Raw genomic sequence first — 42,382 nt, 5'->3', positions numbered from 1 at the left:
GGTCTTTGATGATGGCGTGAAACGACTGGCCCGAGTATTGGACCCCAGTCAGCAGAGCTTGGAAATCTTGGAGGAACTGGCAGACAATACCGAGTTGCCGATTCAAGTGACCATTGCTTCAGGCTTTCCTTAGTTTTGGAGTTTATGAAGCGCCAACTGAATCCTAGAACCAACATCAGATTGATGAAAAGGTACACAGCCGTAAAACTAGTTAAACCATGTTGTCTGATATCATCAAAATATAAACTAGGTTCAGTAAAGAACAAATAAATTCCATAGACCTCCACGAAAATAAGAAAACTGACAAAACCAATCAGGAAAAGTCCACTGGCAATAAGAAAGAGTCTCCATAAAAGAATGAGAATTCCTCCTACTGCTAAAAAAATTACTGGGATAAGGAGTAAATCATTCATGACTTTCTCCTTTCTAGTCAATCAATTGACGATAATGGGTGGCAAGAGAGGAATCAAATTCCTCTAGCTTTTGAACTAAGTCCAAATACTCCTCTTTTTCATGCTCTTCAAAGTCAACGCCTCGATGATTCTGAAGAGAGATTTCCAATTGACTAGTGAGTTCTCGTTTAGAAAAACTGTAATCCCCCGTCACTTCCTCATAATGTTCCTTTAGCTCCTTGTAGGCTTGGTATTCTTCAGGTGTTTGAAATCCCTGTACCAAAGCCTCTTCTAATTGATAATAGGTATCTTCCATCATAATTATTACCTCGTTTCTTTCTATCTTTATTCTACCGCGCTTTTCTTTTCTTGTCCGCTATTTATATCTATTTTTTAATCTAATTCAAAAGAAAGTTGTTCTTGCTTTTCTTTTCCTTTTTCGTGGAATTGTCTTAAGGCCTGATCAATAATATCTAAATCCGTTTCTGTTTCAATCAATGGCGCGAGTACATCGTATTCGGCCTTTTTTGTTTGATAGTCTTCTTCCTTTGGAAAATTTTTCTCAATTTCTACCTCAGCAGTAGTCAATTTATCCTTTAATTCATCCAATAAGTTCTGAGTTTTCACTTGGTCCTCTTTAATGTGATCAATCGTATGCTGAAGCCTTTGAATTGTCCCCAATGGAGAATACAAATCTAAACTGACAGAATATTGATTTTCTCCTACAATCTTAACAGAGAAGGATTCAGGAAGAGGTTGATTTGTTGGAAGACTAAGCATTTTTATTTCAAATCCTCTATAGCTTGCTAGGGTTCGGAATTCTTTGCTGTCAGCTTGATTATGACGGATAAGACGGTGTAGGGATTCCCCTGCTTCAGCTCGTTGCTCAAAAGCTTGCTTACCTACCGTCATAGAAAATGCCTGGTCTTTCGACATTTCAGACTGTTGAATGTCGCCTTCATACTTGCTTAATCGTTTCTCAAGAATAGGTATATTTTCTTCACAGTAAGAGATTGTATGACGATAGTGATCCTTGCTGCGTTGAAAGGCGCGTCTTTGATTTTCTAATAGAGTTAGATCATTCTCTAGTTCCATCTTATATTTGAGATAAGGATTACCTGTTGCTAGTGCCTTAAAATCAGAAGCTGTCATGGTCTGTTCATCAATGTCTTCTGCAGCACGAATCGGCTCCTTAGAAGTCATAATCTGCTTAATATAACGGAGTTTGTTCTCCTGAGTTGCCCATAGATAATTATCAAACGAACCTTTGCTAATATAGTGGTAAATATCCACTTCCTTGTTTTCATTTCCTTGTCGGATAATCCGTCCATTGCGTTGCTGAATGTCACTTGGTCTCCAAGGGACATCCAGGTGATGAACTGCTTTCATCTTGCTCTGAACATTTAAACCTGTTCCTCCTTTTTCAGTTGAGGCAAGGAGAATCCGCACCTCTCCTGCATTGACCTTTCGAGACAAACTATTCTTCTTTTCATCACTATTGGCATCATGTACAAAGGCAATTTCCTTACTAGGGATTCCTCTATCAACTAATAATACCTTAATCTCAGAATAAACATCAAAGCCATTATCTTTTTTCTTAGGTGTTCCAATATCTGAAAAAATCATCTGAGTAGCCTTATTTTCCATTCCCTCACGATAAATTCTCTCAACATTATCAACTACCTGAAGCAGTTTATGATTGTCTGCTAGACTATAGCTAGAGTCCAATAAACGCATATCAATAGCTAGTTTCCGTGCCTCACCTGTTATCTTTAACATGTTATCCTGGCTCGGATCAACTGTTCCACATTTGACCATATCTGAACGCATAACCAATTCTTCTAAATAGAGTTTCTGGTTTTCAGTTAACTCACTCTCAATAGGGATAATATGAGCTTCTGGAACAGGTAAATCCAACATATCTTGTGTTTGAATGTCGGCTGTTTCTTTATAGATTTTCATCAACTCAGGTAGATTGACAAACTTTTTAAATCGTTTCTTAGGTTGGTACTTATCCCCTGTAGGAGCTAATTCCATAGAGTTTTGAATTTCTCCAAAAGCACCTACCCAAGAGTCAAAATAATCAACTTGATAGCGTTTTAAGATATCTGGTTGAATATAGTTCATCATAGTATACAACTCACTGATAGAATTGGAAACGGGTGTTCCTGTCGCAAAAACAATATTTTTAAAATCATGTTCTTCCTGAATCTGTCGAACCTTCATTTCCATATCCACGTTCTTCTTAGAGGTTGTATTGGTAATCCCTGCTACATTTCCAAGTCCCGTAATCGGACGAATATTTTTAAAGTGATGTGCTTCATCCACAAAGAGAAAATCAATTCCTAAGTTCTCAAAATCAATAAAACTATCACGATTAAAGCGTTGGAGTTCTTCCAATTGTTTCTCTAGACCACTTATTGATTGCTCTGCTTCTTTAACGGTATACTTATTTTCAGAATGCGTTTTAATCTCTCGTAGTTCATTGAGTTTATCCTCTATATAATTCATCTGTCTTTCCTTACTGACAGGGATTTTTTCAAATTGAGAATCCCCAATGACAATGGCATCGTAATCTCCTGTAATAATCCGTGACACAAATTGTTTTCTTCTCGCCTTCACAAAATCTTTCTTAGTAGTCACAAAGACTTTTTTAGTAGGGAAAAATTTCATGATTTCTTGGCCAAATTGAGCAGACAAACTAGAGGGCACTACATACAAGGGCTTATGAACCATTCCCAACTCCTTTAATTTAAAACCAGCACCAAGCATGGTCAAGGTCTTTCCTGAACCTACCTCATGAGCTAATAAGGCTCTTTTTTCTTCTACGATTCTTTGAATGGCATTCTCTTGGTGAGGACGAAGACTAATGTTTTGAGCCAAGCCATCAATGACTAGATGGCTACCGTCATACTCTCGACTAACCGTTCGATTATAAAGACGATTATAGCTTTCCTCAATGACTTGTTGGACTTCAGGATACCGTGAGACAAATTCTTGAAAGAGCTCTTGTAAATGCTGCTCTTTTGCTCTTAGAACAGAGGTTTTTTCCAAATCTGTGATAGTCTTTTTCTTTTCTCCCTCCGTAACAGTCATAGTAATCGTCGGTTGGTTCGAATTAAGTAAATTCTCAAAGATCTTTCTTCCTGTATCATAACGTGACCCACTGACTCCAAGACTACTATCTTTTGCACTTGGATAGCGATAAGCAAATGATGTCCTTAAATGAACCTGCCCATCGACAGGATTCACTTCAATGACTTGTTCAACATCAGGCGAAGACAATTCAAATTCACGATTGGTAAAACATTCAAAGGCAAATTTACCATAAACGGATTGAGGAATCCAACGTGACCCTATTTTAAACTCAATATCTGCCAGATGAATCCTTGGAGGGCGAACAGATTCTAACAAATCTAAAGCATGATTCCAATCATATTCTTGGTTGTTTTCCTCCACTAATAGTTGAACTACTTCTATCTTGTTGAGAATGTCTCCTGATAAAAACTGGTTCTTAGAAAGATATTTTCTTTCCCCTCTTAAATAGCTTTCTGGATCTATTAAAATCTGGTCACCTAACTCATCTAAAATAGCAGCTTGGCTATGTTCGGGATAAATTGATACCATATAGTCTAAATCAACCCCTCTACCATCCGATAAACTAGAGTTTAAGGCATCTAAAGCCGTTGAAACTCTTGCAATCACTCTCTCCGGCCTAACCAATGCTTTCTCAAAGGCTAAAGATTTTTTATATTTTACTTTCTGATCTTTAGAATCAATGTATTCATCTTCTAAACTTGCTAGTAAAGAATATTTATCGTCACTATCAAATAAGTTCCGATTGACTGAGGCATTCAAGTATCCAAATTGACTTACAAAACGGTCATAGTCATGATTGAGTTTACTAAGTAATACCAGAAAATCTGTTCGACTATAATCTTGATGGCGTTGAATTTCAATTAAGGCTTGATAGGTCTCTCTCAAATCAACCATTCCCTTAATCCGACTAATATCCTTATCCGATAAGGGATTTTCATAAAAGACAGTTTTTTTGAACAGTCCCTTATATTTCCCTCTTTTACTCGCTTCTTCCGACTTGTATACATCTAGTGCATCCTCATCAGTCAAATGGAGTTGCACGAATCGGTCTATTTTATGTTCAGACAAAGAACTGTCCCAGGCTTTAAATTCTCCCTTCTCGTCTACATAATAACTAATTTCGTCTACTTTTGAACTTTTCCGAATACCATGCGTATCTCGATAATAAATTTGATTTCCCTCATATCCAAAAGAATAGAGCGCTAAGTCCTCACGTATACGACTTGGGATAGAATTATCCACTTCTTCTTTGATAAAAACAGGTGCTTTCAAAGAATTGTCAATTGGTTTAGGTGCTTCCACATTCTCGAATGCTTTCATTATGTCAGTAGCTAATGTTTCTGATACCCCCTTAACATTGAGAGTTCCTCCATTAAAATTACGTACCTCATATTCACCCAAAACTTGTGTATTGTATTTCCCATCAAAATAAGGATTGATCCAGACACGATTATCATCCTCAAAGGGAATAGAGCCACTAAAGACAAGCTCATCTTCATTAAGATTCTTTGCTTGATCCTTTTGAAAGAAGAGGAGGTCTGTGGTCACTCGAGTACCTGCAATCTTTTTAAAAGCCGTATCCGGCAAACGAACTCCCCCTAAAAAATGAGTGTTGGTTTTAATCTCTTGTAAAACATTATCTGTCCGCTTATCCATTGTCCCGATAGATGAGATAATCGACACTTGTCCTCCGTCTCTTACTAAATCAAGTGAGTGTTTGACAAAGTAATCATGAATCATATAAGGTTTATCATAGTTTTTATCGGCAATGCGAAAATTTCCAAATGGAACATTCGTTAAGACTAAATCAAAACTATTATTTTGATAGGGAACTTCTTCAAATCCTCGCACTTCAATGTGGACATTTGGATGGAGTTGTTTTGCGATTGCGCCAGTCACACTGTCTAATTCAACCCCATAGAGTTCTGATTTCTCTCGTATACTTTTAGGCATAGCCGCAAAGAAGTTCCCAGTCCCCATAGAAGGATCTAATATCCTTCCTCCCTCAAAACCATCATCCAGTAATTTTTGCCAAATCTGGCGAATAATCATCGGGTCTGTATAATAGGCTGTGAGAGAACTTTGTTTCATAGCGGAGTATTCTGATTTACTTACTAAACTCTTAAGAGTTAAACGTTCTGTTTCATACTTTGGATTGAGTTCATCAAANAATTCATTGGCAAGACCACCCCAGCCGACATACTTGGCTAGTAGTTCTTGTTCTTCTGGACTCGCTTGTCGTCCCTCTTTTTCTAATCTTTTAACAAGATCAATTGCGGCGATATTCGTTTCAATTTTTTCTCGATTTGTCTTAGGGTAAAAGTCCTCTAAATCATCTGGAAAAACAAAATCTTGAACGGGGACATCCGTCTCTTCCATATCTGAAATAAGCGTTTCTGTTTCCTTATCCTTATCTTTTTCCTTTTCCTTTTCACTATCTTCTTCCAGATAGGAAAACAAATCTATTTCCTGGCTTTCACTTGGTGATTCAATCTCAATATCAATATCTGAATCTTCTTTTTCAAGTTCTACATGAGACAATACTTGTTCAATCTCTTCCAAACTGTTCAAGTATAAGATAGGATTTTCTTCAAATAACTGGTTGGAATCATTGAATAGCTCTAGGAGAACTAAGTCATTTAACTGGGCATTTTCAATCGAAACCAACTGAAATACTTGTCCTTTATAACTTACTTGTGAACCGATTGGATATTCCTTCAAAGCTTCTTCTATAATTTTATCTACTTTAGATAGGGAATGAACTTCCACATTTTCTTCTACCTGGTCAATATTATCTAAAGGTAAGACCGCTTCCTCTACTTGCTTAGACTTTTCTCTTATAGCCTTTACTTCATCAAAATGAGTAATAATCTTCAGCTTTTGTGTCAGTGGAAGTTGTTGGTAGTTTTCTTCATGATGGACAAAATCCGTAACGGTATCTAAAGTAGCCATCAATTCTGAACCCAAATAGGCTAGAACATCTCCCTCTTTTTCTTCAAAATGAATCTCAAGAACCTCTTTTTTTAGTTCTTTGGAATCAACCATTAGAAGAAACTCCTCTATATCTCTACTAATGCGGTCAGATAGATTATTCGCAACCCGATAGACATTGACTAAATTGACATCCTGATTCTGATGAAATACAAGCTCACTTAATGGTGTTAGCTTCTCTTTTTCAGATTGGATGTAAAATCGAGTGGAAAGGTTATAGGTTGCGACTTCTAGCACCAAGTTTTTCTCAAAATTACTTAATTGAGATAATTTACTTAGACCTGCTTGTCCAAAATTTCTTGTGTAACTTTCTAAATCTTGGTCATTATTTTCAGAACTGGCCTCTAGGAAAGAAACAATATCTTGATGAAACGAATAGACATGAGGTATCTCTTCTATCTTGCCCTCTTCAGCCAAAAAACTCTCTACCAAATCCTGCCATTTCTCATCAAAATGTTGCGCTTGATAACGAAGGAATAAGTCCATTTTATCCCTATCTTTTGGAATTGTTCCACGAAACATAGCCAATAATTGCATTACTTCCATACTCGCTCCTTTCATCTATACGAAAATAGGAGAATCACATGATTCCCCTACAACTCTATCTCCATTTCCACCTCTTGAGGACTGGTTTCTAAATCACTAGACAAAAGAGAAACGGCATCTGTTCTCATGTAGTAAGTATATAAGTCTTCTAGGTCTTGTTGGTTTTCAATCCCTGTTTCAATACTAATCATAGCCTGTATAAATTCCTTGTAGTGACTCTCCATCATATCTGAAATCTTTTGTTTCATTTCCATAAATACTGAAGACGGTTCAGTTATAATTATTTGATCTATGTTTTGTAAATCCTTTTCTAAGGGATTGGTTCCTTCTTCTACTTCCACTAAATCTGAACGACCATCACCATCAGAATCTGCGCTAAGAGGATTGGTTCCTAGCGCAAATTCTTGAGCATCAGTCAGTCCATCTTGATCCGAATCACGTTGATAAATGGCTTCCATATACTTCCTTCTTTCCTAGTTAATCTTTTTTCACTCCAATCCTACCAAATATTCCTTGAAAGAAGTATCACAACAAAAAAGAGAACGAGCCAAAACTGCGTTCTCCTTAAAATGATAAAAATATATTTTATGCCACAAAAGATATGTAAACTAATCTTTTGAATAATAAAAAAGTTCCGACGTTTGTAAATGTTTTGAGTAAATTGAAATTACTTTTTGACCTTTTGGAAATACTGTCTTTCTCTTCAAATCTAATAAAGATTGAGGAACAATTTTCCTTGATGTTTCTTTCAATGTTAATGCTAGTATCTGTTTTCTTGTACGTAGAGCATAATCAAACTCCAAATACAAATAACGTCCTGGACCAGTTAAATGAACATGCTTTCCCAATAACTCCTCAATGGATCCTAAAACTTGTAACTTTTGCATCGTGGTTCCATCTTTTTTTATTTTCAACTCATCAATTATGACATGTCTATTTAAACAATCGTCAAAGAAACTGCCTGCACCTTTTCGGTAATCAACACCATATAGGTGCATGAAATTAGTAGGTGAAAAATGAAGTTCAACACTTTCTATTTCAGTTTCATAATACATGATTTTGCCAACGAAGTGCTCTTTAAAAAAAGAAGCCGCAATTTGTAACTGAGTAAAAAAACGCTGAAGTTTTATTTTTTCGGTGTAATTTGGATTACGATAATCTCTAGAATTTACCATATTTTCCTCACAAAAAAGGTGGTTTACAGAGTCTGTAAGCCACCTAGTCAGTCGGTTTATTCTGGTGTCTGCCACCGCTTGGCCCTTACGTCCAAGATTGCTATCGGATTTCGTTCTGGTGTCCGCCACCGCTTGGCCCTTATGTCCAAGATTACTATCAGATTGACCATGAGCCGACCACTCATCTACACTATTTATTTTACCTGAAAATGGATAAAATTTCAAGTGTAAACTCTTCTATTTCGTCGTATAGGCAAAACTAATGGCGCTATCTGCTTGAGAGATTTTTCTAAAGGTATAGTTAGGGTTGCCACCATAGTTAGTTTCAGACACAAGGAAAGAACCATCATCATAGACCTTCTCTACAAAAGCCACATGACCGTAGATGGCTGGTGTGCCATGTGTACCTCCTACAAAAGAAACAATAGCACCTGCTTTTGGTGTGGAACCTGTTTCTCCTCCAAGACTTGAAGCTGTCGCAACCCAGTCCTGACCATTACCCATGGTATTAATGATTGAAATCTTCTCTCCATTACTTCCTTTTAATTTTAAGCCTAATTGATTCATACGAGCCGCAACACCCCATGTACATTGTCCATAGGCATAGGCCATACCATCTCCACCACCAGGAACAGAATGATCATACAAGTCCCCACGAACTCCTTCAAGGGATTGCGGGTCACTTTTTGCCTGTCCTCCATTTGTTTGGCTGAAGCCTTTTTCAATTTGGTAATACCATTCCGTTGCTCTGGTTTGTCTTTCCAGTAGTTTGTCACCAGAATTTCCCTCCCAATAGGTCAGAAAGAGTTGGGCGAGATTGGCTGCACTGCCCGTATTTCCAAAGAAATCCTTTAACCAACTTTGATAGTAAGGACTGTCCCCGTGAAGCATAAAATCAAGTTGGAGGTCTAAATCATACCACTTCTTATTTTGGGTGTGTGCATAATTCAATAAAGCTGTATGACGTGTTGAACCATCTGCAGTATCTGTCCATTGCCCTAAACCTAAACCTCTATGAAGAATATTAGGATAAGCACCACTATAAATGGCTGGACCTCCAATTGCTAACCAGCTTTCATCATCCCATGAGGAATCGGTAGCGCCAACTGGAGGAGATAAATAATCTCCCTCAGCTCGTTTAGGATTGATAGAAGACTCTACCGACCAATTTCCTAAAATAGCCGCAATGGCTTGAGGACTTGCCCCTTGAGATTTCAAAAACTCATAAATATGTTTTGCACGTTCAAACTCATCTCCACCAAACTGACCAATGGCAGGTAAGATAGTGGTCTGAAGTTGAATGACCTTTGGAAAATAGAATTGCGGATTGACATACACCAATTTTTCTTTCTTGTTCTTATACTTTTGATAGGAAACTTTCAAACCTGTATCGTCTGGTGTCTCACCAATAATATCACCAGTAAGAACTCTTGTCCCCTCTATCGCACGGCCATTATGAATGGAATACAAGGTCAATCGACTTTCATTCTCTCCATTTCCGTTAGTGAGAATAACATTATCACCATCTAGAGATACAACCCCATCCATTGGTGCGACTATTGTTTGGTGAGCCTTAGCTTCTAGTAGAATATACTCCTGAAGAGTAGGTTTCCCGTCTAAATCATAGTATCCATAACGATACGTCATGGTTAGACTATCTTCGTTGCTTTTCCCCTCAAATGGATTGTCCAATTCCTGCATGGAAGCATACACACCTTCTTCTTTTAATTCCTTCATTTCCTCTTGATCATCTTTCGAGAGTTTATACTTAGGAGTTTCATAAAGGTCTTGCATGGATTTCAAATCTTCCCCATCGTTTAAATCATGCCACAAAGTAGACAGATAATCCTTGTAAGTTTCTGAACTAAATAAGTGAACTGGTTTGTGTAACTCATAGTCATGGAATTTAAAGTTCATATATCCCATCACATCATCAATTTTTGTGTAATAAGTAATTCCTTTGTCATTTGTGCGAGTATGTTCTGCATCTTCCCAAGTTAGGTGGGTATAAGCTTTTGTTAATTCAAATTCATCTTGTTGAATCAAACTAGCAGATGAAAATCCTAAAAAGAAGCTCATTATAAGTAAAAGAAGAAAGACTATTCCTCCAACTATCCAGGTTACAGGATTTCCAGCCGCAAATGTAAAGAAGGAAAAGGCTGCTTTTAGTTTTTGATAGATGTTTCGGACACTTGTAAGACCTTGTTTCTTTAATTTTCGAAACCGATTTTTAAAGGAACTTGGATTCTCTTTCGCTAGTTTCCATCCTTTTCCATTCTTAAAATGATGGTATCGCTCTTTTGTGTTGGTCAGTCTTTTATTGGTAAAACGACCTGTTGCTTGTCCTGTTTTGACACTAGCTTTTCCAAGGTTATAAGAAAGCCGACTGTAACGTTTTCCTTTTCTGATGGTCTCTTGTAGCGTGCGATAACCTTCTAAATCTTCATTTTCTGAAGCTAACTCTCCACCTTCACGTCCAAGGAAATAAAGAAAAGTTTTGGCTTTCCTACTGACTTTTTTGGACTTATAGGCTTGTTTAGTAGATTTTAGATTCTCTTTTGCGGCCTTGACTTCTTTCTTAGATTTGAATTCTTCTAAACTCTTCCCTTGAAAGAAAAAATTGGATTTTGCTTTCGATTCCTGACCGTAGAGAAATTTTTGATTGGTTTTTCTTTCTTTACGACTCTCTTTTCTTTCTTCTTTTGACTGTGCCTTGGCTTCTCTAAATTGCTTCTTGGCTATTTTCAATCGCTTCCTAGCATGAAGCAACCGTCTGTCTCTTAATTCTTTTCGATTCAAAAGAGATGGAGGACTATTTTGAAGAATATGATTGTAGTCTTCATTTGCTTGTTTTACTCTAGCCTTTGAAGCTTCTCTCATCTCCTCTAGCTTTTGCTTTATCTCTTTTTTCCATGCTTTTTCATCCAGTACAGCGGAATCTTTTTTCTGTTTTCTCACCTCCTTCTTTCCTTTTTTCAAGAATTTCTTCTCATCTTTTAGACTTCTTCTAAATGCCTTTCGTGCACGTATGATTTCTCTTTTATCCTTCATTTACCTTCCCCTTAATTAGAAGCCATTTTATCAGGATCTGTACTCATAATATCAAACAATTGAGTACCTTGAGGAATCTTATTTTTAAAGGGTACGACAACTGAACCAGCTTTTATCAGTCCTGCCCCTTTTTCTGGATTGACAAGGTATTTTTCGAGTTCTTTTGACAAGCCTAAGAGTTGAACCAGTTCTTCTCTATCATTTTTTGCTTGCTTGAGGAGAATCATAAATTCACTATTGGCAATAATTCGTCTACCATTTGGATCTAACAATAAGGTTTCGACGTTTTGAGTTATTCCAGTCGGACTGGCTCCATATTTTCTGACACGACTCCACAATTTAAAGAAGAAATCGCTGGCATATTTATCTAATAAGAGAAGCTGCATTTCATCAAAATAAATCCAAGTCTTCTTCCCTAATTTTTGGTTTCGAACAACACGATTCCATATTTGATCAAACACTACCATGAGGGCGATTTGTTTCAGCTCATCTCCTAACTTTTTAACGTTATAGATTAAGAAGTTAGATCCTGTCTGAATATTGGTCTTATGAGAAAAAATATCAAGAGAACCTTCGACATACAGTTCCATATCAAGTGCCAAATTCTGCGCTTCTTCTTCTGGTTGTTGGCTCAAGACAAAGACCCATTCTTCCAAAGAAGGCTCTTTAAATGACTGATAGGTGAGTCTGGTAACTCGGTCGATAATCGATTTTTCTCTCCCATCCATTTTTCTATCCAATAACTTACCGATAAAGGATAAAAGAAATTCTGATTTTACCTTTACAGGATCCTCATCCATATTTTCCTCAGACAAGTCAAGTACATTTAGATAAGTCTGGGAGTCGGGCGCAATATCAATCATTTCTCCACCAAAAGCCCGTCCAATGACACTGTATTCTGCTTCTGGATCCACGATGATAATTTCTGTATTTTCACCAGATTCCTTGATTTTGGTCGTGATAATTTCATGCTTGGTTGCCATCCCTTTTCCAGCTCCAGATGTTCCTAAAATCAGACCAGATGGTGTATTTAATAGGCTACGATCAATGGTAATAATATTGCTTGATATTTGATTGATACCGTAATATTTCCCACTACGGTCTTGTAAATCGACTGAAGTCCATGGAGAGTTCACTGCTACATTGGACGTTAATAAACTCCGTGATACTCCCTCTAAAAAATCACAACCAAATGGCAGCAAACTATTAAAGGCTGCTTCTTGCATATATGGAAGTTTATCAATCATTAGGTCATTTGAGCCGGCCACTTGTTGAATCGTATCTAGTGCTTGTTTGAGTTCTTCTTCATCCTGACCAAAAACACCAATCAAGAAGACAGTTTGAAATAGTTTATCTCCTGTCTCGGTCATGGTTTTTAAGAGTTCTTCAGCTTCATCGATATTGCTTTCTAATACATGACCTACTTTTTCCAAATAGATACCTGTACGAGCTAGTTTTTGTTGTTCTCCTATCTTTTGGGATTCCATCAAGGTCTTCTTTGTTCGTAGTTTCTTCATGGCATCTGCCTTGGTCGAACTTTGTGCATGGAGGCTCACAATCAATTCCAAATCTCCTTGCATGAGGTCTCGAATAAACTGATCCCCTAATTCCATACCGTAGTCTCTCACATAGACAATCTGCAATAAGCGGTCATTGATTTGTAGGTAATTCTTGTTTTTAAAATCCAAGAGGTTAGGAGCTATAAAGTGACGAGTTGTCTGACCAGATCTCGTTAAATCACGGTAAGAAAACGGAAGATGGTGTTCTCCTCTAAGCATATCCGCCAACAAGTTGACACGCTCTTCACCAGCCAAGGATTCAAAACGTGCATCAATTTCTGAGAAACCACTCTTGAAATATTCTCCTATTTGGGACAAGGAACGATAAGCCTGTTTGGGATTAGAATCCTTTCTACCAAAGCTAATCAGTTTCACAGCTGAAAAGTTATTTTCCCCACTGTCTAAATTTTGATTCATCATCCTATTCAATTCTTGACGATAGCTATCATACCCATCTTCTTTTTCCTCATACAAAACACTTTGTCTAAACTTTTCTAAATTCAATCTTTTATTAAAGATAGTCAATTGGAAGTTGGTTTGGTCATCTAAGGAGTTAATCAAATCAGAATACTTCTCAATGATTGCCCCCTTATCTTCTAAACCAACGGTCTGGTAATTGACATCACCAAGTAAATAGCTTTGTGAGAAATAATCTTCTTTTACCTGCATCAGACCATTTTGATACAGGGCTTGATAGGAAAGAGTATTAGCCGTAGAGGGTAACACTTCCTCTTTTTTTCCTTTAACTACTTCTTTCTGATTAGTCATTGAAGTTTTTTGTTTCTTTAATGTATTTGATTTTCTTTTCATGTTCAGATCCTTTCTTTCCTGTAATTGTGCGTAGGGGAACCGTTAGTTCAAAATGAAGACGGTATTTCAAATAATGTTCAAAATATAAATCATTGGGTTTATAGACTCCAAAAAGCATTAGGGGGATGGTAAAAGCAAACACAAAACCGTAAACAAACCAATCTCCAAATTGCCAGAAAAAGAGATTCAAGCCCAAAACAATAATTGTGACAATAAAGGCTGGTAAAACAAAGATGATTTGTCTTGTGGTGAAACCTAACCAAGCCCTGTGTTGGTATTTTGAGATGTCTTTAAAGACACGTGTATTCATGACTTTCCTTTCTAAAAAGGCTAAGAAGCAATCACTTCCTAGCCTTTATCTAATTACATACCTAAGATTGAGCGAGCCGTACGTTGAGAACCAACGAGGGCAATAATCAGTAAGATAGCTTGTATCAAACTACCAAACATAATCGCAAGTGATTGCAGGACTCCTGCACCATTTGAAACAGCTATTTTCCCAGCAGATTCAAACAAAGGAACAAGAGAAACAATCAGAAAAATAAGAACCCCTTGTACCGCATAGACCATAATATTTTTTAAATAGCCAATACCAATAGACTTCCACTCATCACTTAAAAATGTTGGAATCGTAAGAGGGGCAAATGGAATCATAAGGTAAAGTTGAATAAATCGAATGGATACCAAAAGATTGACCATGGCTGCACTTACTATCCGAACAAGCCAAATTAGGAGGGCGAAAAAGCCCACAATCATCCGGCCAATAAATCCTGAACCTTTTAGTCCAGAGATTGTATCATACTTTGCCCCACCGTGAGCCACAATCGAAGCCACTTGTTCAATGGCGTGACTCGCAATCCCGATGATGGCTTCTACAATAACGGTAGTGTTGGTAATCACGACTGCGACCATGATATAACTAATCAACATCGGCGCTAATGCTTCAAAGGTCATCGCTCCACCAGAGTTAGCAATTTTCTTTGCCATCTTTGAAAATTCTAAGATGAGAACAACTGATAAAATCGCAACTCCAAGAGGCTGCATGACACTTTTAGTAATACTAGACATATAAGTCCAAACTGTTGGATTGTAGCTAGATAGAGATTTAATCAGATCTACCGTAGATTGTAAATCCACATTAAATCCTTCAAATAAATTTTCAGCCGATATTTTTTCAGATGCAAGGTAAATAAAGGGTGAGACTAAACTAAGATTCATGTCATTGTTTATCCTCCTAAATTGAAATCTGGGTTACAAAGGCTCCAGCAGCCCCTACCATAACACCACCGACAATTTCCAGAATGGCATTCCGAACACCTGGTCCACCATCTTTAATGTTGGTTGCAAGGTTGACAATCCCCACAACAACGAGAAAGGCACCAACTGCAATCAATCCCTTCTGTAACAAAGACATAGCTTGTGCAAACATGGCACTTGCGTCTACTCCATAAACAAAACCTTTAAAATGCGTAATCATCTATTTCCTCTTTTCTATTTTTATTTTAAACTAGATTCAAAAGTTAAATCACGAATTCTAAGGCCATCAAGATGATTTTCTTGTCTTTGATTCAAAGGATTGATCTGATAGTTCCACCACCGTTCATCGGTTTCTTGATTGGCTAGGTACTTCCAGTTTGGATGCTTGGTTGAATTGTATTTTTTGCTTTTAAAGACAGGCATATTGGCAATTCGGACCAAGCTTTCATGCCGTTTCATATTTCCGACTTCATCAGGTGTCATTAAATCACGAGCAATCTTTTGATGAGAAAGGGATCCTGAACCTGTCTGGCCAAAGGAACGACTAGTATTTCGAACATCAATGGTTTGTTTACCGAGTAAGCCACTCATAAATTTAAAGGTATCTTCATCATTACCACCTAAGTAGACTAAGCTATCACAGTTCCCAAGAATGGTTTTCCAAGCTTCTTTTTCTTTATAGAGCCCTTGAAGTTGGGCAATATTTTGAAGAATGGGAACGAGACTCATATTGCGAGAACGAACTGTTGAGGTTTGTTCAGCAAAATCTGGGATTTCTCCGATATTTGCGAATTCATCTAAGTAGACTCTCACATGAAGAGGTAATTGCCCCTTAAAATCAATATCTGCTTGTCTTGTTAAGGTTTGAAATACGGTTGAAAAAAAGAGGGCTGAAAGAAAGCGGAAGGTACTATCGTTATCAGGGATAACTAAGTAGACCATTGATTTTTCCTTCCCCCATGTCTTCATATCAAGTGTATCTCTTTTGGTCAAATCCATGACACTTTGAATATTAAAGAGGGCAAATTTAGCAGTGGTTACAGCTATAACAGAATCTAGTGTCTTGTCCTTATAATTTTGAAAATCTGCCCAATTTCGCATGGTAAAATTTTCAGTCCCATACTTTTTAGCATAATTTTCAAATAGAATTTCTAAGACACTTTTTTCCTGATTTTCACCTTTGGATAAGTGTTTAATGAGTTTTGAAATTTCAGCAAAACTTGGATAACGCCCTCGTTTTTTTCGCTCTTCCACTTCTTTTTTTTGACGTTTCAACAAGTTTTGGTATTCTGTTTGACTCAAACGACTTTCTTCTATGAGCTGTTCTCTTGTTTTAGGTGGATTATAGAAATCGACCAAGTAAGAGGCTAAAGCTCGAACCAAAGTCATAGAAGCTTCATCCCAAAATGGATCACTACGGGAGCCAGAGCCTTTAGTGTTATTAAAATAAACCGTCAGCATGCGATTCAAATCGTTTTCTGTCTCTATATAGCGAAAAGGATTGAAGCCATCTGAGTTCTTCATATTGACTAAATCTAATACCTTTACTTGGTAGCCATGTTCTATAAAGAGTTTGCCTGTTTTCTCAGCTAAGTGATCTTTAGGATCTACTACAATATTAGAACTATTCATCTGAATCAGATTGGGTTTCACAAAGCGAAAGGTCTTCCCACTTCCTGAACCTCCTATCACCGCAATATTTTTATTTCTATCATATTGTGGTGGCTTTTTATCTAACAAAGTTAGACGAACATCTTGGGCTAAGATCGTATCATGAGAAAATTCCTTACCGTAAAAGAGCTTCTTTTCTTTTAGAGTTCCAAAACGGGCGCTCCCATATTCTACCCCTTCTCGGTATTGTTTTTTTCCAGTCTCTAAATAGAGATAAACCAGCAACATCATCACAAAGCCTAGTAGAAAAAAAGCACTTGATTTTCCAGTAAAAGAAACATTCCACGGCGACTGAAGAACTTCATCTTGACCTTCCATCAGTAGATGAGTCCATTTATCTAATGTATTTCCAGTATAGGAATCATACAAAAGCGTCAAACGATGAAAAAGATAGCCTAGAAAGATACCTAACAGTGAGAATAGTAGGAATTTCTTTCCACTGTACATTATCTCACCATCTCTTTCTGTTTGACGGCTCCTTCTTGTGCAAAGGTAATTTGGGATTTAGCCTCATCAATTGCATCGTCTAATGACTTATCCATAGTAAAATCAGCTAATTTCTCCGGATCATTGACCATTTTTTCTAACAGATAGTCTAAATGATTGTCCAGAATCGAACGGTCTTTCGTGTAGAAATGCAGAGAATCCCCTTGCCAAGCGATGGCCAAAGGAATCTCTTCTTTTTCTAAAAAAGCTTTAAATTTCTCTATATCAATTGGTTTGTCTAAAAAATCTTTTTTCAGATTAATCGTATCAATCGAATAAGGAGATTGTAGCAATTCTTCTAATTTCTGCACCCCTATCTTATAGGCAGAATCTTGTGCTAGAGCCTGACGTCTGGACCATTCTAGAATCTTTAAGAGACTTTTGACAGTAAATAAAAGACTACGCTCTGCATATTGAACTGCCATTCGTTCCTGTTGTTCAGAGGACATCTGATGCCTCCTTCTTAACAAATAGCAGCTTTCCTTCTTTATAACGATAAGCTATCAATTTCTGACGTTGCTTAATCGACTTGACAACCTGCAGTAGATCTCTCGAATAAGGTTCTCGAAGAGTAACTTCTACTGCTTTCCCATCAATGATACCAACACGTTTAAATTCAATGTAGTCTTTTTTGAGATGTCCTAAGCCCATACCAAAGGGAAAGTGATGAATCAATTGGATGGTACAACCACCTTTATTTCCCATTTGTTTCAAATCATACAAGTTTACTACCTTCATGATTAACTCCTTTATCTAGTTTGTCGCATCGTTTAAGTCTGGTAACGATAAACTCCGTGTCTGTTAGAAAATTCTCACACACGTCTTGTGCCAGTTGCCCTTCACAGGGAAATACTCTCAGTCCCTACTTACACAGGCACGCTAATCAAGACGGAGTGGATTCAATTTTCAAAGAACAGGTAGCTTTATTATAGATAAGAGTAGTTGAAATTTTTATCACATTTCTAATTTTTCTGTCGAGCTAAATTCATACTAAACAAAGATTTTGAAATAAAAGACTAACATTATGAAATAACGTTAGCTTTTCATTTCCCTAAACAAGCAGCAAACTATAAACTAGTAGGTTCCACACCAAATGTAGCTCCATACTGCCCCATAAATCAGATTTATAGCGCACCATCCCTAAAAACATCCCAAGTGAAACATACAAACACCAAGCTAGAATGGTTCCAGGATGATGTGCTAAGGCAAATAAAACGCTTGTCAAAGCAACTCGAATATCTAATTTTCTAACCAAGTTCCATAAAATTTCTCGATACAGAAATTCTTCAACCATACTCGCATTGATTAAGAACAATAAAAATGAAAACCAAGGAACTTGATGTTGAATGCCAATTAAGTTTGCTTGATTCGTACTTCCTTGAGCATGAATCAGGCTAAAACATAGACTTATAATCAGTAGGCTAACAAATCCAACACCAAGCCATTTCATCCTAGTTTTCATATCGATTTTATGCGCTTGTTTACGTTGACCATACATCCATAAAAAAGAAATGAGCGACCCACAATAGAGAATCTGTAGTATAGTTAACTCACCGCTACAAAGAAATTTCAGTAAGTATAGAGATACCAATAGGATATTTACTTGTTGGAATATATAAACTGGAATTATTCTTTTCATAGTTACCTCCGAAATAAATCTTCATAATCTAAATCTAATACCTGCACAATCCTTTCTACCCATGGACTTTGAGGCATTCGTTGTTCCACCTTGTAGTGCCGAATTTTTTGATACAAACGATTCAATTCACTTGGATAGTGAAACTCTCNCGCAAACATTTTTCTGGTTAACTCAATCCAGCTGATATTTCTTTCAGCTAAAATAATGGACAAGTTCTCCCAAAATCGTTCAGCCATATTGCTTCTCCTTTAGTTAGATAAATAATGTGTTTGTGCCATGTAAATCAATTGTTTCGTATCCCTTGGCAATAAAGCTCTAGCCTCTTCCAAATTCAGATTTGGATAAACTCGCTTATTTGAAACCGCAAGAGGAAGTCTGATGGTTAGTTCAGGATTTTTTAAAATCATCTCAACGAAATCCGTTAATCTTAGATTGTCACGGTTCTTAAATCGTAATAAATTGGGAGATAAAAACTCAAAACAATCTGAAGAATAGCTCATCATCTCAATTAATTTGTCCTTTGTCATTTCAGAAACTGAATGGCAAGATACTTCGATACCATAGTTTTGGAAGAATTCTAAAAGAAGTTGATTTCTATGGCTATTTTTACTTAGATAGAGATCAATCATGGGAGACCTCCCACTGATTCGCTTCAATTTGATATTCTGAGACGATTAAGGAATCTAATGAATGTGAGAAGTTAATTGATTTCTTGTCTTCATCATAAGCTTTTACAGTTACTTGGGTTGTAAGTATTCCCTCTTTTCCCTCTGCTCGATAACCTTGTCCATATAAAATAAAAACGAGATTTTGATGATCATCTACAAAGGCATCAACTCCATTCTTTATGTCTTGACTTTCAAGGAATTCCATAACGTTTTGAAGATAGGATTCGTAAAATAGTGGGTAGTTGTGTTTTTTATGGTAATCATCTAAAAATGTCACTTCAAACTCACATGGATAATTGGGCATCAAAAATAATTGTTCATCCAGTTGTTTGATTTCTGCATCATGTAATTCTGTTTCTAATTCATCACAATCTAGTATTGATTCTTTATTTAATGCTTTCATCTTTTTCCTCTATTTCTTTTAATTTATTTGCGATTGCGGCAATCACAGGAACGGTTACACTATTACCAGCTTGTTTATAGAGCTGACTATTACTAGAGACTTTTCTAGCAGCTTCAAAAGCCCAATCAGGAAAACCCTGCAAGCGAAAACACTCTTTAGGAGTAATTCGTCGTATCCTCAGACGGTAAAATTGTCCATCTATTAATACACCGGCTACATGATAAACTTGTTTATCTTCTCCTTCATAGCTAGCCACTACTACTCCCATTTGACCACTAGTTGTTAACGTATTCGCTATACCTTTTCCAACTCTACCTCGACGATACTGAGAACTTGGTCTTTCCAAATTGATGGAATCTCCTATTTCTGCTTGAGCATATCCTTTTTTCGTTGCTTCCCGTACTTTTAGAAATTGGATTGGTTCTGGAATTAGTATTTTGGGGATCTTATCTCCTCCTTGCATCGTAGTCAGTGTTGGAGATAAACCCTCACTTCCATAGACACGACCAGTTTCCTTAAAGCTAGTTGGTAAATCTCCAACAACGACAATACCATGCCGATCTTGAGTATTTAAAGTAAACATTGGCTCTTGATTATCCTTAAAACGTTTACCATTTTGTCTTTTTTTTAATCTGTCTGGTGTCATACAAGGAATCGCAACTTTAAATCCTTCTCCTTTCCCACGAACTAAGGTTGGCGCAAGACCTTCTGAATAATAAACTTTACCACTCATTCCACTTTTTGATGGATTTAAATTTCCTAGCGCTTTCAAAGTCTCAGAGTTAGTTGCTTGACCTTCTCGTCTGAAAGGAAATAGGAGTCTGGTACCTTTCTTTCTAGAATGTCCGATAATAAACACCCTCTCTCTGTTTTGGGGAACGCCAAAATCCTTACTGTTAAGCACCTGCCACTCAACATCAAACCCCAACTCATCAAGTGTGGTAAGAATTGTGGTGAACGTCCGTCCCTTATCGTGATTGAGTAGGCCTTTAACATTTTCAAGAAAAAGAAAACGTGGTTGGATTTGTTTGGCCGCCCGAGCAATTTCAAAGAACAAAGTTCCTCTAGTATCTTCAAATCCCAATCGTCTTCCTGCGATTGAAAATGCTTGACAAGGGAATCCCCCACAGATGACATCGACTTTCCCTCTAAGTTTTTTAAATTCGTCATCTGAAACATCTCGTATGTCATGAAATTCAATTTCTCCTTCCGTTTGAAAAATGGACTTATAAGATTCTCTAGCAAATTTATCAATCTCACAAAATCCAATACACTCGTGTCCGACACTTTCCATTCCAAGTCTAAAACCACCGATACCTGAAAATAAATCAATAAATCTCATTTCTTGTCCACCCCTTTCTTATCGACTATCATTGTCAGAACTGTCACTCCACTTGAAATGACAATGAGCATAACTAATATCCACTCGATTGGCGACATTTAACCACCTCCTTTTCTAACATGGTTATTCCAAACAGAATACAAGCCGTTAAACACAAATTCAGCAAGGACTTCAGCTCGCCTAACAAAGCGAACATTGTCAAGAGCATACTGATAGATTCTCTCAAAATCGGTCATAGCAATTTCACTGGCTGTTTCAGAAAAACCTTCGCGTCTAAATTGATCTTGTACCAATCCCCAAATATAATCTCGATCATATTTTGTGACCTTTTCTACTTTTCTTTTCAAGATAGGTTGAGTATTCCTATCCTCCTCATCCTCAATAAATAAAGAATCAGTCTCACTATATTTAGTCTCACTAACTTCAGTCTCACTAGGGGCTGAATGTGAGACGGGGGCCGTTTGATTTTCAACCTGCCCTAGTCTTTTTTTAACACTAGGCCTGTTTGAATTACCTACTGGGGTAGAAGATAATTCCCCTAAATAAATCTTATTAGCTAGTCTTCCTTTCTCACTTGAAGACTGTTGAACTTCATCAATTAAGTCATATTCTTTAAGAGTTTTTTTGATGGACAGTAATTTTGACTTCGAACAACCTAACAGCCTCATCAGTTTAGAATTAGAAAATACTAAATAGACCGCGCCTTCTTCATCTATCCAACCACGACTGAGAGATAATTCTAAACGATCTTTTAAAATAGAATAAGCCACCTTTACTTCTAGTTTCATATCCATATATTTCTCATCCTCAAAAAGAATTTTAGGTAATTTATAATACCGTTCTGAAGTTTGGTATTGATTTGCGGTAATTCGTTTCATAGCTCTCCTCCAAGTTCTTTGAGTATTAAATCGCCATTTGATTCCAAGCGAACCAAGCCACTTTTTTCTAATTCAGCCATAAGAGAGATGGCTTCAACAATGTCAATTCCCATTTCACGTACTAAAAATGAAATGACGATATAGCGTGATGATTGTAATTCTTTTGTCATTTTCCCTCCAGAAAATAAAAAAAGGAGAACAATATTCAACTGTTCTCCAAAATATTTTTATTAAAAAGAAAAACCCTGCCAAATTAATTTTTGGTAGGGTTTTTGGCAGGAAACTAAATTAATTTATCAGTTTCTAAAATGTGTTCACGATTCTAAAAGGCTGATACTATAGTATTCCGAATTCTAATTGGTATATGCCTCTTATTTAAGAGTAACTGAAGCTCCAGCTTCTTCCAATTTAGCTTTGATTTCTTCAGCTTCTGCAGTTGGAACGCCTTCTTTGATGACACCTGGTGCACCATCAACAAGTTCTTTAGCTTCTTTAAGTCCAAGACCTGTGATTTCACGTACAACTTTGATAACGCCAACTTTTTTGTCACCAGCAGCTGTCAATTCAACGTCAAATGAATCTTTAGCAGCACCAGCGTCAGCAGCACCAGCTGCAGCAACAGCTACAGGAGCAGCTGCAGTTACACCAAATTCTTCTTCGATAGCTTTTACAAGGTCGTTCAATTCAAGGATTGAAGCTTCTTTAATTTCAGCAATAATGTTTTCAATGTTCAATGCCATTGTTATTTCCTCCAAATAAGTTTTTATTTTTATAATAATTTTTTTGTAGCTAGGCTACGCCGCGTAGCTTAAGATTAAGCTGCGTCTTCTTTGTTGTCTGCAACTGCTTTGACAGCAAGTGCAACGTTGCGAACTGGCGCTTGAAGTACAGAAAGGAGCATAGAAAGAAGTCCTTCGCGGTTTGGAAGAGTTGCAAGTGCAAGAATCTCTTCTTTTGATGCGACAGCGCCTTCAATAGCACCACCTTTGATTTCAAGTGCTTCTGCATTCTTAGCAAAATCGTTCAAGATTTTCGCTGGTGCGATAACATCTTCATTAGAAAATGCTACTGCAGATGGTCCAACAAATACTGATGCAAGATCTTCAAGACCAGCTTTTTCAGCTGCACGGCGTAAGATTGAGTTTTTAATGACTTTGTACTCAACTTCGCTTCCACGAAGCTCACGACGAAGAACTGTATCTTGCTCAACTGTCAAACCACGAGCGTCCACAACAACGATTGATGCAGCAGCTTTCATTTTCTCAGCTACTACGTCAACTAATTCCGCTTTTTTAGCAATAATTGCTTCACTCATTTAGTGTTTCACCTCCGTAATTATTTTGCTTGGGGAATTTTCCTAAAAGAAAAACGCGCCCAAACCTAGACACGAAAGTACAATACGCTTCTTTTACATGATACGTTTTGTCCTCGGTAGGATCTTTATGAGTCGAGCTCCCCTACTGTCTTAGGCAGTTTTTTCAAACCATGGATAATTATAGCAAAAGAAAAAAAAGATTGCAAGCTTTTTGTGCAATCTTTTTAATTTTTTATGCATTTTTAGGAAAAGTCTTGTCAAGCAAGGCTTTACTAGCATCGTCAGCAGGCACCCAGCCATCTGTGAAAACTCGGTCTTTTATCCAAAGACGATTATAGAAAAAGGCCCAAAACAAATTGTAGGCAGTTCCTGCAGGTCTTAAGAAATCATCTGGGATAAGAAGCGTTGCAATCACAGCAAATACAAACAGTGAGCCAAGCATGATCCCAAAGTATTTCCAGTCTTTACGAAAGAGAGGAACGAAAAAGTTAAATAGCAAGGTTGTAATAGAGTACATAGGTGACAAAGTTTTAACATTGCTGCCATCTGGTGCTTGAATAGTAAGTTTATTCATCAAGATCTCCTTAAATATAAAAATATTAATAAAGTTTAACAAAATTTTATATGTTTGTCAATTTAAGCAGATCTAGACGGAAATCAGAGCGTCACTTCTTTAAAAAAAGTAGCCCTAGGGCTACTTTTTAATCTACATAATGTTCTTCTTTTTTATTGAACCAAGCATATGGCAGACCGATTAGAAGACCACCACCAATCAAGTTTCCTACGAAGGTCACAGCCCAGTGGCGCAGGATATTTCCAATACCAAAATTTGCCACCTGTGATGCAGCCGAGCTAAATTTGACGATAGCAAAAGAAGCAAAGTTAGCTGCCAAATGTTCGTTTGTTAAGAATACAAACATATAAATGGCTGAAATAACCAAGAAAAGCTTAGCTGTGCTATCTTTCACCAAGACGAAGGAAAGAATCGCAATATTAACGAAGACATTAGCTAGTATTCCCTCAAGTAAAATAAGTTCATTGGAACGGGCAAGCTTCATCTGCACAACACCAGCAATGAAACTTTCCTTGCTAAGTCCCGCATAAGCCGCAGAATTAGCAAAAAGCCAACCAGCAATTAGAGCCCCAATCAAGTTAAAGAAAGTACAATAAAACAAAATAATCAACGCTTTTTTCCAGTCAATCTTCTTTAGGAAAGTTCCCGCTGTCAGAAACATCATATTGGAAGTCACCAGCTCAGCATTCAGAAAGACGATATAGGCCAATCCCCAAGCGAAGATAAACGGAAAGAGAAAGCGACCCGTTCCTGGGACAATCTTATTTGTCAGGTCTGCCGCAATAGCTCCCGCACCAGTACTAAAGGTTAGGAAAGCTCCAGCAAAGATGGAACGAACAGCGTACTTGGCCTTGCTTGTATCAAACAAAGCTTCTTTCTTGCGGCAAGCTGCTTCAATTTTAGGGATAAATGTCGATTCAGGCATAAAAAATTCTCCTATTAATTTAAACTATGTATAGCATATCACAAAGTTCTTTCTTTTGATAGCNTTTTCGAGAACCTTTTTAAATTTTCTAAAAAAGGATTGAAAATCTATTTTCAACTCTTAAATCCTTTTGCTAACTGAGCAATATCTTCTGGCCGTGTTCTGCAGCAACCGCCAATAAGCTGAACACCCTGTTTTTCCCAAAGCTGACTATAGTCGAGCAAACAGAGATTCTGCTCTGGATTGTCCTGCCAAGTCTTGGTCAAGCCATTATAAATTTCGCCAGAGTTTGGATAGGCCAGCAAGGGCTTATCGCACACCTGTTTTAATTTTTCTAATAAGGGAACAAGCAGATGCGGAGCTGTGCAGTTAAAACCAACAGCCATAATTTGCGGACTTGATTGAGCCAAGCGCCCAACTTTTTCTATTAAGGTTCCGTCCGAAATCGCTGATACCGTCTGAGCTGTAAAAGATAAATAGGCCTCCGCCTGCGGAAATTCTTCTGCTAATAAGTGAACAAGCGCCTCCGTTTCTGCTCCGTTAGGAATCGTTTCAAGTGCCAATAAATCACAGCCCGCGTCCAGCAAGGCTTGAATGCGCGGACGATGAAAGTCTTTAAATTCCTCCTCACTCAAGTGATAAGATCCTGTATATTCCGATCCATCAGCCAGGTAAGCAGCATATGGTCCAACAGATCCAGCTATCAGAGGATAAAAGCGCTGCTTCTGCTCCTCTAGCGATAATCCCCGCCAGACATTTTTGACAGCTGTCTGTGCCAAAAAGACCGTCTCTTTGAAGATTTCATGAGCCTTATCTAAACTAAATCCTTCTTCGACAAAAGCTGGAATGCTAGCCTGATAACTGGAAGTGATGATAATATCACTGCCCGCCCGAACATAATCCTCATGCAGGTCTTGGATAATCTGAGGATTCTCAAGCAAGTACTTGGCTGACCAAAGCCGACCAGAAACATCATAACCCTGCCTCTCCAGCTCTGTCCCCAAAGCACCATCTAGAATTATTATGTCTTGCTTTTCAAGTAAGTCTTTAAATGCTCCCATTCTTGCTCCTCAAGCTTTTTCTAAAATAACAACTTAGTCAGTTTTGCTAAAGATAAATAAGTCTGCTTATTTGAAATGATCGTCTACTTCATTAGTAAAACGCAAAAAAGAGATTATTACAATCTCTTTTTTCTTATCTAGTTATGTGATGCCCATGCTTGGTCTGTTTCCAGAACATCTTGAGTCGTGTATTGTCCACGGTAAGGATTGTAAACCATATTAGACGCTCCTGTCTGATAGCTAGGCGAATCAAACTGGGTCAGATTGTATGCTTCAATCAGATAGTTCAATTTTGCATAGTAATGACTATCCGTCGCATACACACCAGTCAAGGCAGCTGTCGCGTCTTGATAAGTCGGGGCATTGCTCTTCCAAGCTCCTGCAAAATGACTTTGTCTCAAGACGTAGACATAATCCTGAAGTGACTCAGCGTAACTTGAGTAAGAGCGGAATTGATCATTGATCGCGTAAGTATTGCCCTGACCATCTTCTTCCAAGGTCTCCATCGTCGCTGACTGACCAGCATAAGCTCCTTTAATCCCGAACAAATTATAGTGAGGATAGCCTGATAGACCAGACTGGCCAGAACCACTCTCTAAAATAGCTTGTGCAATCATCACAGAAGCATATAGATCATTATCCTGAGCCAACTGGCGAGCTGGCTCACTGATTTGTGAAATGAAATATTCTGTTTGGTTCAATGGTTGCTGAACAGCATCATTTGCACTTGCTGGCTTGATTTGCTTTGACAAAGCAAGACCAAAGACAACGGTTGAAGCCATTACTGCCAAACCTGTCAAAAGTTTTTTTCTTTCTTTTGAAATTCTCTTCTTCACAGTCTTTCTCCTAAATACAATATTTATTCTACTATTGTAACATACTAAAAACAAAATAACATTAGCAATAAATTACAAGTATATGACATTTTTTATATCTTCCTCAAATATAAGTTTCACAAGCCACGATTGTTCCATTCAAAACTTCCTCGTTCGATTTGCATAATGAGCCTTATCATAAAGATATACAGGCTGAACTGAAAATGAAAATGAAAATAACCTGACTCCAACCCATACGGAATCAGGCTATGATCTTAAACCCTGAAAGTTCAACTATCATTCCGATATAATCTAACATCTAGATCTTGTCCAAAATCGCATCCCAAGCTTGATCAAGACCAGTTTTATCAACTGAAGAAAAGATGATAAAATCATCAGTTTTGTCAAAGTCCAGCTTTTTCTTAATGGCACTTTCATGCTTATTCCACTTACCGCGTGGAATTTTATCAGCCTTGGTAGCCACAACAATAACTGGAATTTCATAGTATTTGAGAAATTCATACATCTGCACATCATCCGCACTAGGATCATGGCGTAAGTCTACTAGACTCACGACCGCTCGCAGATTGTCCCGACTGGTCAAGTATTCCTCAATCATTTTGCCCCATTTAGCGCGCTCCGCTTTCGAAACCTTGGCATAACCATAGCCAGGAACGTCCACAAAACGGAGCTTATCATCAATGTTAAAAAAGTTCAACAGTTGCGTTTTACCAGGCTTACCTGAAGTCCGTGCTAGATTTTTGCGATTAAGAAGAGTATTGATAAAACTAGATTTACCAACATTGGAGCGACCAGCCAAGGCGATTTCTGGGATATCATCCTGAGGGTAATGCGACTTATTGGCTGCACTCAGTAAAATCTCAGCATTATGTGTATTGATTTCCATAAGCTTCCCCTAGGCAGTTTCCAAGATTGGCTTGTCTGTGCCGTCCACTGCTTCCTTCGTGATACGAACCAGTTTGACATTTTCCTGACTCGGCACTTCAAACATAACATCCATCATGGTTTCTTCAATAATTGAACGAAGTCCACGCGCACCTGTCTTGCGTTCGATGGCTTTTCTCGCAATGGCTTGCAGGGCTTCCTCGTCAAATTCAAGCTCAACATCATCATAAGAAAGCAAGGTTTGGTATTGCTTCACTAGCGCATTTCTCGGTTCATTCAAAATGCGAACCAAATCATCAACAGTCAGCTGCTCTAGGGCTGCAAAAACTGGCAAACGACCAATCAACTCAGGAATAATCCCAAATTTCTGAATATCATCAGCGACAATGGCCTGCATATAAGACGCACCTTCGTCAATGGCCTTATTATTTTGACCGAAACCGATAATCTTCTCACCAAGACGTTGTTTAACAATTTCTTCGATACCGTCAAAAGCACCACCAACGATAAAGAGAATGTTCTTGGTATCAACCTGAATCATTTCTTGCTGTGGATGCTTACGACCACCTTGAGGAGGCACGCTGGCTACCGTTCCTTCAATAATCTTCAGTAAAGCTTGCTGAACACCTTCACCTGAAACATCACGGGTGATAGAAACATTTTCGCTCTTCTTAGCAATCTTATCGATTTCATCCACATAAATGATGCCACGTTCTGCCCGTTCAATATTGAAGTCAGCTGCCTGTAAAAGCTTGAGCAAGATATTTTCTACATCTTCACCAACATAGCCAGCCTCAGTCAAGGCTGTCGCATCCGCGATAGCAAAAGGAACATTGAGGCTACGCGCCAAGGTTTGCGCCAGGAATGTTTTCCCAGATCCAGTTGGACCAATCATGAGGATGTTTGATTTTTGTAGTTCCACATCATCCTCTTCACGACTGTCATGAAAATTAATTCGCTTATAGTGATTGTAAACAGCAACTGCCAAAGCACGCTTAGCCCGATCTTGACCAATCACATAGTGGTTCAAAATATTGAGCAATTCTTGCGGTTTTGGTACTTCAGAAAGATCAGCTAGAACTTCCTCAGCTAATTCTTCTCGGATAATTTCCTGCGCCAACTCGACACATTCATTACAGATAAAGGCATTGTTGCCCGCAATAATTTTTTGAACTTCGTCCTGATTCTTTCCACAGAAAGAACAATATACCATCATCTCATTATTACGATTTGTAGGCATTTTTTACTCCCATTCTAAATTTCTAATTCAATTTTATTTACATTTTAAAAGAGGGTCATATAAAAAGCATGGATGGAATTAACAAGATTTGTAAAAGCATTTAACAAAAATAAAATAGCCAATCCAAAACGTTTTTTACGAAAAGTCTGAAAAGAACAAATCAGACAAATTGCACATAAAAAGGCCGTAAAAAAACCAAAAACACTTCTTTCCATTCCTATGAACCCTTTCTTTTGAGGATTTTTACGGTGAAATCATACTCATTTTTTTCATCTTTGGGTCGAAAACGACTGCTTACTTCATCAAACTGTGTCAAATCAAAGTCTGCTGGGAAATAAGTATCACCTTCTAAGCTAGCATGGATTTCTGTCTTAATCACCTCATCCAATTCATGCTCGAATAAAGAAAAGATTTGACCGCCACCGATAATATAAAGATTCTTCTCTTGCTCTTGGTACCATTTCAACACCGCTGGGAGATCATGGAACACCAAAACACGCTCATCTTCAATCTGATAATCCCTATCACGTGTCAATATCAGAGTCTGTCTATTTGGCAGCACGCGCCGATGCATGCCATCAAAAGTCACCCGCCCCATTAAAATTGCATGTCCAGTCGTGATTTCTTTGAAATGCTTCAACTCTGCTGGTAAATGCCATGGCAAGCTTTGGTCTTTTCCAATCAAACCATTTTGATCCTGTGCCCAAATAGCCGCAATCTTTTTCGTCATTTCTCCATCCTTCGCATTGATATTTCTATTCTATCAAAATTTATTAAAAAAGACTTGTTTGGACTATCACTTCTATCTATTTATTTTTGCCAGCTGATCCAGATAAAAAATCGATAACCCAAAAGATTATCGACTATTCGTTTGCTAGGCAAATTACTCTTTCTTCATCTTTTTGATAAAGACAAATCCTACAACAGCAGCTACAAGGCCAAACAGGGAGACATTCAAGAGCGTTGAGTCTGTCTTCTTAGACTCAGCAGCGGCGGCCTCTTTTTTATCCGCTAGGGGATCAATATCACATCCCTCTCTTTTGACTGACTTACCTTCAGTTGAAGCATCAGCATTGCTTTGCTCGGTCCCTTTGTTTTTAGGGCCTTTTCCATGACAAAGCAAATCAATCGTATAGGATTTCTTTCCCTGATTTGCCCCATCCGAACCTTGGTCTACAAGTTGCAGAAAGTCATCTTCTTCCACTGAAGAATCCGCAATTTGCTCAGGTTGGGACTCTGCCTGCTGGACTTCATCCGCACCCACAACAGCCATCAGTGTCACAGAAACCGATAAGCCAAGCAAAAATGAACAAATGCCTAAACTAAAGAGCTTTCTCCTGCTTCTATGTGTTAAAAAATTTGCTTCCATATCAATACCTCCGAGATAGGCACTAGCGAAACACATATATCTATTGTCATTATAGCACTTATAAAATATATTTCAATCATTTGCTCTTGAAAATAAAAAAACCTACTGACGGTCATTCAGTAGGAAAAATATTATCAAATTGCCAAATCAAACTTGAGTTGAGGTTTGACCGGATTGTAGTCTAATAGCTCAAAGTCCTCTGCTTTGATATCAAAGAAATTGGTCCCATCTGGCACATTTAAAACGAGTCGAGGTTGGCAGTTGCTAGGTTCCCGACGCAACAACTCCTCTGCCTGCTCAAACTGATTGTCATAGATGTGCAAGTTATTGATGAAGTAAAAGAACTTGCCGACTTTCCAACCGAAATGCTTGGCAATCATCATCTGCAGAGCCACATATTGCATAGCGTTGATATGGTGAGCCACTAGCATATCATTTGAGCGCTGGGTCAGAGTCGCATCCAGATAAATGTCTCCATCTACACGCCGAACGTCAAACATGGTCTGAAAAGCGCATGGTAGTAAACCGTCCGTTTCTTCAAATGCTTCATAATCCCAGAGAGAGATGATATTGCGGCGGTTCCAAGGATTGGCTTCCAGCTGTTGGAGAATTTTATGGATAATGTCATGCTTCTTGACAACAGCTCCGTAGCGCTGGCCAATCGTACCCGTATCGCCAACTTCCCAGTCATTCCAGTAGTGAACATTATACTTGTCGTTGAGCAGTTCCAGACTATTAGACTGGTCTTGATAGATCCAGAGCACTTCCTTAATGGCAGACTTGATGGCAATAGGGCGCAGAGTCGTGATTGGGAACTCTCCCTTGCTCAAATCGTATTCTGCGAAAGAACCAGTGATATATTTAGAGTTGGCCACATTTCCATCCTTGTAACGTGGACGGGCATTTTCAGAAAAAACACCTTGCTCCATAATCTTTTTTATATTCTCTTTAAAAATCGTATCTGCTTTAGTCATGATGTCTCCTGAATCCTTAAACTTTCTTTAGTATAGCAAATTTTTTAAAAAAATTCTCCTGCCAAGTTTAGCAGGAGAAAAGTTTATTTGACCCATTCATCTGGATGATTGAGCTTATTGACATCTCTTTCTGATAATCTCAAGGTGATATCTGACACAGCAGGAATATTTGAGATGGTGACATAAGGGTAGTTTTTGTAGGTCGTGAATTTGACACCACTTTCTCCCTTTCTGCCACTAATATCATAGATATAATTAACCTCTGCATCATCAGGTAAATCAACCCAGGCATCTTCATTATCTTCCTCAGACTCTACAAGATCTAGAATATCTGCAAATTCATCCAAGGTCTTGGTATTTCTTGTCTGATAAACTTGCTGATTCTGACTATCCAATATGGTCAGAAAACCCTCTGTCTTTGATTTGCAAGCGGATAGGATCAAAAGAAAAATGGGAAATAATATTAGAAAATATGCAACTTTTCTCTTCATTTTTAGCCCTCCTTATAGCTATGCTAAGAGAGGAAGTAGTTAGAACTATTGAAGTACCAGCGAAGCTGCTCCAATAACTCCGGCATCGTTTCCGAGAGTTGCAAGAGCTAATTTAGTTGATGTACGCACTTGTGGGAAGGTATTTTCATCATAAACTTTTTGAACACCTTGTAGAAGGAATTCTCCCGCTGCTGACACTCCGCCACCGATAACAATGGTTGAAGGGTTTAGGATAGAGCCGATATTGGCACAAGCGATTCCCAAGTAACGTGAGAAGTTACGGTAAACGATCAAGGCAAGGTCGTCGCCTTCTTTTGCCAAATCAAATACAGTTTTAGCAGTTACTTCTTCTCCGTTATCAATCAAGCGTTTCAAAGTTGCGTCGCCTTCATATTCATCAGCGTAACGACGAGTCAAGTTGACAATCCCTGTTGCAGAAGCTACTGTTTCAAGGCAGCCTTTCTTACCACAAGTACATGCGATTGGTTGATCGAAATCAACAGTGATATGCCCCAGCTCACCTGCCGCACCAGCCACACCGTGGAGCAATTTACCTTCCGCAACGATACCGCCACCAACACCTGTACCAAGCGTCATAAAGACAACGTCTGGTTGGTTTTCACCAGCACCCATCCAACGCTCACCAAGCGCAGCTACGTTGGCATCATTATCGATGAAGAATGGGATACCCAAGGCTTTTTCGATTTTTTCTTTAATTGGTTGAAGGTTTTTCCAGTTCAGGTTGTAGGCACCAATAACAGTTCCTTTTTCACGGTCAACCACACCTGGTGAACCCATTCCAATTCCGATAAAGTTCTCAGCTGATAGATTTAAGAGCTCCAAGCGATGCTGGATAGACTCAATCATATCGTCTACAATATGGCTTCCTTCATCCAAAATATTGGTTTTAATAGACCATTTTTCTTGGATTTCACCCTCTTGCGTTAAAATTGCAAATTTGATAGATGTACCACCAAGGTCAATCCCAATAATTTTTTTTGACATGATATTCTCCTCTGTATTCGTTCTCCCTCTTATTATAGCAGATTTTTTTAACGGTGAAAAGGTTTGCATGATATTTTTTGTAAATCGCTGATTACTACACTTAAATTAGAGATTATGAATATTCTTTCATGTAGAAAAAATATCTTTTGAACGACAAGAAAGAAATAATAAGATCAAGAAGAGCAAAGATTTCTTTTTCACAATTTCAGAGGCTTCAGACTCTGCATTTTAGATTCCGAACATCAAAAAGGAGAAGACCAAAAGATCCTCTCCATAAATTGACTTATCATCAAACCACTACAGTTGACAAAGATCCCTTTTATTCTTCCTTCTTCTTCATCAGGAATAATCCTGTCAATGCTAACAGAAGGCCGAGAAGGAAGGCTGAATCTGTTGCTGTGCCTGTACTTGGTAAGGTTGCTGACTTAGTGGCTTGACCTTTAGTAAAACCATCTACTTTAGCTCCGTGCACTTGCTCCTGCACCTGCGGGGTTGCAGTTGACTTGTAAACAGCCGCATAAACACCTAGCTGATCTGTCATGTACTCGATATAATGACCTTTTTGCTGGAAGGATACCGCATCAAGCTGATCAGCCGCTGTCATAAAGAAGACATTTTCAACATCTTTGTTAGATGCAACTGGAAGGCTGATAAAGACCTTGCCCTTAGGTTGTACAGATTGGCCAAATTGGTCTTCTAGTCTAATGTCATAAGCATCATAAAGCTTACCTTCTAGGCTTTGAGCTGCTACTTTCTTAACCTTCAAGGCCACAACTTGATCAAGCGTAGACTTCATGCCAATCACTTGAACCTTGGTAGCTTCATCCGTCAAGATACGTAAGTTATTTTCTGGCTTAGATGGCTCTACAGGCTTCTCTGGTGTAGTTGGTTTGTTTGGTTTTTCTTCCTTGCTTCCAACTTCCACAATCTGATCAACGGGATCTTTAGAAACGAAGCTATCGCGAGTCACTCGACCAGTTTCCTGACCATTTTCAATCGCGACTTCCACAAGCGTGGTCTTCTCACCAACCTTGCCTTCTTGGACAACTTTTCGGGTGCCCTTAGACAATTGAGCATTTTCACGTTCGACGGTATTAAAGCCAACCTCTTCAGTCACCACATCCAAGCGTGGCTGCTCGACAACCAGATTCTTAACGCCTTCAGCTGGAGTGATTTGCTCAGCTGGCTTGCCAACTTCCACAATCTGATCAACGGGACCTTTAGAAACGAAGCTGTCGCGAGTCAATCGCCCGGTTTCCTGACCATTTTCGATGGTCACTTCCACAAGTGTGGTCTTCTCGCCGGCCTTGCCTTCTTGGACAACTTTTCGGATGCCCTTAGGCAATTGAGCATTTTCACGTTCAATAGTATTAAACGGTAGAGCTTCAGTCACTACATCCAAGCGTGGCTGCTCGACAACAAGATTCTTAAGACCTTGATCTGGTGTTACTTGCTCAACTGGTTTGCCAACTTCCACAATCTGATCGATTGGGTCTTTAGAAACGAAGCTGTCACGAGTCACACGACCAGTTTCTTGGTCATTCTCAATCGTCACTTCCACAAGCGTAGTCTTTTCGCCGGCCTTGCCTTCTTGGACAACTTTTCGGGTGCCCTTAGGCAATTGTGGATTTTCGCGCTCAACGGTGTTGAACGGTAGAGCTTCTGTCACGATATCAAGTCGTGGCTGCTCTACAACAAGATTCTTAACGCCTTCAGCTGGAGTGATTTGCTCAACTGGTTTACCAACTTCCACAATCTTGTCGACTGGGGCTTTGGAAACGAAGTTGTCACGAGTCACACGGCCAGTTTCTTGGCCATTTTCGATTGTTACTTCAACCAGCGTGGTCTTTTCACCGGCCTTGCCTTCTTGGACAACTTTTCGGGTGCCCTTAGGTAATTGAGCATTTTCACGTTCAACAGTATTAAACGGTAGAGCTTCAGTTACCACATCCAAGCGTGGCTGTTCGACAACTGGAATCTTAACTCCTTCGTCTGGAGTCGTCTTGTGAACTGGCGGTGTATCTGGATTGGGGGTCTCAGCTATCTCGGCATGATAGGTAGAGACTTCGTAAAACTCAGGGCGACCACCTTCCCACTTCAACTTAACATCTAATAAGTGGGCGCTATTAGCAAGCTGGAAGGTTTGGAAACTTGTGGTAACCGCACCCAAGTCTTGCCAAGCTGTTTGGCCATCTTTGGAAATGGTTCTTGCCCAAATGTGCGCTGAGCTTCCTGCTGGAATATCTGAAATCAGGCGAACGTGATTTGATTCTGTCTTTTCAGATAGATGGTAAATCAACTCACCGCTGTCTTGGGTTGCCTTGTAACTGCTGAGAATATTTCCATCTGCTATATTATTCTTTTCAGATGACTTGGTCTCTGTACCAGTACCTTCCACAGTTGGATTATTGATTGACTTAGTGTATTCTCCATCATTGATAACTAACTCTGTAAATCCAACAAAGCGATGACGATAAGGAGCTGTGTAGAGCACTCGGAGATATTTCGCCGCAGTTGCTTCTGGCAATTCTCCCTCAATATAGCGATTTCCAGGTCGCTGTGAATCATGTGTCCAGCCATCAGTTAAGGAGTCATCACGTGCTGGATTTTCCTGACCGTCTCCCACTGAAACGACATCTTTCCAGGTCTTGCCATCTGCGCTAACTTGAATCTTTCCATCACGAAGATAGTTCTGTGTACCATCTTTAATGTAGGCACGAATCTTCTTGATTTGACGGGTTGCTCCAAGATTGAGCGTCATATGACCATCGGTTTGTGGATAATCAGAAAATTCAACATAATTGTTTAAATCACCATCAAAGAGCTGGTCTAGGTTTTTCGCTTTACGAACATCTCCGCTACCATAGTTAGGATCAATACCCATGCTGGTAGACTCAATCGATGTTGGTTGAATTTCCTTAGTAATCAAAAGCAAGGAAGTCGTTCCGATTGCCTGTTTCTGACCTGTCTTGTTTTCAATACGTACATAACGAACAAGCTGGTGGTCTTGTAACTCAGAGGCACTATACCACTCCACTCCATTTGGAGAATAGCGAAGCTGGAGTGCTTGATTAGCATTCTCACCCAGTTTCAAATCCCCAATTTCATGGAGGCGATCTAGTTTCATTCCAAGATATTGACCCGCATCTAAAGTTGTACCGGCTGGAATATGCATCTCGTAGCGACCCAATTTTTCATGGACTTGAGTAGCCTTGAGTTGATCAACATTAGTATCTGTGTATTGGTCTGTTCCAGTCTCTGACTCGACAGATAGGTTGCCAATTCGCCACCAGAAATTCGTCTTTTGCGTATTTCTAACGCGTACATAACGGATATTCTGATTGGTTTCAACTTCTTTGCTTTTCTCACCTGTCAAGTTGGCTACTGTTGTCCAGTTTTGTCCGTCAGTAGAGACTTCGATGACACCAGCTGCTAGCTTATCTGTCACACCTTGTACCAAACGAATCTTCTTGACTGTTTGTTTAGAACCAAGATCCAACTGCACCCAAGCATCTACTGGCGTTGTATCTCTTTCTCCATTTGTCGTTGAAGAACTTGCCAACATTGCTTCTGTGCTATCACTATTGTCTGTCATCTTGGCAGCCGTTGTATTGAGTTTATAGACCAGATTTGGACTGATGGTAATGCTTCCAGCTTTCTTCTTGGCATTTTCAAGAGGACGGTTAACTGCGATTTCACGGACTGCAAACCAAGTATTGTCTCGGTCTTCTGTCGCCACCATCCGAACGCCCTTAGCCTTAATTTCAAGATTATCTAAGGTAATCTCCGACTCATTTCCGACATAGTTACCTTGAGGAAGGGCAGTCCACTCACCTGCTTCATTTAAGTATTCAATCTTGGCCTTGTTAAAGGTGTCTTTCGGATTGCTGACAGCTCCCATAGCAAAGCTCAATTTCTTGATAGAAACAGGCTTATTGAACTGAAGTCCAACATAATCGCCAGCGCTAATTCTAGTTGGATTTTTAAAGATAATCTGAGTCGACAAGTCTCCGTCTAAGACCTGAGCCAAATCTCCTTCACCACCTGTACGGTTAGTAATAAAGGTCGTTACAACTTTATCTGGATTCAGTTCTTTTTCGATTTCCTTAGCTAGATATTCTTTAAGGTTAAGGATAAATGGACGGATATGCTGTACACCTAGCTCAGCATTTTCGTAGTGGTCAACATACCAGAAGGAATGTTTCTTAGATTGCTCATAATCTTTCAAGCCCTTGTAGTAATTATTCCAAAGACCGTCAGCATTTTTGCTACCAATAAATTCAGTAGCTGTCAAGAGAGCATCTAAGGCATTCATCTGGTCAATGGTATTGTCAAGCCAGTACTTAATCTGCTCACGCATCTGTTCATTTCCTGATGCTTTATAGGTCTCAGCAGCAGCTTTTAGCTTAGCAAATTCTGCCTTCAACTCTTTGCGCTCAGCTAAAACATCTTGACCTGCTTTCAGCTTGTTCATGAAGTTTGTCAATTTCGGAGCTAGCTCTACAGACTCTTCTAGCTTCACAACACGATTATCCATATGTTGGTTAATCATGTGCTTACCTAGCTCACGGAAGGCTGCAGATTCTTTGGTCTCTGTAAAACGACCTGTTTCTGCAAAGTTGAAAGCTATATCGTTAACAGCTTTGGCTTCCGCCTCATTCTTCCAGATATTCCAGCTGTACTCTGCAGCTGAGAAGAGAGCAATTTTAGATGGTTCTGATTGCTGCATTGGATTGAGCATGACCCCACCGATTAAGCTTGGATCCACACCAGGATGTAGGAATTTCTCACCACCACCCAAGATAAGGTGTTGCTTAGAATTATCCGTACACGGCCAGTTAATCCAAAGTTGAACAGGACGATATGGTTGACCAGATGCTTCTATATTTTGCTTGAGTTGAGTCAAGAAGTTTTCAGAAACTTCGCCCCAAATCTTGCCTCCTGTCAGAGTCATAATGCTACTTTTCGGAAGATTACGGTTTAGGGAACGCAGTTCGTCTTCTCGACCATTGCCCCAATACTGACTTGGAACAAAAATCATCTCTTTCTTCAAGCCTGGATAAGTCGCTTGTTTTTCAGTCAACCAATCGGTCATATCTTTCATCAAGCGGTTGTAACTTTCATAACCACCATAAGGCTGAGCCGCATCATCTGCAAGAATACCAAACTCACGAACGCCGACGTCCAGTAACTGAGTAAATTTAGCTTTGATTGCATTCAAGTCTTCTTGGTAAACCGTCTCATTTTGGAAGCGAATTCGACTATTCATAAATGGATGAATGGTCCAGACATAGCGAGTCTTAGTTTCATTCCCTACTTTAGCAAGTTGGCGGATTTCTTCTAGTTTTTCTTTTGGATAAAGTTCTCTCCACTTACTGTTGTGATATGGATCATCTTTCGGTGNAAAAATATACTGGGTCANTTTTAAATCACCGCCATATCGCATCAAGGCCGCCCGATCTTTATTAGACCATGGATTACCATAATAGCCTTCGATAAAGCCACGATTCTTCATATCAGCATAATCTTCAACATTGACCTCACGCAGAACTGGAGCAGGGCTATCATTTAGCATATGCTTGAGCGTTGTTAGTCCATAAAAGACAGCATCTGTATCTTTTCCGACAATGGAAATTTGCTGACCTTTAACAACTAATGAATAAGCATCAATCTTATCAAATAGTCCTTGGTTGACAGACTCTGTTCTCTGAGCTTCTTCCGCTTTTGAGCCAGTCTGGTGAACTCCCAGATAGATATTGGTTGCGCCAACTTCGGCCGTCTTACCAGTAGTATAGGAGATATTGCTATTTTGCAAAATAGATTTGAGTCGATTACGAGTGTAAATATCAACTTGCTCACCGATTACCAAATGAACTTTCTTATCTAAACGTACCAAGCCATCACCATAAGTAACCTTGTGAGGAGTTGGGAAAATCTTATACTGTTTCTTAAGATATTCTTGGCTTCTCAAAGCTGCTTCTACTACACTTGGATCTGCTGGTTTTTTAGCGATAAAAGTATCTTCCAATTCAACAGTTCCGTCATCTTTCGGAGCTGGAGTTGGAGTTTCGGGTTTTGGATCTGGTTTTGGTGCTGGTGGTGTGGCTGGCTCATCTGATGTAGCTATTGGTTTCAAAAGATTGATTTCAGCTGCACTAGCATATCCTTCTACTCCCTGTAGGATCTTCAACTGGATTGTATCCGTTTCGACAGCTTCAAAGTTTGCAATCTTTTCAGCTACATTATTATCCCAAGTACCTTCAGCTACCTTAACCAATTGATCAGCCTTTTTAGCATAGACTTCATATTTCGTCACAAGACCATTTCCACCGCCTGGACGAGGAAGATAAGTCAAAGCATTGACAGCTGTTGCTTGCTTCAAGGTCATAGTAACCGTATAAGACGGGTCCTTCTTCGTCCAATGTGAATGCCAGAAGGTTGCAGGATTGCCATCAAAGGCTTTAGAAACAGCTCCTTCTGTAGCATTTCCTGGTAGCTGCTCACTACTTGCTTCCACACGGGCAATCTGATCCTGTGCAATCAAACGTGGATTGACAAATGGCTTATCAGATAAGCTGAGATTGTGCAAAGTACCTTCAAAACCTCCGATTTTTTCAAGAGGTAGGACAAGACTTGTGTGAGCCAATCTTGGATGAGCTGGATTGGCAATACGATTGATCTTTTCACCATTGACATAGAGCTCAGTTGACTGAGGTTTGGTGACAAAGACTAGCTCATAGCGTTTACCTTTTTCCAATGTCTTGTCAAACTGAATATGGTGTTGCTCAAACTTATAGGCTACTTTACCTGACTCATCAGACAAATAGAGCTTGTTCCCCTCACTAGAAGCTAACTCCTGCACACCATCACCTGTAACCGTCACATCAACTTTTAAGACGTGACTTGGACCGACGTTTCCAATGGCATTTTCAATCTTGCTTTCTTTATTGAAGACCAGGCCTTTAGTGCTTTGTGTGATGTTTTCTGCATCGTAACGCTTGATTGTCTTTGGATTGATTTCATAGGTCTCAGTATCATCAATCTTGTACTCTGGATTGCTACCGGGTGCATAAACATAGTCTGCGTGTGGTAAGGTTCTTCCTGCAAAGTTGTTAGCAGCCCGGTTTGATCCCCAAGTCTTTTCAGCAGTAACTCTTGTTGCTTCAAAGAAGCGCTTGAAAATATCATAAGAAGTCATGCCTGTTTCGTGGAGATCAATATTATCATTCCAAACAGCATGTCCACCACCCAAGATATGAGGGTTTGAAGCTGCTAATTGTGGACCATTTCCTGCTGTCGTAAAATCATTTGGCGTCCAGCGATTATATTGATACTCATAAGAAGAGTAATCACCGTATGCTCCTTGCTGGTTATTACCATTTGGCACACTGTAAGTCGGAACATCCGTAATATTGATAATTTTAGCACCAGCCTTCAAAGCCGCTTGTGGATGTTGCCAACCTAGACTCCAGATATCCACCTCGACACCCTTCAAATCAACTGGTGTTTGCCCACTCTTACGGCTAAGTGAACCCCAAATTCGTGGCGTATAGCCCTTACCTTTGATATAGGTGACCAAATCATTGACATAACGACGATAGTTTTCATTGTTGCCATAGTACTCATCTGTTCCGATGTGAATCGTCTTAACACCACGAAGCGGTGCATCCTTACCATCCAGCAATTTATCATAAACAGACTTGACAAAGCGCAATGTTTCATCATAATTCTTGTCCAAATCAAGCATCGCAACACGCTCTACATTGTGCTTATTCGGACTCAGCTGTCCTTTATACATCAAGTCTGGACGAACCTTCACAAATGATAAAGCATGCCCCGGTGTATCAATTTCTGGTACTAAGTTGATTCCTAACTCATCAGCCAAAGCGATGAGTCTTTGCATTTCATCCTTAGTATAGTGTTGCTTAGAAGTCAAAGACACACCATTGTCACTGACAATATCTGTCTGTAAACGGAAACCTGTATCTGCATGATTGAGCACATATTCAATTTCCTGCTCCTTGGTCAGATGTTTACCTGCTAAGTGCTCCTTGAGGAAAATATAGTTATCATTCAAATGCAACTGCAAGTCATTCATCTTGTAGTAAGCCATGTTTAGCATAATGTCCACAAGAGTATCATAAGGAATAAACTTACGACCAGTATCTAGCATAAATCCACGGTGGCTGAAACTTGGAAAGTCTCGAATTTCACCATTTTGGATATTTTCTTGCCCCATTTGAAGTAGAGTTCGAGTAGCATAAAAAGCACCTTTATTGGTCTGCGCTTCAATGGTAAAGACATTATCACGAATCGTAATACCATAGCCTTCTTCACCATAGCCCTTGTCCGTTACCTTTTCAAACTCAATACGATGCGCGGATGTACTGTCTCCCTTGGCAAGCTCTAATCCTCGAGAAATCAAGTCATTAGCATAAAAATTAGCTGCCTTGTCAAATCCTGAATCTCCAACAGATAGAACAGTGTCTTCCAAAATAGAAGAACGTCCTTCCTCACCATGCCATTGCTGAACAGTTGGAGCCACTGTTGGCTTGTCTCCAACTCCCTCGTCTGCATAGCGACCAGGAACTCTAACTTCAAATTCCTTGGTAATGGTTTGGCCTTCATGCACTTGTTGCAAAGAAACTTTAACTGTCTGGTCCGTTAGAGGTTGGTGGATTTTATTATTCAGATCAATCACACCTGTTTTATTGCTACCAACTAAGCTAACCTTACCTGGTAATTCAGGTAAAACAAGTGAATGTCCATCTTGAGCCAAAGTCAGTGACTCTACTTGGTTAAGATTTGTCACCTTATCTGGTTCTGGAATGTTAGAATAAGCTCGTATTTCCTGAACACCGACATTGCGCCAGCGCATACTACCTTCAGTGTATTTTGTGATTTCCAACTTGAGATATTTTGCTTCAATCGGAGCATCCAAATTGACTCTTTCGTCTAAAACTGGTTGACCATCTTTTTCATAGGCCAATTTCCACTTACGTGTCGCTTCCTCTTCATTGATAGCCTCTGCTGTAGCATAATAAAGTTTCCATCCTTGCACATTTGGATCATTAGGCTGTCCCGCTCTCTGCCTACGATCCCAATCAATCTCAATTCGCTTGATTGATGTCACCTTATTTAAAGTCATGGTTAGATGAGGAGTTACTGCATTCCTATCTGTTGCCCAACGACTATTGTCGTCTCCATCTACAGCTTTATCGCCAGTATTGGATGTATTCTGCTCATGGTTGGACGCTCTCACCTGTGCATTCAATAAATGATTAACATCAGGAATATTTACCACTTCTTTCACTGGTGTAGTTGGTGCTGGAGGTGTAGTCAGTGTTGGTTGAGTCAGCTGTGGATTAGTTGCTTCTTTGTTTGCAGATGGCTGATCCGGTTTGGGAGTAGCTACCTCTGATGTTGCTTCAGAAGTATTTCCGCTATTATCAGAACTGCTTCCTCCATTGTCGCCAGAGTCGGCTTTTGCTAATTTATCTGCCAATTCAGCTGGTAAACTGGTTAGACCTTCTACCCGCTCGACCGTACCAGAATCATTTCCTCTGCCACCTGATGACTCGCTAGTAACAGTTGCTGAACTGGACGGTTGTACCACATCGGCCGATGCCAATGGCATACCAAATAACAGGACACCTATCATAACAGAACAAGCACCGATAGCATATTTTCGAATACTAAACTTACATTTCTTTTCCATAAAGGAACCTTCCTATCTGTAC

The 42,382-nt window shown here is 39.1% G+C and carries 33 protein-coding genes, 4 pseudogenes and 1 other annotated feature; of the genes and pseudogenes, 1 reads left to right on the top strand and 36 read right to left on the bottom strand.

Annotated features, from left to right (window positions below):
- Window positions 1-130 (top strand): annotated as a pseudogene (locus D8872_RS09465) (16S rRNA (uracil(1498)-N(3))-methyltransferase); the annotation flags it as partial.
- Here D8872_RS09465 and D8872_RS09460 read toward each other — a convergent pair.
- The 36 genes and pseudogenes from D8872_RS09460 to D8872_RS09280 form a co-directional block, all read right to left on the bottom strand.
- A pseudogene (locus D8872_RS09460) lies at window positions 120-413 on the bottom strand (DUF5966 family protein); the annotation flags it as partial. The pseudogenes D8872_RS09465 and D8872_RS09460 sit on opposite strands and share 11 nt — an antisense overlap.
- 13 nt (window positions 414-426) lie before the next feature.
- The gene (locus tag D8872_RS09455) at window positions 427-711 is read right to left on the bottom strand and encodes a DUF5962 family protein (RefSeq protein ID WP_000969643.1); all 285 of its coding nucleotides are present in this window, start codon (window positions 709-711) and stop codon (window positions 427-429) included.
- Window positions 712-785: 74 nt separating this feature from the next.
- Window positions 786-7,028 (bottom strand): helicase-like domain-containing protein, encoded by a 6,243-nt coding sequence (locus tag D8872_RS09450; RefSeq protein ID WP_185761414.1) that lies wholly within the window; start codon window positions 7,026-7,028, stop codon window positions 786-788.
- 47 nt (window positions 7,029-7,075) lie between these two features.
- Window positions 7,076-7,486, bottom strand: coding sequence for a thrombospondin type 3 repeat-containing protein (locus tag D8872_RS09445; RefSeq protein WP_041331759.1), 411 nt, complete (start codon window positions 7,484-7,486; stop codon window positions 7,076-7,078).
- A gap of 150 nt (window positions 7,487-7,636) precedes the next feature.
- A complete protein-coding gene (locus tag D8872_RS09440; RefSeq protein WP_235284324.1) occupies window positions 7,637-8,428 on the bottom strand; it encodes a PBECR4 domain-containing protein in 792 nt (263 codons plus the stop codon).
- 12 nt (window positions 8,429-8,440) lie between these two features.
- Window positions 8,441-11,254: a phage tail tip lysozyme gene (locus D8872_RS09430; protein ID WP_041331756.1), complete on the bottom strand. Its 2,814-nt coding sequence runs from the start codon at window positions 11,252-11,254 to the stop codon at window positions 8,441-8,443.
- A gap of 11 nt (window positions 11,255-11,265) precedes the next feature.
- Window positions 11,266-13,623 carry a VirB4-like conjugal transfer ATPase, CD1110 family gene (locus tag D8872_RS09425; protein ID WP_185761413.1) on the bottom strand — a complete coding sequence of 786 codons (2,358 nt, stop codon included), beginning with the start codon at window positions 13,621-13,623 and terminating at the stop codon, window positions 11,266-11,268.
- The gene (locus D8872_RS09420; RefSeq protein WP_001097591.1) at window positions 13,574-13,933 is read right to left on the bottom strand and encodes a PrgI family protein; all 360 of its coding nucleotides are present in this window, start codon (window positions 13,931-13,933) and stop codon (window positions 13,574-13,576) included. Before D8872_RS09420 ends, D8872_RS09425 begins: the two co-directional genes overlap by 50 nt.
- 53 nt (window positions 13,934-13,986) lie before the next feature.
- Window positions 13,987-14,841, bottom strand: a complete 855-nt coding sequence (locus D8872_RS09415; protein ID WP_041331753.1) for a VirB6/TrbL-like conjugal transfer protein, CD1112 family — start codon at window positions 14,839-14,841, stop codon at window positions 13,987-13,989.
- Window positions 14,842-14,857: 16 nt separating this feature from the next.
- Window positions 14,858-15,100, bottom strand: coding sequence for a hypothetical protein (locus tag D8872_RS09410; RefSeq protein ID WP_000627865.1), 243 nt, complete (start codon window positions 15,098-15,100; stop codon window positions 14,858-14,860).
- Between the two features lie 20 nt (window positions 15,101-15,120).
- Window positions 15,121-16,998: a VirD4-like conjugal transfer protein, CD1115 family gene (locus tag D8872_RS09405; RefSeq protein ID WP_125390741.1), complete on the bottom strand. Its 1,878-nt coding sequence runs from the start codon at window positions 16,996-16,998 to the stop codon at window positions 15,121-15,123.
- Window positions 16,998-17,486, bottom strand: a complete 489-nt coding sequence (locus tag D8872_RS09400; protein WP_041331746.1) for a hypothetical protein — start codon at window positions 17,484-17,486, stop codon at window positions 16,998-17,000. The genes D8872_RS09405 and D8872_RS09400 overlap by 1 nt, the downstream gene beginning before the upstream one ends.
- Complete coding sequence (locus D8872_RS09395; RefSeq protein WP_000869759.1) at window positions 17,476-17,775, bottom strand: hypothetical protein; 300 nt, start codon at window positions 17,773-17,775, stop codon at window positions 17,476-17,478. The genes D8872_RS09400 and D8872_RS09395 overlap by 11 nt, the downstream gene beginning before the upstream one ends.
- Window positions 17,776-18,088: 313 nt before the next feature.
- Window positions 18,089-18,676 (bottom strand): CPBP family intramembrane glutamic endopeptidase, encoded by a 588-nt coding sequence (locus tag D8872_RS09390; RefSeq protein ID WP_041331743.1) that lies wholly within the window; start codon window positions 18,674-18,676, stop codon window positions 18,089-18,091.
- Between the two features lie 2 nt (window positions 18,677-18,678).
- Entirely contained in the window at window positions 18,679-18,912 is a 234-nt protein-coding gene (locus tag D8872_RS09385; RefSeq protein ID WP_125390740.1) for a transcriptional regulator, read from the bottom strand.
- A gap of 12 nt (window positions 18,913-18,924) precedes the next feature.
- A complete protein-coding gene (locus tag D8872_RS09380) occupies window positions 18,925-19,305 on the bottom strand; it encodes a thioredoxin domain-containing protein (RefSeq protein ID WP_041331740.1) in 381 nt (126 codons plus the stop codon).
- Complete coding sequence (locus D8872_RS09375; RefSeq protein WP_041331737.1) at window positions 19,298-19,747, bottom strand: hypothetical protein; 450 nt, start codon at window positions 19,745-19,747, stop codon at window positions 19,298-19,300. The genes D8872_RS09380 and D8872_RS09375 overlap by 8 nt, the downstream gene beginning before the upstream one ends.
- Window positions 19,731-21,089, bottom strand: a complete 1,359-nt coding sequence (gene dcm / locus D8872_RS09370; protein ID WP_041331734.1) for a DNA (cytosine-5-)-methyltransferase — start codon at window positions 21,087-21,089, stop codon at window positions 19,731-19,733. Before dcm ends, D8872_RS09375 begins: the two co-directional genes overlap by 17 nt.
- Before the next feature lie 98 nt (window positions 21,090-21,187).
- Entirely contained in the window at window positions 21,188-21,967 is a 780-nt protein-coding gene (locus D8872_RS09365) for a replication initiator protein A (protein ID WP_125390739.1), read from the bottom strand.
- Window positions 21,964-22,137 (bottom strand): hypothetical protein, encoded by a 174-nt coding sequence (locus D8872_RS09360; RefSeq protein ID WP_000159606.1) that lies wholly within the window; start codon window positions 22,135-22,137, stop codon window positions 21,964-21,966. Before D8872_RS09360 ends, D8872_RS09365 begins: the two co-directional genes overlap by 4 nt.
- Before the next feature lie 201 nt (window positions 22,138-22,338).
- The gene (gene rplL / locus D8872_RS09355; protein WP_001196964.1) at window positions 22,339-22,707 is read right to left on the bottom strand and encodes a 50S ribosomal protein L7/L12; all 369 of its coding nucleotides are present in this window, start codon (window positions 22,705-22,707) and stop codon (window positions 22,339-22,341) included.
- 74 nt (window positions 22,708-22,781) lie between these two features.
- Entirely contained in the window at window positions 22,782-23,282 is a 501-nt protein-coding gene (gene rplJ / locus D8872_RS09350; RefSeq protein WP_001287273.1) for a 50S ribosomal protein L10, read from the bottom strand.
- A gap of 38 nt (window positions 23,283-23,320) precedes the next feature.
- Window positions 23,321-23,455, bottom strand: a sequence feature (ribosomal protein L10 leader region).
- 59 nt (window positions 23,456-23,514) lie between these two features.
- On the bottom strand, window positions 23,515-23,856 hold the full coding sequence (locus D8872_RS09340) for a hypothetical protein (RefSeq protein ID WP_125390738.1): 342 nt from the start codon (window positions 23,854-23,856) through the stop codon (window positions 23,515-23,517).
- Between the two features lie 127 nt (window positions 23,857-23,983).
- On the bottom strand, window positions 23,984-24,781 hold the full coding sequence (locus tag D8872_RS09335; protein WP_125390737.1) for a formate/nitrite transporter family protein: 798 nt from the start codon (window positions 24,779-24,781) through the stop codon (window positions 23,984-23,986).
- Window positions 24,782-24,894: 113 nt separating this feature from the next.
- Window positions 24,895-25,842, bottom strand: a complete 948-nt coding sequence (mmuM, locus tag D8872_RS09330) for a homocysteine S-methyltransferase (protein WP_125390736.1) — start codon at window positions 25,840-25,842, stop codon at window positions 24,895-24,897.
- A gap of 137 nt (window positions 25,843-25,979) precedes the next feature.
- The gene (locus D8872_RS09325) at window positions 25,980-26,678 is read right to left on the bottom strand and encodes a glucosaminidase domain-containing protein (RefSeq protein WP_125390735.1); all 699 of its coding nucleotides are present in this window, start codon (window positions 26,676-26,678) and stop codon (window positions 25,980-25,982) included.
- Between the two features lie 298 nt (window positions 26,679-26,976).
- On the bottom strand, window positions 26,977-27,564 hold the full coding sequence (gene yihA / locus D8872_RS09320; protein ID WP_125390734.1) for a ribosome biogenesis GTP-binding protein YihA/YsxC: 588 nt from the start codon (window positions 27,562-27,564) through the stop codon (window positions 26,977-26,979).
- A 9-nt stretch (window positions 27,565-27,573) separates the two neighbouring features.
- Complete coding sequence (gene clpX / locus D8872_RS09315; RefSeq protein ID WP_015604700.1) at window positions 27,574-28,803, bottom strand: ATP-dependent Clp protease ATP-binding subunit ClpX; 1,230 nt, start codon at window positions 28,801-28,803, stop codon at window positions 27,574-27,576.
- A gap of 217 nt (window positions 28,804-29,020) precedes the next feature.
- Window positions 29,021-29,533, bottom strand: coding sequence for a dihydrofolate reductase (locus tag D8872_RS09305; protein WP_125390733.1), 513 nt, complete (start codon window positions 29,531-29,533; stop codon window positions 29,021-29,023).
- 153 nt (window positions 29,534-29,686) lie between these two features.
- Window positions 29,687-30,172: a hypothetical protein gene (locus tag D8872_RS09300; protein WP_125390732.1), complete on the bottom strand. Its 486-nt coding sequence runs from the start codon at window positions 30,170-30,172 to the stop codon at window positions 29,687-29,689.
- 134 nt (window positions 30,173-30,306) lie between these two features.
- Window positions 30,307-31,146, bottom strand: a complete 840-nt coding sequence (locus D8872_RS09295; protein ID WP_125390731.1) for a thymidylate synthase — start codon at window positions 31,144-31,146, stop codon at window positions 30,307-30,309.
- An 83-nt stretch (window positions 31,147-31,229) separates the two neighbouring features.
- On the bottom strand, window positions 31,230-31,637 hold the full coding sequence (locus D8872_RS09290) for a hypothetical protein (RefSeq protein ID WP_125390730.1): 408 nt from the start codon (window positions 31,635-31,637) through the stop codon (window positions 31,230-31,232).
- A 45-nt stretch (window positions 31,638-31,682) separates the two neighbouring features.
- A complete protein-coding gene (locus D8872_RS09285) occupies window positions 31,683-32,642 on the bottom strand; it encodes an ROK family glucokinase (protein WP_125390729.1) in 960 nt (319 codons plus the stop codon).
- A gap of 319 nt (window positions 32,643-32,961) precedes the next feature.
- A complete protein-coding gene (locus D8872_RS11255) occupies window positions 32,962-33,183 on the bottom strand; it encodes an LPXTG cell wall anchor domain-containing protein (RefSeq protein WP_446677434.1) in 222 nt (73 codons plus the stop codon).
- A gap of 378 nt (window positions 33,184-33,561) precedes the next feature.
- Window positions 33,562-34,302 (bottom strand): annotated as a pseudogene (locus D8872_RS11250) (G5 domain-containing protein); the annotation flags it as partial.
- A 63-nt stretch (window positions 34,303-34,365) separates the two neighbouring features.
- Window positions 34,366-42,360 (bottom strand): annotated as a pseudogene (locus D8872_RS09280) (beta-N-acetylglucosaminidase domain-containing protein); the annotation flags it as partial.
- Window positions 42,361-42,382: the final 22 nt, after the last annotated feature.

It is taken from the genome of Streptococcus cristatus (genome assembly GCF_003943815.1).
In the GTDB taxonomy this organism is placed as follows: Bacteria; Bacillota; Bacilli; order Lactobacillales; family Streptococcaceae; genus Streptococcus; species Streptococcus cristatus_F.
This window is presented reverse-complemented; position numbering and strand designations above follow the sequence as displayed.

Excerpts from the sequence above, each read along its gene's own strand:
- rplL (WP_001196964.1), bottom strand. The coding sequence starts at position 22,707 with ATGGCATTGAACATTGAAAACATTATTGCTGAAATTAAAGAAGCTTCA.
- D8872_RS09365 (WP_125390739.1), bottom strand. The coding sequence starts at position 21,967 with ATGAAACGAATTACCGCAAATCAATACCAAACTTCAGAACGGTATTAT.
- D8872_RS09335 (WP_125390737.1), bottom strand. The coding sequence starts at position 24,781 with ATGCCTGAATCGACATTTATCCCTAAAATTGAAGCAGCTTGCCGCAAG.
- D8872_RS09305 (WP_125390733.1), bottom strand. The coding sequence starts at position 29,533 with ATGACGAAAAAGATTGCGGCTATTTGGGCACAGGATCAAAATGGTTTG.
- D8872_RS09295 (WP_125390731.1), bottom strand. The coding sequence starts at position 31,146 with ATGACTAAAGCAGATACGATTTTTAAAGAGAATATAAAAAAGATTATG.
- D8872_RS09375 (WP_041331737.1), bottom strand. The coding sequence starts at position 19,747 with ATGAAAGCATTAAATAAAGAATCAATACTAGATTGTGATGAATTAGAA.
- D8872_RS09405 (WP_125390741.1), bottom strand. The coding sequence starts at position 16,998 with ATGTACAGTGGAAAGAAATTCCTACTATTCTCACTGTTAGGTATCTTT.
- yihA (WP_125390734.1), bottom strand. The coding sequence starts at position 27,564 with ATGGAAATCAATACACATAATGCTGAGATTTTACTGAGTGCAGCCAAT.
- D8872_RS09390 (WP_041331743.1), bottom strand. The coding sequence starts at position 18,676 with ATGAAAAGAATAATTCCAGTTTATATATTCCAACAAGTAAATATCCTA.
- D8872_RS09360 (WP_000159606.1), bottom strand. The coding sequence starts at position 22,137 with ATGACAAAAGAATTACAATCATCACGCTATATCGTCATTTCATTTTTA.
- D8872_RS09430 (WP_041331756.1), bottom strand. The coding sequence starts at position 11,254 with ATGAAGGATAAAAGAGAAATCATACGTGCACGAAAGGCATTTAGAAGA.
- D8872_RS09455 (WP_000969643.1), bottom strand. The coding sequence starts at position 711 with ATGATGGAAGATACCTATTATCAATTAGAAGAGGCTTTGGTACAGGGA.
- D8872_RS09395 (WP_000869759.1), bottom strand. The coding sequence starts at position 17,775 with ATGAAGGTAGTAAACTTGTATGATTTGAAACAAATGGGAAATAAAGGT.
- D8872_RS09410 (WP_000627865.1), bottom strand. The coding sequence starts at position 15,100 with ATGATTACGCATTTTAAAGGTTTTGTTTATGGAGTAGACGCAAGTGCC.
- D8872_RS11255 (WP_446677434.1), bottom strand. The coding sequence starts at position 33,183 with ATGACAGATCAGCTAGGTGTTTATGCGGCTGTTTACAAGTCAACTGCA.
- D8872_RS09445 (WP_041331759.1), bottom strand. The coding sequence starts at position 7,486 with ATGGAAGCCATTTATCAACGTGATTCGGATCAAGATGGACTGACTGAT.
- D8872_RS09420 (WP_001097591.1), bottom strand. The coding sequence starts at position 13,933 with ATGAATACACGTGTCTTTAAAGACATCTCAAAATACCAACACAGGGCT.
- dcm (WP_041331734.1), bottom strand. The coding sequence starts at position 21,089 with ATGAGATTTATTGATTTATTTTCAGGTATCGGTGGTTTTAGACTTGGA.
- D8872_RS09290 (WP_125390730.1), bottom strand. The coding sequence starts at position 31,637 with ATGAAGAGAAAAGTTGCATATTTTCTAATATTATTTCCCATTTTTCTT.
- D8872_RS09340 (WP_125390738.1), bottom strand. The coding sequence starts at position 23,856 with ATGAATAAACTTACTATTCAAGCACCAGATGGCAGCAATGTTAAAACT.
- D8872_RS09415 (WP_041331753.1), bottom strand. The coding sequence starts at position 14,841 with ATGAATCTTAGTTTAGTCTCACCCTTTATTTACCTTGCATCTGAAAAA.
- rplJ (WP_001287273.1), bottom strand. The coding sequence starts at position 23,282 with ATGAGTGAAGCAATTATTGCTAAAAAAGCGGAATTAGTTGACGTAGTA.
- D8872_RS09400 (WP_041331746.1), bottom strand. The coding sequence starts at position 17,486 with ATGTCCTCTGAACAACAGGAACGAATGGCAGTTCAATATGCAGAGCGT.
- D8872_RS09425 (WP_185761413.1), bottom strand. The coding sequence starts at position 13,623 with ATGAAAAGAAAATCAAATACATTAAAGAAACAAAAAACTTCAATGACT.
- D8872_RS09285 (WP_125390729.1), bottom strand. The coding sequence starts at position 32,642 with ATGTCAAAAAAAATTATTGGGATTGACCTTGGTGGTACATCTATCAAA.
- D8872_RS09380 (WP_041331740.1), bottom strand. The coding sequence starts at position 19,305 with ATGATTGATCTCTATCTAAGTAAAAATAGCCATAGAAATCAACTTCTT.
- mmuM (WP_125390736.1), bottom strand. The coding sequence starts at position 25,842 with ATGGGAGCATTTAAAGACTTACTTGAAAAGCAAGACATAATAATTCTA.
- clpX (WP_015604700.1), bottom strand. The coding sequence starts at position 28,803 with ATGCCTACAAATCGTAATAATGAGATGATGGTATATTGTTCTTTCTGT.
- D8872_RS09300 (WP_125390732.1), bottom strand. The coding sequence starts at position 30,172 with ATGGAAGCAAATTTTTTAACACATAGAAGCAGGAGAAAGCTCTTTAGT.